Genomic DNA, 53,302 nt, shown 5'->3' with positions numbered 1-53,302 from the left:
GCCCAGCGCGACGAAAGCCTTGCTGCCGTCCTTGGTGATCCGGATGCCGACGGGCTGGATCGCCTCGTCGTTGACGCTGGGGATCTTGAAGGTGATCTTCTTGATCACCCGGCGCTGTGCCACGTCGATCACGCTCACCGTGCCGCCGACCTCCGCCGACACCCACAGGAACTTGCCGTCGGCGGTGAACTCGGCGAAGCGCGGCCGGGCATCGACCAGCACGTTGTCGATGACCTGGAAGGTCTTCGTGTCGATGAAGTGGGCCATGTTGGTGGTCTCGGAGGTGTTGACCAGGATCTTCCCGTCCGGCGACAGGCCCATCCCCTCCGGCTCGACGCCCACCGGAACCTCGGCGAGAACCTTGTTCTTCTCGATGTCGATGATCGTGACCTGACTGTCGTCCTCGTTGGCGACGTAGAGCGGGTTCCCGGAGGCATCGAGAATGAACTGCTCCGGATCAGGCCCGGAACGCAACGAGCGCACGACCTTGCCGGAACTCGTGTCGAGCACGTCGATCCGGTCGTCGTCGCTGGCGCAGACGAACAGCTCCTTGCCGTCCTTGGAGACGGTCACCCCGCGCGGGCGCCGTCCGACCTTCCAGGTCGCCGTCACCGCCATCGTGTTGGAGTCGATGACGCTGACCGAGTTGCCCTTCTCGTTCGAGACGTAGGCGGTGAAGGCCACAGCCGGCCCGGACAGGGCGAACCACGCACCGAAGGCGACCACACTCAGACATGCCTCGACGCGGCCGCTCATGCCAATTCCTTCCCTTGCGACGTTCCGGCGTCCTCGGCGGACGTTCTCGACGGACGTTTGTAGTGCGATTCCCGCGCGTTGCGAGGGCCTTGGCCGCTCACCATCGCCGCAGGCCGCGGGTTCACTTGAACTTGCAGGTTGTCTCCGGGAGGTCGATGCCCAGCGTGTCGAGGGGCGTGCGCTGGTGCAGGAATCCCTGCTCCGGCGCCACGGACACCATCGCCTTGGGCTGCACCACGATGATCGCCTGGCGGAGCTGGTGGTCCCAGGGCCGGAAGCTCAGAGGCACGCCCTTGTAGGCCGGCAGGGTGAAGGCGGGCTCGACGAGGTACGGGGCGATGACGGTCGGGTCGTTGGTCTTCTTGGCCGTCACGGCCTCGCCCACCGTCCGCACCGCGGCCCAGACCTGGTAGTCCAGCGGGCGCATCAGCCGCGACGCGAGTCGCCGGAAGCGATTCTGGGCCTGCGCGGCGCCCCAGGTCTCCAGCACGGGGGACCAGGTCGTGGGCGTCAGCGCCTGCGTGCCGCCGACGGGCCGCGGATCGACGGTGCGGTAGGGAACGTAGTCGCCCCAGTCGCCCTCTTCGTCCGCCACGATGGCCATGTCGTAGTCGAGACCCCGGGTGAAGACCATCGCCTCGGCGCGGGTCGGCGTGTCGCCGCGCGCCTTCGCGAGGGGGCCGAAGGTCCAGGGCTTCTCGGCGGTGATCTTCAGCGCGAATTTCCGCGCCGAGTTGCGCATCGCGTCGGCGTAGGCCTTGTCGGCGTCGGTCGGGCCAACGATCAGGAAGAGCTTCCGCCAGCGCATGACGGTCAGATACTGCGCCAGGGCGTCCGTCAGCATCGCCCGCGACGGCAGGATGTGGAACACGTTGGCGCGGCAATCGGCACCGCGCAGCCGGTCGTCCGGGGCCCCCGCGTTGAGGATCACCGCGCCCGTGTCCTTGACGGCGTCGGCCACCGCCAGAACGGCGTCGGCGGGGAGCGCCACGACGAGATAGCGGATGCCCTCGCCGATCAGCTCCTTGGCGGCCGCCACGGCGTCCGGCTTGTCGTCGGTCAGGGCGATCTCGTCGAGGACGTAGGTCTGCTTGGTGAAGCGCCCCGTGGTGTTGTTGTCGGCGATCCCCATCTTGGCGCCGGCCGAGCCCTCGTCCTCCGGCGCCGCCTCGGCATCGTACGAGGAAGGCGCGGGCTGCGGCTTGTAGATCAGGCCGATGCGGGTCTCGAGCGCCTGCGGGGCCGCCGGCTGCGCGGAGTCCGGGGACGCCTGCGGGGGCGCGGTCGGCGCCTTGTCCTCCGCCCGGGCCCCCGTCTGAGCGAGGGCCAGCGCGACGACGGCCGCGCACAGCCAGGACGGGCGCGTCTTATGCCGGTGGGCCGCGACGGGTGCAGGATGGTGCATGTGGGCGGCCTCTATCAGCTTCCGCTCAGGCCGCTCAACCGCGGCGTCTCGTCCCGACGTTCACGTTGCCGTCGTGGGATAGGTGGGCGCGGAAGTACATTGCCAAATTGTCCCTTCGCCCGACCTATGACGGGAATGAGGCCGCCGGAGTTGGCGGCCGAACGCCTCGAGAGGAAGCCCCCGCCGATGCGCCACACGTCTCTCCGCGCGGCCGTTGCGTGCAGTGTCGTGCTCCTGTGGGCCGACCTGCCCTGCGCCGCCCGGGCCGCCGAGAAGGCAGCGGTGTTTCCGGTCGAGCTGTTCGATCCCGGCGCCTCCTACGGATCCCGGGCGTGGCCGGTCGACACACGGAAGCTCGCGCTCGTCACCGACGAATTGCGCAATGCCCTGCACGACAAGGCCGGGCTGGAGATCGTCGACACCGCGCCCAAGGCCGATGTGGTCGCCAAGGAGGGCCCGCTCTACAAATGCAACGGCTGCGCGGCGGACATCGCCAAGAGCCTGGGTGCGGACCTCGTCGTGACCGGTTATGTGGAGAAGGGGTCCGGTCAGATCTTCAACCTGAGCGTCGCGATCGCCGAAGCCGATACCGGCAAGGTGGTGCGCGGTGGCCAGGTGACGATCCGGGCCGACACCGACGATACCTGGGCGCACGCGATGCGCTGGGTGGTGAAGAACCGCCTGCTCGCCGAGCCGCTGCCCGGGAAGTCCTGAGACGGTCCGTTCAAGTCCGAGTGTTTCGTGCCCGCGTCTTCCATCCAGCAAGACCCACTGCCCCGGCTCCTCGTCAGCGTGCGTGATCCGGCTGAGGCCGAGGCCGTCCGCCTCGCGGGCGCCGACCTGATCGACGCCAAGGATCCTGAGCGCGGGGCGCTCGGCGCCCTCGACGAAGCCCTCGTGCGGGAGATCGTGACCCGGGTGTCCGGCAATGCCGCGACGAGTGCGGTCGCCGATCCGACGGCCGACTCGGTCGCCGCGCTTTCGCGGACCGGCGTCGACTGGGTGAAGGTTGGCCTCGGCCCGGGCCTGCGTTGGGATGCGGCGGCCATGGCCGTTCTCGTCGCGGCCGCGCCGGGGCGGCTGATCGCCGTATTGTTCGCCGAGGATGGTCCGGCTGCCGCCCTCGTACCGCATCTGGCGGCTGCCGGATTCGCCGGTGCGATGATCGACACCGCCGGGAAGCTCGGCACCCGCCTGCCCGATCTTGCCGTCCCGGCGGACCTCTCGGCCTTCACCACCGCCTGCCGGGCGCACGGGCTGATGAGCGGTCTCGCCGGATCGCTCCGGGTCACCGACATCCCCGGCCTCGGCGCGCACCGACCGGATTATCTCGGCTTCCGGGGCGGGCTGTGCCGCGACTTCGACCGCCGCAACGGCATCGATCCCCTCCGGGTCGTCGAGGCGCTGCGCGTTCTGCGCCCGAGCCGGCAGGATGCGGCGTGACGCGTGTCATCAAGATCGGCGGCAGTCTGGAGGCGGACCCGCATCGCCGCCGGGCCTTGCTGGCAGCCATCGCCGACGGCGCCCACGGGCGCTGCATCGTGGTGCCGGGCGGCGGCGCCTTCGCGGATTCCGTCCGGACGGCGCAGGCGCAGGAGCGTTTCGGCGATGCCGAGGCCCATCGCCGGGCCCTTGATGCCATGAGCGAGGCGGCCGGGATCTTCCGTGGGATCGAGCCGAGGCTGGTGCAGAGCCTGGAGCCCTGGGCGGAGATCGCGTCCGCGCGGATCCTGATCTGGAACCCGCGCCGCCTGCGCGCCGGGCATCCGGATATCCCCGAGACCTGGGACGTTACCTCGGACAGCCTCGCCCTCTGGCTCGCGGCGCAAGTTCGGGCGGAGTGCTGCGTTCTGGTGAAATCCGTTGATGCGCCGCCGGGCCGAAGCGCCGCCGCGCTCGCCGAGGACGGGCTCGTGGACGCCGCCTTTCCGCGCTTCGCGGCTAGGTTCGGCGGTGTGATCGAGATTTGGGGACCGAACGGCCGCGTTGCGGTCGAGACAAGGGCCACCGCGTGAGCACCCCGGAGCACATCGTCTTCGTCACCGGACGTCTCGCTCGGGCGCGGCTGGAGAAGGTCGCGGCGGGCCTGCCGAACACATGGCACTGGAGCATCGCGGATGCCGGCGTGAAGGTCGCGGCGCTGATGACCGAGGAGATCATCCGCCGGCGGGTCGTCCTGCCCGAGGGTGCCACGCGGATCATCCTGCCGGGCCGGTGCCGGGCGAATCCCGAGCACCTCGCGGCGCATTTCGGCGTTCCGGTGGAGCGCGGACCCGACGAGGTGGTCGACCTGCCGGCCTGGCTCGGCCTGACCGCCCGCAAAGTCGACCTGTCCCGGCACGACCTCCGGATCTTCTCGGAGATCGTCGACGCGTCGAAGATGAGCGTCGATCAGATCCTCGCAAAGGGGCTCGATCTCGCCGGACGCGGCGCGGACGTCATCGATCTCGGCGGCCTGCCCGATACCCCCTTCCCGCATCTCGAAGATTCCGTGCTGGCGCTGAAGGGCGCCGGCCTGAAGGTCAGCGTCGATTCCTTCTCCCGCGAGGAACTCGTCCGGGGCGCCGCGGCCGGCGCCGACTTCCTGCTGAGCCTGAACGAGGAGACCCTCGACCTCGCCTTCGAGACCGGCGCGGTGCCGATCCTCGTGCCGATGCGGCCGGACGACCTGCCCTCCCTCGACCGGGCGATCGAGCGCATGCTCAAGGCGGGGCGGCCGTTCATGGCCGATCCGATCCTCGAGCCGATCCACCACGGCTTCGTCGACTCGATCGCGCGCTACCGTGACACCCGTGCCCGCTGGCCCGGGATCGACATGATGATGGGCACCGGCAATCTCACCGAGCTGACCGAGGCCGATTCGCTCGGTGTCACCGCGCTCCTCGTCGGCATGTGCTCGGAATTGTCGATCCGCAACGTGCTGATCGTGCAGGTTTCCAACCACACCCGCCGCACGGTCGAGGAGCACGATGCCGCCCGGCGGGTCATGTACGCGGCCAAGGCCGACTCGGCGCTTCCGAAGGGCTACGGCCGGGCGTTGCTTGCCCTTCACGACAAGCGCCCGTTCGTGCAGACCGCCGACGAGATCGCCCAGGCGGCCGCCGAGGTGCGCGACCCGAATTACCGGATCGTGATCGCCGAGGACGGCATCCACCTCTACAACCGCGACATCCACAGGGTCGGCACCGACGCGATGGCCTTCTTCCCCGAACTCGACGTGGCGAGCGACGGCGCCCACGCCTTCTACCTCGGCGCCGAGCTCGCCAAGGCCGAGACGGCGTGGCGGCTCGGCAAGCGCTACGTCCAGGATGAGGCGCTCGACTGGGGCTGCGCGGCCGACGCCGAAGTCGAGGATGCCACCGCGTTCAAGAAGGCGGGCCACACCCGCCATTCCGGACCCGATGCGCCGCCGCCCGGCACGCGCGACGCCCGCATCGTCGGGCCCGAGGCCGGCGCGACGTCTCCCGAGACGATCCCGGATGCGGAGGCGCGCGCCGCGGCCGTGCCCGAGCGCCCGCAGGACCGGCCGGCGAAGCTGGTCTGCGGGCGCCTCGTCCCCGCCGACAAGGCGTGAGGCCATGCCGCTGATCCTCGAGACCGTCGTCACGACCCTTTCCCCTGCGGGCGAACTGCACCTCGTTCCGTTCGGGCTGATCGGCGAGGAGGGCGGCTACGTCCTCGCGCCGTTCCGGCCGTCGCCGACCATTGCCAACCTGGAGGTGAATCCCTGCTTCGCGGCGTCGAGCCCGCGCGACATTCGGGTGATCGCTGGCGCGGTGACGGGCCGGCGCGACTGGCCGACGCTGCCGTGCGCGGCGATCGAGGGCCGCCGCCTCGCCGACAGTTTCGGCCACGCGGAGTTCGAGGTCGCCTCCGTCGAGGCGCACGAGACCCGGCCGCGCTTCCGCGGCCGGATGGTCCACAGCGCCGCGCACGAGCCGTTCATCGGCTACAACCGCGCGCAGGCGGCCGTCCTGGAGGCCGCAATTCTTTCGACCCGGCTCCACATGCTGGAGCCCGACAAGGTGTTGACGGAGATGGCCTACCTCGCCATCGCCATCGGCAAGACCGCGGGCCCGCGCGAGCGCGAGGCCTGGGGTTGGATCGAGGACAAGGTCGCGGCGGCGCTCGGCCCCGAGGCGCGCGTCCTCGATCGCGACGACCGCTGAGGGCGGGAGGAGAAGGACAAGATGAAGAAAATCACCCTGGCCCTGGCGGCCACGGCGGCCCTGGTGGCCGCGACCGCGCAGGCCCACGGCCCGACCCGGCGCAAGATCGCCGAATCGATCGAGATCAACGCCCCCGCCGACAAGGTCTGGGCCGTGATCGGCGACCTGAAGAATGCCGACTGGATGCAGAACGTGACAAAGACCGAGCTGACGGGCGATCCCGCCGGCAAGTTCAAGCGCGTGCTGACGCTCAAGAACGGCAATCAGATTTCTGAGACCAGCAACAAATATAAGCCTGACGACAAGCTGTTCTCCTATTACATCGACAAGGTCGACGTGAAGGATCTTCCGGCTAACGACTACTCGGCTGCGATCACGGTCGAGCCAGAGGGGAACGCCAAGTCGAAGGTCGAGTGGAAGGCGGCCTTCTATCGTGGCTACATGAACAACGATCCGCCGCCGGATCTCAACGACGAGGCCTCCGAGAAGGGCGTCGGCGACTGGATCAAGGCGAGCCTCGCCAACCTGAAGGCCAAGGTCGAGAAGGGCTCGTGAGCCTGGGTCGGGGCCGCGCGGCCCTCGCCGCCGGCCTCGTTCTGATCGCGACCGCCTCCCGCGCCGAACCGGCCCGGGAGGCCATCGTCACCGCGCAGCTCGATGGCGCAGTCGAGGTTGTCGATCTCGCCGCCGGAAAGGTGGTGCGCCGGATTCCCGTCGACGGAGCGCCCGCCGGAATCGCCCTGTCGCCCGATCGCAGACGCGCCTACGTCACGCGGCCGGAGGGGCACGGGCTCGCCCTCATCGACCTCGATGCCGGCCGCGTGGTCGCAGAGGTGCCGCTGCCCGGCGGCCCGCTCGGCATCGCGGCCGATCCGCGCGGCGGCACCGTCTACGTGGCCGACTGGTACGGACACCGCCTGTTCGTGCTGAAGGAGCGCGACGGCACCCTGGTCGCGGATGGCGAGATCACGGTCGGCGCGTCGCCCTCGGGGATCGCCGTCAGCCCGGACGGGGCAACGCTCTACGTGGCCAATCGGGAGGCCGATACGGTGTCTGTCGTGGACGCCGCGACGCGGCGGGAGACGAAGGTCATCCCGGTGGGCCAGCATCCGTTCGGCATCACCCTCGATGCCGCGTCGGGGCGCGTTTACACGGCCAACGTCACCGGTGACGACGTGTCGGTCCTGGACCTTGAGACCGGTCGCGAGATCGGCCGCGTTCCGACGGGGCGCCGGCCCTACGTGATCGCCCTCACGGGGGACCGGGGCTTCGTGACCGACCAATATGCCGGCAGCATCACCGCCTTCGATCTCGCCACGCTCAAGCCGATCGCCGATATCGATGTTGGAGACCACCCCGAAGGGATTGCCGCGGATTCGGACGGCCGCCTCTACGTGGCCAATTGGGGCGATAACACGCTGAGCGTCCTCGATTCCAGAACGCTCAAGGTGCTGGCGACCATTCCCACCGGCAACGGCCCGCGCTCGTTCGGCATCTTCCTGCGCTGAAATTCAGCTCGTGCGGCGGTGCGGGGCCCGGCGATAGGCCGCGCGCGCCATCAGGAGCGCGCCGCCAATCTGCAGGAAGCCGGACTCGCCCAGGTCGGACGGGGCGAAATGCGCCTGGATCAGCAGCCGTGTCAGCGCATTGAGCGCGAGCAGTGTCAGGCAGAAAGCTGCGGCGGCCAGCAGGCTCGCGACGAACTCGGGCATGATCTTTCCTCCCGTCTCGAACGGGAGGAGCTTAGCAAGCGCCGCGCCAGGGCCAAGCTGTCGCGGGGACCGTTGTCAGCGCTTGCGGCCCGCCGGTGCGGGCGCCGGCGTCCCCGCCTGCGCGGCCGGTGTGGGGCGGGGTGTCTCGACGGCGAGCCGCTTCACCGGCCAGCCGTCGCTCCACCGTTCCATGTCGGCGAGGCGCGGATTGTTCTTCAGCGCCGTCGCATCCGACCCGGCAAAGGCCGCGGCGGCGGCGAGGTCGAAGGTCTTCCAGAAACCGAGATAGTCCAGAGCATCGACCCGGGCGAGGTTGATCTGCGAGACCAACGTCTGCTGCTCGCCGGTCAACGCCATGTCGGCGGACCAGCGGAACGGCGGCGGCTTGGCCGCATCCTTGGCCGCATCCTTGGATTCCGGACCCGGCTTGATGGCGCCGCCGTCATAGGCGGAATCCACCCCCGCGGGGGCCGCCAGGGTCGCGGTCAGGGCCGGAAAGCCGTGGTCGTCCGAAAGCGCCCGCACGAACAGCTTGCGCTCGAGCGGCACGGCGCTCGCCTCGCGCAGGAGACGCTTGGCCGCGAGATCGGCGGCCCGGGTGTCCTTGTCGCCGACCATCGTGACGAGCATCGTGGCGGGATCCACCACCGAAAGGTCGGTGAGCGCGATGCCGCGGGATTTCGGCCCGCTGGCGATGCCGCCGGGCGCCACCGCGAAGATGAGCTTGGGCACCGGCAGACCCTGCGTCTTGGCAGCAGCCGCCAGATCCATGGCGAGCGGGGCGCCGGCCAGATGGCCAATGACCGCGACACGGCCGAGATCGGGCTTGCCCTCGCTATCCGTCGCGAGATCCGCGAGCGCCGCCTTGACCAGGGATTCAGCGATGGCGGGGGCGTCGGCCGGACGCGTCCGATTGACTTCCTGGAAGCGCGGGAAGACCACGAGCCAGCCCTGGCGGGCGAGATGATCGATCCAGCCGCCGTAGCTCTGCGGATTGACCACGCCCCAGCCGTGCAAGAAGATCGCGACCGGTCGCCCCGCTTCCGGGGCCGCGCCCGCGGCGTAGAACGCGTAGCTGGTGGCCGTGCCGCGGCCGAGCAGGCGCTTGGTCACCGTGGCCTTGCGGTCTCCGACGCCCCCCGCTCCGTCGGCGGGCTGGGCCGGGGGCGTCGCCGCCTGGACGGTCGAGAGGCCGGCCAGTGTGATGATCGCGGCGGCCGTCAGCGATCCGCGAAGAACTTTGAGACGCATCCAGGACTCGGCTGAGAGACGCACTGCGTCGGCAGGTCAGAATGCGCTGAATAGCAGATTCTCTCGTCTTGGCGACCCGCCGTCTCAGTCTCCTGCCTAGGTTCGGAGATCGAGCCTAAGCAAAGGTAGCCTGTCCGGTGTCCGGACGGTCGAGCCGCTGCGCCAGCGCCGCCAGTTCCACCGGCAGATCGTGATCCGGCGTGACGTAGACGCTGAGTAGGCCCTCGCGGACCGTATCGAGGATGGCCGACTCGGCCGTATCCCGCGTGCCGGGCCGGCGAAGGGAATCGGCGTGATTGGCTGCAACAATCTTCATGGCGTCGTCGATCAACTGTACTGCTCAGGTCCGGACGCGTCGCGCCTCGGAGTGGCGTACAACTGTGCGGTCGCCTCAGGTTTCCAGGCCGGACGGGATTATTTTGCCGCCGGGTCCGATAACCGATGGTCCCGAGCCGGACGACGGTCGTCCCGCGGCCTGCTCCACCCAAGCGAGGATGTCCTCGGCGCGCCAGGGCTTCGGGATGAAGGTCGCCGAGACGCGCAGGTCGCTCGGCTGGTCGCCGGCATCCCCCGACGTGAGGAGGACCCGCACGCGCGGCCATGTCACGCCGATGATCCGCGCGAGTTCGAAACCCCCGATCGGACCGGGGGTGCGGACATCCGAGAAGACCACACTGACTTCGTCCGCACGATCATTGAGGATCGCCAGGGCGCGATCGGCGGTCTCGGCCTCGATCACCGTGAAGCCGGTATCCTCCAGCAGCGTGGCCGCGAGGAAGCGCTCGTCGGGTTGATCTTCCACGACGAGGATCACGGGCTTCTGGCCAGGCTGTACCGATTCGCTCATGGGCCAGGACACTCTACAGGGGCTGAACGGCGGTCGCTTCGATCGGTTCAACGCCCGAACGGCGCAATGGGCTAGACCCGCGCAGGCACAGATCCTCCTTTGATCCTTGCACAAGCGAGAAGTTGTGGCCGTGTCTTGGGCAACACAGCCCACGCGGAACGTGTCCTATCGGACATCCACGGGCGTCTATTCAGCCGACGCCATGCGATTTCAGGAAGGCCAGCGCACGCTTCCAGCCATCCTCCGCGGCCTCCCGGCGATAACTCGGGCGGTAATCCGCGTGAAAGCCGTGCGTGGCGTCCGGGTAGATCACGAGTTCGACGCTTTTGCCTGCGGCCTTGGCGCGGTCACGCGCCTCCTCCACGGCCGCCACCGGGATACCCGTATCGGCTCCGCCATAGAGGCCGAGCAGCGGCGCATGGATCTCCGCGGCCACGTCTGCGGCGGTGCGCGGCTGGATGTCGGTACGCTCGCCACCGACTGGTCCGTACCAGGCGACTGCCGCCTTCAGGTCGCGACGATGCGCCGCGTAGAGCCACGCATCGCGCCCCCCACGGCACCAGCCCATGACCCCGAGCCGGTTCGGATCACCCTTCGCGGCTGAGGCCGCCCAGACCACCGTCGCGTCGAGATCGCCGATCCATTGCGCATCCGGCGTCTTCGCGATGACGTCGCGGATGATCTGCTTGGGATCGGTCATGGTCGAGAGATCGCCTTGACGGGCGTAGAGTTCGGGCGCCACGGCGCAGTAACCTGCCTTCGCGAGCCGGCGGCAGATGTCCTTGATGTATTCGTGAACGCCGAAGATCTCCTCGATCACGAGGATGATCGGGAAAGGACCGGCGCCCTCCGGAGCCGCGCGATAGCCCGGCATCGGACCGTCGGCGGCTGGGATCTTCACTTCGCCGGCCTCGATGCCGGTGGTGTCCGTGTGGATCACCTGGGCCTCGACGCGGGTGGTCGCGAGTGTCAGGCCGCTCATCAGGCTCGTCATCACGAAGCCGCGCCGCGACAGGGGCGGCGTGATCAGCCCGTCTAGTCCAGCCCGGTCGTGATCGGCCATGATGCTCTCTCCCTCGCTTCGAGGATGAGGGCTATCCGGGTGCGGCAGCCCGGGTCAAATCGCCATCGCGTCAGCGGTCGGTCACGCTCCGGCGGCTGCCAGGACCCGCGCAGGCCGCTGCGGCATCCGAGCGGGCTCGACCATCTCGCGCGGCCTCAGCATGTCGCCCAAGCTGACGAAGGTCTCAGCGGCCGGTGAGACGACGGCGCGGATGCCGTAGCCGAGCGCGAAGGACCGGATCAGCTCGGCGTCGCGCGGAATGCCGAAGCGGTCGAGCGCCGCGAGAAACGCCTCACGGAACAGGCTTGGCCGGCACCAGCGCTTCTCGGCCATCTGCAGCGGCCAGTCCCACAGACCCTCGGCCCGTCGCATCGCCAGCGCGCTGCGGGCGATGAAGTAGCCGGTTTCACGGTGCTCGATCCCCTCCGCCTGCACCGACCAATCGTCGTTGCCGAACAGTTCGACCTCAGCCGCGTTGCCCATCGGGTCCTCCGCCCTGAACCAGCCTTCCGGCGCACCGGAACATTGCCGGAACACTGGCGTGGAATGCGGCCTTGGTCAAGGCACTTGTTCCCGGTGCGTTCGCGTGTCGGAATGCGGCCCTCAGCGGGCCTTGAACATCGCGTGCTCGATCCGGTCGCCCGGTGCGATCCCGAGCTTCGCCGCGGTCCCGGCATTCAGTTCCAGGACCGCGAGAACCGGGCCGCCCGAAGGGATGATCGCGGTGGAGAGCGGCTCCGTATCGGCGGCGATCCGGGTGATCGTCCCGTCCGGGCGGATGAACAGCATGTCGAGCGGCAGATAGGTGTTCTTCATCCACATGGTGACGGGCTGATCCTGCTCGAAATCGAACAGCATGCCGTGATCGGCGGCCATGTGCCGTCGGAACATCAGTCCGCGGGCGCGGGCCGCGTCATCGCGCATCACTTCGACATCGAGGCGCTTCGGACCGGACTTGGTGACGATGGTCAGCGGCTCCGACTTGGCCGCGGCAGCGCGCGCCGCCGTCTGCGCGAGGACGGCCGGGGCCGGGCCGACCGCGACCAGCGCGAGACAGGCAATGGCGGCCGCGCGGGTGGCGTGGAAGAGGGATCTCACAGGCTCAGGCCTCTCGTGGGATGACGTGCGGGCCAGAGAGCCCGCGGACCGGTGATAGACCAGGATGCGCCAAAGGGGAATCCGACGCGGGATTTCCTCAGCCTCACCAAGGAGATAGAGCCAGCTGCGCGCGGCCTGAAGGCTGCGGCCTCAATGCGATGCGGGCACCGCCCCGTCGATCAGCCGGACCTCGGCCGCCATCACGCCCTTCGAGCCGTCGCCATAGCGCACGAGGACGGATTCGCCGGGCTTCAGCTCGGCGATCCCGTAGCGCCGCAACGTCTCCATATGCACGAAGATGTCGGGCGTTCCGTCGCCCCGGGTCAGGAAGCCGAACCCGCGCAGACGGTTGAACCACTTCACGACCGCCGTTTCCAGCCCGCTCGTCGGGGTCACGGTCACGTGCGTACGCGGCATCGGCATCTCGGACGGATGCAACGCGGTCGCCTGATCGAGGGAGAGCACCCGGAAGGCCTGCCAGCCGCGCGGTCGCTCCACGGCCTCCACGACGATGCGGGCGCCCTCGCTCGCAGCCTGATAGCCGTCGCGGCGGAGGCAGGTGACGTGCAGCAGGATATCGGGCGCGCCGTCATCGGGCACGATGAACCCGAAGCCCTTCGAGACATCGAACCACTTGATGCGGCCGGCCACCTCGACGAGGTCGAGAGCCTCATCTTCGTGCTGACTCAGTTCGCCGGCTCGAGCGACCGTCACCCGATCGGGGTCCTCCGGCCCGGATCCGCGTTCGTCAGACATGGCCGAGCAACCTACACCGAATCACGCCGCGCGCTCTCCCAGCAAGATTAACGAAGTCCTGATGTCCGGGAAGCCCATTTGGCCGGCGGAAGAGTCCCACCCAGTTGCAATCTTGGCCCAAGGAGGCGACGCCGCAACAGTCGATCGGTCGCAGGTTCCGGCGAAACAGGAGTTTAAGCGCCGGCCCAGCCGAGCGGTTTTCCCGGGCTGCCGGTTCCGCCGGCACCCTCGTGCTCGCGCGCCGGCGGCCTTCACGTTTCCGAGAGGCACCGTGCCCGCAGCCTGAAGGGCAGCGCGCCCGGTGCAGGTCACCATGGAAAGGGAGGCCCCGACATGGTTTGGGTGCACCATCATGTCCGTTGACGTCGCCCTCGACCGCCCCGTCGCCGCCCCCCTGGAACCGCAACGCCGCCTGCCGGTCATCGACGCGATCCGGGCAGCCGCCCTCGCCGCGATGGCGAGCTATCACACGCTCTGGGATCTCGGCCATCTGCGGCTGACCGCAGAGAATTACGCGCTGACGCCGGCCGGTCGACTTGCTGCCGAGATGATCGCCGGCAGCTTCCTGCTCCTCGTCGGCGTCGGCCTCGTGCTGATGAACGGCCGCGGTGTCCGGCTCCGGCCGACCCTGACGCGGTTCGCGCGGATCGGCGGGGCGGCGCTGCTCGTGACCCTCGGCACCTGGGCCATCTTCCCAGACGCCTTCGTCTTCTTCGGCGTGCTGCACTGCATCGCCGTCTCGAGCCTGCTCGGGCTGCCGTTCCTGTTCCTGCCGGTGCCCGTCACGGCGCTCGCGGCGGCAGCTTTCCTCATCGCGCCGCATGTCGTGCACGCGCCCATCCTCGATGCCCCAGCCCTGTCCTTTCTCGGCCTGGGCTCGGTCGTGCCGCGGACGAACGACTACGTGCCGCTCTTCCCCTGGTTCGGGCTGGTGCTGGTCGGGATCGTCCTGGGCCGGCTGGGGCTGCCGAAGCTTGCCCGTTCACGCCTCGGGGCCTGGGCTCCGCGTACGCGGCTGGGTCGCGCCGCGACCGTCGCGGGCCGGCACAGCCTCGCGATCTACCTCATCCACCAGCCCGTCCTGCTGGCGGTGCTGACCGGCCTGGTCACTGTGGTCGGCGCCAATCCGCGCGCCGGGCTGCGGGCGTTCCGCGCCGATTACGTCACCATCTGTGCGCGCACCGGCGGCGAGCCGCCGCTCTGCCGCATCGCCGCCCGCTGCACCTCCGAGGCGCTGCTCCGCGAGGATCTCTTCCGGGAGGATGGCCGCCCCTTTAGCGGGACCGAGCGCCTGCGCGCGCAGGCGATCTCACAGGGCTGCTACGCCACGCTGGAGGCCGCCGCGCGAACGGCGCGCTGATGCCGGCCCCGAGTCAACCGGGGCCGGCAGGTCCGGCTCAGTCCTTGGCGCGCTCAACGTACGACCCGTCGGCCGTCATTACGACGACGCGGGTGCCGGCGGCGATATGGGGCGGCACCGTGGTGCGCACGCCGTTCGACAGGGTCGCGGGCTTGTAGGACGACGAGGCCGTCTGGCCCTTCAGGACCGGCTCGGTCTCGGCGACCTCGAGGGTCACGCGCTGGGGCAGCTCGATGGTCAGGGGGACGCCGTTATGGACCGAGAGCATCACCGCCATGCCCTCCTGGAGATACGGCGCGGCGTCGCCGACCACGTCCTCCGGTACGGCGATCTGCTCGTAGTTCTCCGGGTTCATGAAGTGGAACCCCTCGCCGTCGCTGTAGAGGAAAGTGTGCTCGCGATCCTCCACGAAGGCGCGCTCGACCTGCTCGGTCGTCCGGTAGCGCTCGGACACCTTCACGCCGTCCGTGATCCGGCGCATGTCGAGCTGGGTCACCGGGGTGCCCTTGCCGGGATGGATGTTCTCGGCGAACAGGATCACATAGAGCTTGCCGTCCTTTTCGACGACGTTGCCCTTGCGGAGCGTTGAGGCGATCACCTTCACGGAATTGCGTCCTGCATTGACATGGGGGCCGGCACGCGCCAAGCGCGGGCGCTGCATCTCGGACCCCGCCACTATCGCATCTGCGCCCCGGTTGCCAGCGGGCGGGCGTGGACCGGCGACGGCGTGCATCCCCGGCCGCGTCGCCGCCGGGAGCCGGACAGGGTCGAGGATGACAATGCTCCAGAACGCGGCGCGGCGACGTCACCCGGGACAGGGCCGACGGAACACGCTTCGCGACGGAAGCGGGGGCCGGGCTTGACGGGGTCCGGTTCTCCCTGGTGGTCGCCGGATCGCCACGTCGATCGGCGCCCGGCTCTGCTTCTGCGCAACCGCATCCTGGCGGCGTTCCGCGCTTGGTTTGCCGAACGCGACTTCGTCGAGGTCGAGGCTGCCTGCCTGCAGGTCTCGCCGGGCAACGAGGCGCATCTCTCGGCCTTCGCCACCGAGGCGGTCGGCGCCAGCGGTGCGCGCACGCCGCTCTACCTGCACACCTCGCCGGAATTCGCCTGCAAGAAGCTTCTGGCCGCCGGGGAGCCGCGGCTGTTCAGCCTCGCCCGCGTGTTCCGCAATCGGGAGCGCGGACCGCTGCATCACCCCGAATTCACGATGCTCGAATGGTACCGGACAGGCGCGCCCTACACGGCGCTGATGGCGGATTGCGCCGCGCTTCTCGCGCGTGCGGCCGAGACAGCCGGTGTTCCCCGCCTCGTCTTCCGGAACCGGGAGACCGATCCCTTCGCCGAACCGGAGCGCCTGACCCTGGCCGAGGCCTTCGACCGCTACGCCGGAATCGATCTTCTGGCGAGCGTCTCGGCAGATGGCGAGACCGACCGGGACGACCTGGCCGACGCCGTCGCGGGGGCCGGCCTGCGGGTTGCACCGGACGATACCTGGGCCGACCTGTTCTCCCGCGTCCTCGTGGCGCGGATCGAGCCGCATCTCGGCCTCGGCCGCCCCACCATCCTGTGCGAGTACCCCGTCAGCGAGGCCGCCCTCGCCCGGCCGGCCCCGCACGATCCGCGCGTGGCCGAGCGCTTCGAGCTTTATGCCTGCGGCGTGGAACTCGCCAACGCCTTCGGTGAATTGACCGACCCGGACGAGCAGCGCCGACGCTTCGAGGCCGAGATGACGGAAAAACAGCGCATCTACGGCGAGCGCTACCCGATCGACGACGATTTCCTCGCGGCGCTGGCCGTCATGCCGGAGGCGTCCGGCATCGCCCTCGGCTTCGACCGTCTGGCGATGCTGGCCTGCGGGGCGTCCCGGATCGAGGATGTGATCTGGACGCCGGTGGCGGAGACGCGGCCATGAACCGGGTCCTGCGCAGTGCGGACGACCTTGTCTCTGCCGGTCTGGTTTCGGGGGAGGAGGCGGAAGTCCTCGGCGGCGTGCTCGCCCGCTACGCGGTCTCGGTGACGCCCGATATGGCCGAGCTGATCGACCCGGACGATCCCGACGACCCGATCGCCCGCCAGTTCGTCCCGTGCGCGGCTGAGGGCACGACGGTGCCGGAGGAGCGGGCCGACCCGATCGGCGACGGCGCCCACACCCCCGTGACCGGGATCGTCCATCGCTACCCTGATCGCGTGCTGCTGAAGCCGCTGCATGTCTGCCCGGTCTATTGCCGCTTCTGCTTCCGCCGCGAGATGGTCGGACCCGACGGACTCGGGTCGCTCACCGACGCAGAACTGGATTCCGCCCTCGCCTACATCGCGCAGGATCCGCGGATCTGGGAGGTGGTGCTCACCGGCGGCGACCCGTTCGCGCTCTCGCCCCGCCGTCTTGGCGCGATCGCCGGGCGGCTCGCCGCCATCGCGCATGTGCGGGTGATGCGGATCCACACCCGCGTGCCCGTGGTGAAGCCCGACCTCGTCTCCGACGCTCTCGTGCGGGCTCTGGGGCACTTCGGGCGTGCGGTGTTCGTCGCCCTCCATGCCAACCATCCACGGGAATTCACCCCGGCCGCCCGCGCCGCCTGCGCCCGGCTGGTCGAAGCCGGGATCCCCATGGTCAGCCAGTCGGTGCTTCTGCGCGGCGTCAACGACGATGCCGCGACGCTCGAGGCGCTGATGCGGACCCTCGTGGAGAACCGGATCAAGCCGTATTACCTGCACCACGGTGATCTGGCTCCCGGCACCGGGCACCTGCGCACGGGCCTGCGGGAGGGACAGAGCCTGATGCGCGACCTGCGCGGCCGCCTCTCCGGCCTCGCACAGCCGACCTTCGTGCTCGACATTCCCGGCGGGCACGGCAAGGTGCCGGTAGGGCCCGGCTACCTGCGTGACACTCCGGACGGGGTGCAGGTGACCGATCCGAACGGGCGGACCCATGCCTACCCGCCGAAGGCGTGACGGAGATCCTTTGACCATGCGCAGGCTTTGGGGCCGCCTCACCTCGGTGAACGTGCAGAAGGCGGTTTGGGCACTGGACGAGTCGGGCTTGCCCTATGAGCGGATCGAGGCCGGCGGAGCCCACGGGGTCGTCGACGATCCTGCCTACCGGGTGATGAACCCGAACGGGCTGGTCCCCACCCTGGAGGAGGATGGCTTCGCCCTCTGGGAGTCGAACGCGATCCTGCGCTACCTCGCGGCGACAGGCCCGGCGCTGGCGCTGCCCGCCGATCCGCGGACACGCGCCCATGTCGAGCAATGGGTGGATTGGCAGGCGACGAGCTTCACGCCCGCGATGCGCGACGCGTTCTGGCAGCTCTACCGGTCGGCAGATCCCGACCGTGCCCTGATCGCCGACTCCCTGACGAAGACCGAGGCCATGGCGGCGATCCTCGACCGCCACCTTGCGGACCGGGATTACGTGGTCGGCACCGGCTTCAGCATCGCCGACATTGCCCTGGGCTGCGCGGCGCATCGCTGGCTCAACCTGCCGGCGGAGCGGATCGAGCGCCCGGCGCTGCGGCGCTGGTACGAGCGCGTCGCTGCCCGACCCGGAGCTGCCCGCGCGCTCGGCGAGCCCATCGCCTGAAGGCCATCGCAGGCGCCCGCGCGCCCTCCAAGCCTTGCCGGCATGCCGGCGCGATCCACCTTCACGACCGCGCCGCCCGGACCGGGGCCGGCCTTTCACGGAGCCCCTGATGGCGATCGACCAGACCCTGCGCGACGCGCTCTCCGCCGTGAGCCCGGCGAGCCTCGCTCGCGCTCTGACGCGAGCCGGGGTGAAGGCCTTCAGCCCGCACGGCCTCTCGGCGTTGAGCAGCGAAACCGTGGTCGGACCCGCCTACACGATGCGGATGATCCCGGCCCGTGACGATGCCGCGGGTGACCTTGCCGCCGCCATCGACGCGGTCCCCGAGGGGGCGGTGGTGGTGATCGATGCCGCGGGATCCGCCCTCGCCCTGCCCTTCGGGGCGATCCTGGCGGCGCGCCTCGCCCAGCGCGGCGCCGTGGGTCTGATCACCGACGCCGCCCTGCCCGAGGAGATCGGCGTCGCCGCCTGGTGCCGGCCGGCCGCGGCCGCCGGTACCCTTGCCCTGGTCGGCACGCAGGAGCGCGTCGCCTGCGGCGGCGCCGCGATCCATCCCGGCGACATCGTGGTCGGGGATTCGACCGGCCTCGTCGCGGTGCCCGTTGCGCTTGCCGAGCGCGTCGCCCTGGAAGCCGTGGAGCAGCAGCGCCTCGATCTCTGGATTCAGCGCGAGGTCGAACGCGGCGCCAATCTCGCGAGCCTCCTTCCGCCGGATGCGGCGGCGCTCGCCCGGTTCGAGGCCGAGACGAAGCCGGCCTGAGAACCGTGTTCTTCCCCGTTTCGAAGGTGATCTTCTTCGTGATCACCCCGTCGAATTTCTGCATCTTCGCGATCCTGCTCGGCCTCGCAGTCGCGGCTCTGACACGGCGGCGGCGGACCGGTCTCGGTCTCGCGCTGCTGGGCACCCTCCTGCTCGCCGCGGCCGGGCTCTCGCCCCTTTCGGACGTGGCCCTGATCCCGCTCGAGCAGCGCTTTCCCGCCTTTCCGGACGACGGTCCGGCCCCGGCCGGGATCATCGTGCTGGGCGGCGGCATCGAGGCGGGCATCTCGGAGTCCCGGCGACAGATCGTCTTCAACGATGCCGGCGAGCGGCCGATCTATCTCGGCGACCTCGCCCGGCGATTTCCCACGGCGCGGCTCGTCTTCTCCGGCGGCAGCGGCTTCATCGCGGGCGGCATGGCCGAAGCCGACGTCGTGAGCCGGCAGGCGGACGTGATCGGCGTGCCGCGGACGCGCCTGATCTTGGAGAACCGCTCGCGCAATACGCGCGAGAACGCCGCCTTCTCGGCGGCGCTGGTGCAGCCGAAGTCTGGCGAGCGCTGGCTGCTCGTGACCTCAGCATGGCACATGCCAAGGGCGGTCGGTTGCTTCCGCCAAGCCGGCTTCACGGTGGACGCGTTCCCGGTCGATTACCGGACCCGTGGCTGGAGCGACGTCGCCCACGTCCATGGCTTCGCGTCGGACGGGCTGCTCCAGTTCGACCTGGCGGTGAAGGAGTGGATCGGCCTCATCGCCTACCGCCTGTCCGGCTACACGCCGGACTGGCTGCCGGGTCCTGACCCCAAGGGTGCCTACGAGGTCACGCCTGCGGCTGGCAGCGACAACCGATAGATGCCGCGGAAATCGTCCGGGTCGACTGGCTTACCCTTGCGAAGGATCGCGATCCGGCCCGCATGGGCGAGCCGCACGGCGGTCCGGCGTACCGGCTGCATCAGCGGCCCCCAGCCATCCGGGTGCGGGCCGCCGAGGGCGCGGGCCACTTCCGACGGGCAGACGGTCTTGTCGGCGCCCCGTTCGGCCACGAGGCGCAGCATCGTCGTCTCGATGGCGGCGTCGTCGAGTTTCGCGTCGGTCATGTGCGTGCCTCCTCGGCGGGCGACAGGAGCGGAGCCTCGAGCGGCCCCTCATGCGGGCCCTCCCCCGCGTCCAGGAGCGCCTTGCGGATCTCCGATGCAAATTGGCGGCGCCACATGATGATCACGACGGCGGTCGTCGAGACGAACAGCACGTAGGGGCTGATGAACCAGCCGAGATAGGCGAGCGCGAAGAAGAACGCCCGCTGACCGCGGGCGAAATGCCGCCCGGCGCTGACATTCATGGCGGCGAGCCGCCGCACCGCCCGCAACATCTCGGTCTCGCTCGTGCCGGATCCCTTATGCGGCACGGCGCCGAGCAGGATCGCCGTGTAGTTGAACAGCCTGTAGGCCCAGGCGAATTTGAAGAAGGCGTAGACGAAGATCAGCGCGAGACCGGCGACCTTCAACTCCCAGGTCAGGCGGTTGGCCACCGTCCCGAAGGGCAGCGTGGCGAACAGGTTCAGGACATCGTCCCCGGACCGCGACAGGGTGAGGACCGAGCCCAGGGCGATCAGCGAGGTCGAGGCGAAGAAGGCTGTGCCGTTCTGCAGCGAGGCGTTGATCTGCGTGTCGACCACCCGGTTGTCGCGGCCGATGACCTGACGCGCCCAGTTGGCCCGATGGCCGTTCATGATCTGGCTGAGGGAAACCATCCGTCCGCGCAGCTGGCCCACCGAGAGGCCGTAGGCGATCCAGGCGAGGATGAAGTAGAGCAGCGCTGCGAGATCGAGGTGCGAGAAGGCGGCGTTGCCGGCGGACAGGTCGGTCATGGTCTCCGGACGGCGGATTCGCGAGGGGGCTGTCCGGCATACCAGTCCGCGGGCGCGCACTGAACCGGCCTCCCCTGAGATCAGTCGCGCAGGATCCGGAATTCGCCGCCGGCCGGCACGTCACCGCTGGCATTCACGACGACGTCGGTCACGCGCGCGCCGGGCGGACCCGAGCGGCACAGGGCTTCCATCTCCGCCACGGCGTCCGGAGCGCCGCTGAAGACCGCTTCGACCGCGCCGTCGTCACGGTTGCGCACGGAGCCTGAGAGGTTCCGGGCGCGGGCTTCGGCCTGCGCCCATGCCCGGTAGGAGACGCCCTGGACGCGACCGGTGACGATGACGGATACCGTCCGGGTCTCGCTCATGGGGCGCAGTCTCGTCTGACAGGGCCCGCGCCGTGCGGCGCGGGCCGGAAGGCCTTACTCGGCCGCGATCGGGCGGCGGACGCCGGCTTCCATCGCCGAGGCCCGGCTGGCGCCGGTGCGGACATGGGTGGAGTAGAGCATCAGGCCCGTGAAGGCGATGCCGCCCACGATGTTCCCGATGAGGGTGGGGATCTCGTTCCAGAGCAGGTAGTCCATCACCGTGAGGTGGCCGCCCATGAGGATCGCGGACGGGAACAGGAACATGTTCACCACCGAGTGCTCGAAGGTCATGAAGAAGAACACCGTGATCGGCATCCACATGGCGATCACCTTACCGGGTACCGAGGTCGACAGCATGGCGCCGATGACGCCGGTCGAGACCATCCAGTTGCAGAGCATGGCGCGGACGAAGAGCGTCAGCATGCCCGACGCGCCGTACTTCTCGTAGCCCAGGGTGCGCGCCTCGCCGATGCCGGCGATGAGCTTGCCGACGGCGTTCGGCTCCGTGGCGAAGCCGAAGGTGAAGACGATCGACATCATGACCGCCGTGGTCAGCGCGCCCGCGAAGTTGCCGAAGAAGACCAGCACCCAGTTGCGGGCGATGCCCGCGACGGTGACGCCGGGCCGCTTGTCGATCAGAGCGAGGGGGGTGAGGACGCAGACGCCGGTGAACAGGTCGTAGCCGAGCAGGTACAGCATCGAGAAGCCGACCGGGAACAGCAGCGCCGCGACCAGCGGCTGACCGGTCGTCTGGTTGATCGTCACCGCGAAGGCGGCGGCGAGCGCCAGGATGGCGCCGGCCATGTAGGCCCGGATGAAGGTGTCCTTCGTCGCCATGAAGACCTTCGCCTCACCGGCATCGACGGCCTTCTTCACGAAATCGGCGGGCGCCAGATACGACATGCACAACTCTCCCTCGCAGGCGCACGCCGATCGTCGTTGACCGACGGGCGCGCTGCGCAATCACGGATGGCCGGCCGGGCGCGGTGCTGCCGTTCGCCCTCCAGCTCGATCGTGGGCAAGCATGTCGCGTACCAATTGCGCGGCGCTCAGGCTGGGAGGCCGCGTGCCCAGGTGCCGAGTTCCCGCAGATAGGCGGGCGGGAGCTGCGCCGCGCGCGCGGCCGCGACGACGGCTTCGAGGTATCCCGGCCGCGGGCGGCCGGGCGCTGTGGAACATCCGCGATAGATCAGGGCGCGCTTGACGCCCTTCCCCGTACGGACCGGCAGCGCCGCCTTGGTGTAGAGCCCTCCGGCGACCCCCTCGTAGCGGTCGAGCGCCGGGATGTCGTCGCGGGCCAGTTCCCACAGGACGCCCCAGACGGTGCGCCGGGGATCGCGCACCACGGACGCATAGCCCTCGCGCATGATGATGAAGCGGTGGCCCGGCAGATGCCCGCCGCCGATCAGCCTCGAAACCGGGCAGCGCAGCGCCATCGCGGCGGCATCCATGTTGGCGCCGTAGGCGAAATAGAGGGGCATGCGGCCGCGCCTCGTCGGCCGAGTGGCTGAATTACTGTCCCGCCTTGCGCTCGTCGCGCTGCACAGACCACTCTTTCGCGCGCATGGCCGCATAGGCGAGCGCCAGCGTGATGGCGGGGACCACGAATGTCACGAAGATCTCGCCCGAGCTCATGGTCTGATGCCCCGAAGCACACGCCTCCCGATCGAATGTAAGCCCGTCGCCGCGCAAAGCCAGATCGCCGCGAAGAAGGCGGTCGCCGGCCGCAGGACAGGAGCGTTGGCGATCCCGAAGCCCATGGCGGTGATCGGCGTGACGAAGCCGATCACCGCGAACGCGACGGCGATGTTGTTCAGCGCCGTCGCCAGCAGCGTGGTCTGCTTGTTGTGAACCGCGGTCACGACCGTGATCGCGACGCGCGCGTCGCGATCAGGCGAATTCCAGGATCACGGCGTCCACCGCCAAGCTGTCGCCCTCCTTGGCGTGGATCTTCCCCACCGTCGCGTCGCGCTCGGCGCGCAGCACGTTCTCCATCTTCATCGCCTCGACGACCGCGATCGGCTCGCCGTTCTTCACCTCCTGGCCCTCGGTGACGAGGATCTGCTTCACGAGACCGGGCATCGGGCAGAGCACCTGCTTGCCGGAGCCCGCCTGCTCCTTCACCGGCATCAGGGCGGCGAGTTCCGCCTCGCGGCGTGTGTAGACCCGGGCCTCGGCGGCCGCGCCGGCATGCTGCAGGAACACGCCGTTGAGCAGGCTGCGCACTTGGATCGCCACGCGTTCCGAGCCGATCGTGCCGATCCAGACCGGCTCGCCCGGCCGCCACGCGCTCGCCACCGTGAGCGCCGTGCCGTTCTCCTGAGTCACGAGGAGATCCTCGCCCTCGGGCTCGACGGTCACCCGATACGACTGGCCGGCCAGGATCACGACGCGCTCGCGCTCGAAGGTGAACAGGCCGGGCGCGCGCATCTGGCCCGAGATGCCGCGCTTGCGCTGGTTGAGCTTGTGGTCGATCGCCGCCGCCGCGGCCATCATGCGAATCGCGACCGGACCGGCCGGCTCGGGCGCCGTGAAGCCCTCCGGGAATTCCTCGGCGATGAAGCCTGTGGACAGGCGTCCCTCCTGCCAGCGCGGATGGGCCATCAGCGCCGAGAGGAACGGGATGTTGTGGCGGATGCCGTCGATGGCGAAGGCGTCGAGAGCCTCGGCCTGGGCGGCAATCGCCTCCGCGCGGCTGGGCGCCCAGGTGACCAGCTTGGCGATCATCGGATCGTAGTGGATGGCGATCTCGCCACCCTCCTCGACGCCGGTATCGTTGCGCACGATTGCGGTGCCCTGCCGGCCCTCCTCCGGCGGCCGGTAGGTGGTCAGCCGCCCGATCGAGGGGAGGAAGTTGCGGGTCGGATCCTCGGCGTAGACGCGGCTCTCGACCGCCCAGCCGTTGAGCTTCACGTCGTCCTGGGTGATCGGCAGCGTTTCGCCGGCCGCGACCCGGATCATCAGCTCGACGAGATCGAGCCCGGTGATCATCTCGGTCACCGGATGCTCGACCTGCAGCCGGGTGTTCATCTCGAGGAAGTAGAACGACTTGTCCTGGCCGGCCACGAACTCGACCGTCCCGGCCGAATCGTAATTCACCGCCTTCGCCAGGGCGACCGCCTGCTCGCCCATCTTGCGCCGGGTCTTCTTGTCGAGGAGTGGCGACGGCGCCTCCTCGATCACTTTCTGGTTCCGGCGCTGGATCGAGCACTCGCGCTCGCCGAGATAGACGACGTTGCCGTGCTTGTCGCCGATCAGCTGGATCTCGATATGGCGCGGATCGGTGATGAACTTCTCGATGAAGACCCGATCATCGCCGAACGAGGAGGCCGCCTCCGATTTGGCGCGGGCGAAGCCCTCCGCCACCTCCGCGCCCGAGTGGGCGATGCGCATGCCCTTGCCGCCGCCGCCCGCGGAGGCCTTGATCATTACCGGGTAGCCGATCTCGTCGGCGATCTTCCTGGCGTGCTCCGGCGATTCGATCACCCCGAGGAAGCCTGGAACGGTCGAGACCTCGGCCGCGGCCGCCGCCTTCTTGGACTCGATCTTGTCGCCCATGGCGGCGATGGCCCCCGGGTTGGGGCCGATGAACACGATGCCGGCGGCCTCGAGCGCCTTCGGGAAGGCCTCGCGCTCGGACAGGAAGCCGTAGCCGGGATGCACCGCCTGGGCGCCGGTCTTCTTGCAGGCCTCGACGATCTTCTCGATCACGAGATACGATTCGGACGCGGCAGCGGGGCCGATATGGACCGCCTCGTCCGCCATGGCGACGTGCACGGCGTCGCGATCGGCATCGGAGAAGACCGCTACGGTCCTGATGCCCATCCTCCTGGCGGTCTTGATGACCCGGCAGGCAATCTCGCCCCGGTTGGCAATCAGGATCTTGTCGAACATCGCTGGCGCACTGCTTTCGAGATCGCCGGATTGCGCACCGGCTTGACTGTCCCGATAAATCAGTTGCGCCGCGGACGGAAGCTACGCCTTGGTCTGAGGCTCAGGCAGCCAGGGCAAAGGTCATGCGCGGCGCCTGAACCGTGTCGCGGGCGCGTCGGTTCGCCTCCAGGGCGAAGGCGACCAGCGATTCGGCGCTGCTCTCGGCCTCGCGGACCACTTCCATGGCGATCCGGGCGCCCACCGCGCTCGGGCCCTCGCGGCCGCTGAGCGTGGCGGCGAGCCAAGTGGCGACGTCGCGGTCGATGTAGCCGGTCGGGCGCGTTCCCCACACGGCAAAGTCGACGACCGAGGCCACCAGGAAGTCGGCGAAGGCGTCGGAGCCGATCACCGCCCGCTCGAGGGCGATCAGCAGGTCGGCGTCCTCGCGGCTCATGAGGCCGTCCGGAAGAACCTCGCGCTTCAGGACCAGCAGGTCCTCGTCGCTGATCGTGCCGGCCGAAACCGCATGGTTGCAGAACTGTTGAACGGAGATGTTGGTCATGATCGCCTGCCTCCCCGACCTTTGCTGCGGTCGGCGCTAGTCCCTGTGTGTTTTCAACTTACGGGACCGCTTCCCTTCCAGAGGTTAATGGCAAGATCTGAACGGAAGTTCAGGTAAACACGTCCCGAGCAAGCAGGCTTATTGGGACGTTGACCGGTTGCGTTACCGGACGATGACCGTCGCTCCGACGGGGACCCGATTGTAGAGGTCGACCACGTCGATGTTGCGCATCCGGATGCACCCGGAGGAGACCGCTTGCCCGATCTTCTCGGGCTCGTTGGTGCCGTGGATCCGATAGAGCGTGTCCCGCCCCCGATCCGACAGGTAGAGGGCGCGGGCGCCCAGCGGATTCATCGGGCCGCCCTGCATGGCGTGGACGTGCGGCCAGCGCTTGATCATCTCGGCCGGCGGGTTCCAGGCCGGCCATTCCGCCTTGCGGTCGATCCGGGCGGTGCCGGTCCAGCCATAGGCCTCGTCGCCCACCGAGACGCCGTAGCGCATCGCCCGGCCGTTCGGCAGGACGAGGTAGAGCTGCCGCTCCTTCGTCTCGACCACGATCGTGCCGGGCAGCTCGCGGGTCGGATCGGCGATCTCGTACCGGGCGAAATGCGGGTCGAACTCGGCCTCCGGGACGAGCGCCATGAACGCGGCGTCGCGCGTCGAGAGGGCGGGGTCCGGCACGCCCTTGAAGGTACAGCCCGCCAGCAGCAGGGCGCAGCCGAAGACCGATATGATGCGCATGTTCCTGCCTCGACATTCTTCGCGGCCGGGGGGAGCGCCGAGGGATCGAAGATCCCGGTCCGTCCGGCGGAAGAATCGTGCAACCATAAAGGGGCTACGGCACGCCGCCGTAGTCCGCGCGTTGGGCCCATGGCACATTGCCGGCTCCTGTTGCAGGTGCGCGACAGGCGAGCATCCGGGAGCGACCCTCGTGACCACCCTGTACGTGAGCCATCCCGCCAGCTTCGATCACGAGGTCCCGGAGGGGCATCCGGAACGGCCGGCCCGGATGCGCGCGGTGGAGCGCGCGCTGGAGGATGAGCGTTTCGCGGGCCTGGTGCGGGCCTCGGCGCCCAGGGCCGAGATCGAGGCGGTGACCCTCGCGCATCCGCGCGCATACGTCGACGCTCTGGTGGCGGCGGTGCCCGAGCACGGAATGGTCGGTATCGATTCGGACACGATCCTGTCGGTCGGGAGCCTGGAGGCGACGCTGCGGGCCGTGGGCGGCGGGATGCACGCCGTCGATGCCGTCGTCGGGGGAGATTGCCGCAATGCTTTCGTGGCCATGCGCCCGCCGGGGCACCATGCCGAGCGGACCCGCGCGATGGGTTTCTGCCTGTTCAACCACGCTGCCATCGCGGCCCGTCACGCCCAGCAGAAGCACGGCGCCGAGCGGGTGGCCCTTGTGGATTGGGACGTCCATCACGGCAACGGCAGTCAGGACATCTTCTGGGACGATGCGTCGGTGCTCTATTGCTCGACGCACCAGATGCCGCTGTATCCGGGGACCGGATCGCCGTCCGAGCGGGGCGAGAAGGACACGATCGTCAATGTGCCGCTGCAGCCCAACGACGACGGCGCGGTGTTCCGCGAGGCGTTCGAGACCGGCATCCTGTCGCGCCTGGAAGCCTTCCGGCCCGACGTGATCGTGATCTCTGCGGGCTTCGACGCGCACCGGCTTGATCCCTTGGCCAATCTTCGCCTGGAGGCGGAGGATTTCGGCTGGGCAACACGCCGGCTCATGGATCTGGCGGAACGCTGTGCAAACGGCCGGATCGTCTCGATCCTGGAGGGCGGCTACAGTCTCGAAGGACTCGGGAAGTCGGTGGCCGCGCATGTCGACGCCTTGATGGGGCGCTGACGGCCGTACCGTTGCGGCCGCCTGCCGGAAGGCCATAATCGGCGGCCGGGGAGATCGCCGCCATGCCACCACCGAGTCGGCCGAGGCCACCTGCACGACGGCAGCGTCGAGCCCGCCGTAAGGGCGCCCGCCGATGACGCGCGCCGGATTAGTGACTTACGCGCTGGCCCTGGGTGTCGCGGCCGCGATCCCCGGGCCCGGCGTTGTCGCCCTGGTCGCCCGGGCCCTCGGCTCGGGTTTCGGCGCCGCGATGGCCTTCTTGGTCGGCCTGATCCTGGGCGACCTGACCTATCTGGCCGCCGCGATCTTCGGCCTGTCGCTGATCGCTGAGGCGTTCGGCACGGCCTTCGTCGTCGTGCGCTACGGCGCGGCGCTCTACCTTGCTTATCTCGCGTTCCGGCTCTGGCGCGCGGCCGGATCGGCGGGCCGGTTCGAGAGCGAGGCCCGCGACCGGCCGCTGACCAGCTTCGTCGCCGGGCTGACCATCACCTTGGGCAATCCGAAGACGATCGTCTTCTACCTCGCGATCCTGCCGACGCTCGTCGACCTGCGCGGCGTGACGGCGGCGGATTTCGTGACCCTCGTCATCGTCACGGCCGCGATCCTCCTGGCCGTGATGACGCCCTACGCCGCGCTGGCGGCACGGGCACGCGAGTCGCTGCGCCGCCCGGCCTTCCGCGCTCGGCTGAACCGCGGTGCCGCCGCCATCATGGCCGGCGCGGCGGCCTGGACCGTCCTGCGCCGCGCCTGACCGACGGCTTCAGCCCTCCAGAGGTTCGTCGCCCAAAAGCTCGATGCCGAAGCCCGAGAGACCAACGTAGGAGCGGGACGAAGTCGCGAGGTTGCGGATCGAGACGACGCCGAGGTCGCGCAGGATCTGGGCACCGAGCCCGACCTCGCGCCATTGCCGCGCCCGCTGGGCTTCCGTGCCCTCCTCGATGACGCTCTTCACCGGCACGCCAGCCGTCCCGTCCCGAAGATAGACCAGCACACCGCGTCCGGCCGCCGCGAAGCGCTTCAGCACGGCATCGATCTGCGTGCCGCCACCGATCACGTCGGCGGCGACGTTGGAGCGGTGCAGGCGCACCAGCACGTCCCGGCCGTCGCCGATCTCGCCCATGACGAAGGCGAATTGCTGGATCGACTCGAAGGGCGTCGAGAAGACGTAGGCGTTCAGGTCGCCGTGATTTGACCGCACCGGAAAGTGCCCGATCCGCTCGACCAGCCGGTCCCGGGCCTGGCGATAGGCGATGAGGTCGGCCACCGAGACCTGCTTGAGACCATGCTTCTCGGCGAAAGCCTCGATCTGCGGCCCCTTCATCACGGTGCCGTCGTCGTTGGCGAGTTCGCAGATCACGCCCACGGGCGGCAGCTCGGCCAGGCGGCACAGGTCGACCGCAGCCTCGGTGTGACCCGAGCGCATGAGCACGCCGCCGTCGCGGGCGATCAGCGGGAAGACGTGGCCGGGCCGAACGAAATCGCCCGCGCCCATATTGCCGTTGGCGAGTGCCCGCACCGTGTTGCAGCGCTGCTCCGCCGAGATGCCGGTCGTCAGGCCGTGCTTCACGTCCACCGTGACCGTGAAGGCCGTGCCCAGGGGGGCGTCGTTCGACGCCACCATCGGGGCGAGGTGCAGGCGCCGCGCCTCGCTCTGCGTGATCGGCGCGCAGACGATGCCGCAGGTGTTGCGGATGATGAACGCCATTTTCTCCGGCGTGCAGAGCGAGGCGGCGACGACGAGGTCACCCTCGTTCTCGCGGTCGTCGTCGTCGGTGACGACCACGATCTCGCCGCGGGCGAAGGCCGCGATGGCCTCGGTGACGGTGCAGTGGGGCACGGGCATTCTCGGGTCGTTGAGGCGAGGACCAGGATCAGGGCTGCTGCCCAACCTGTCCTCGATGGCGCAGATAGTGATCGGCCAGCACGCAGGCCATCATGGCCTCCGCCACCGGCACGGCGCGGATGCCGACGCAGGGGTCGTGGCGGCCCTTGGTGACGAGGTCCACCTCGCTGCCGTCGCGGGTGACCGAGCGGCGTGGCGTCAGGATCGAGGAGGTCGGCTTCACGGCGAAGCGCACCACCACGGGCTCGCCGCTGGAGATGCCGCCGAGGATCCCGCCTGCATGGTTGGCGAGAAAGCGCGGCCGCTCGCCGTTGCCGGCGCGCATCTCGTCGGCATTGTCCTCGCCGCGCAGGGCGGCAGCCGCGAAACCGTCTCCGATTTCGACGCCCTTCACGGCATTGATCGACATCATCGCGGCGGCGAGGTCGGCATCGAGCTTGCCGTAGATCGGCGCGCCGAGGCCGGGCGGCACCCCCTCGGCCACGACCTCGATGACGGCGCCGACCGAGGATCCGTCCTTCCGGATCGCGTCGAGATAGGTCTCGTAGAAGGTCGCCGCCTCGGCATCGGGGCAGAAGAACGGGTTGTTGCCGACTTCCGCCCAGTCCCAGCGCGACCGGTCGATGGCGTGCGGTCCCATCTGCACCAGGGCGGCCCGGATGGTCATGCCCGGGATGACCTTGCGCGCCACCGCGCCGGCCGCGACCCGCGCGGCGGTCTCGCGCGCCGAGGAGCGTCCGCCGCCGCGATAGTCCCGGATGCCGTATTTGGCATCGTAGGTGTAGTCGGCGTGGCCGGGCCGGTAGCTGTCGCGGATCTCGGAATAGTCCTTCGAGCGCTGATCGGTGTTCTCGATCGTCAGCGCGATCGGCGTGCCGGTGGTGAGCTGGCGGCCGCCGGTGCGGTCGTCGGCGAACACGCCCGACAGGATCTTCACCTGATCGGGCTCGCGGCGCTGCGTCGTGAAGCGTGACTGGCCGGGCTTCCGGCGATCGAGTTCGGCCTGGATCTCCTCGGCCTCCAGGGCAAGTCCGGGTGGGCAGCCGTCGACGACGCAGCCGAGTGCGACCCCGTGACTCTCGCCGAAGGTCGTGACGCGGAACAGGTGGCCGAAGGTGTTGTGCGACATGGCGCGGCTGCCTTAGCGCGGGAGCGCCCGAGGCACAAACGTGGTCCGTGCAGAGGCGCTCGCAAGGACGGGTCGGGGCAACCCGCGGTCTCATGCGCCCTCGGCCGAACCGGGCAGGTCGAGCCCGCCCCGCACCTTGAGCGCCCGATACGCCGCGATTGCCGTGGCGAGGTCCTGGCGAAGCCGGGTCTCGTCGCCGAGAGCGGCGAGGTCGTAGGTGAGGCCGCGGATATGGGCGGCCTCGTAGCCCTCCGGCAATGCGCCGGCGCTGCCGAGGGCGATCGCCGCGGTCGGCAGCGCGTCGGTGAAGTCGACCAACCGTGCCCGAAGCGCGTCGCCGCTGGCGCGCAGATGGGCCCCGGCTGCCGCGCCGTGAGCCCGGATCGCCGCCACGGTTCCCTGCGCCAGCGACAGGTGGACCGCCTCGCGATGCGCCGGAAACAGATAGACGAGGTAGTAGCCACGCGTCGCGCTGGTGGTGATCCCGGGATCGAACACCGCGATCCACGGCACGGCGGCCCATTTGCGGCCACGGCCGGGGCTGCCCTTCACGAGAAAAGGCCCATCGATCGGCGCCAGGGCCGCGCGCAGCTCGTCCGGCGCGCCCTTGCGGATGACCGTGGCCAGCGGATGGCCGGCCGGCGGATCGAGGCGGGCGAGCGGATAGTCCTCGACGATCTTCCGGAGCGCGTAGCCGAGACTCACGGGCGCGCCAGCACTCCGCCGGTCATGTCCTCACGCACCCCGGTTGTCGACGGGAAGGTGATCGGCAGGCCCTTGAGCGAGCGCACCGCGAGATACGCGAAGGCCTGCGCCTCCAGGTAGGCGGAGGACCAGCCGATCGCGTCCGCGGTCGTGATCTCGGCGCGCAGATGGTAGTTCAGCAGCCGCACCAGCTCGCCGTTGCGGGCGCCGCCGCCGGCGACGATCCAGCGGCTCGGGATCTCGGGGGCGTGGTCGAGGGCGCGGGCCACCGCGCGCGCCGTGAAGGCCGTGAGCGTCGCGGCGCCATCCTCGGTGGAGAGCTGGCCGGCGAGCTTGTGGGAGAACCAGTTCCGGTCCAGCGACTTCGGCGGCCGGCGGAAGAAGAATGGATGCGTCAGCAGCCAGGCCAGCAGCTGCTCGTCGGGCCGGCCGCGGGCCGCGGTCCGGCCGCCATCGTCGAGGTTCTTGCCCTCGCGCTCCTGCATCCACTCGTCGATCAGGGCGTTGCCGGGGCCGGTGTCGAAGGCAATGACGCCGCCCTTGGAGTCGATCAGCGTCGCGTTGGCGACGCCGCCGATGTTGAGGATGCCGAACGGCCCGTCGAAGCCCGACGCCTCGGCGAGCGCCTTGTGGAAGACCGGCACCAGCGGTGCCCCCTGCCCGCCCGCCTCGATATCGGCCCGGCGCAGGTCCGAGACCACCGGGATGCCGAGCCGGGTCGCCAGCGCCTGCCCGTCGCCGATCTGGATCGAGATGCGCTGGTCCGGCCGGTGGATCACCGTCTGCCCGTGGAAGCCGATCACGTCGATCTCACAGGCGGTCAGGCCGTGCTCCGCCAGGAAGCGCTCCACGGCCTCGGCGTGGGCGAGGGTGACGAAGGCCTCCGCCTCCGGCAGCCGCCCGGGCCGGTCGCCGGGATGGAGGACGGATTCGGCATCCTTGGTCGCCGCGCGCAGCAGCGCCTTCTCGTCGTCGGCGTAGCCGCGATAGCCGGTGGGACCCAGCGGCTCGAGGAAGTTGTTGTGGCCCTTGACGACGTGGACCCGCTCGCCGTCGGTCTCGATCAGCGCGATGTCGACGCCGTCCAGCGACGTGCCGCTCATCAGTCCGATCGCGCGCATCATCGCCATGCCGTCCTGCCCCGTGCCTTTCGGCGAACGCCCTGCTAAGAGCGCGCCGTATCCTGAACCCAGCGCGAGCTAGCATGCGGGGCCTCGGCCTGTCGCGCCAGCGCGCGACCCGAGATGGCATCCATGACCGCCGAGAGCTTCGCGCCGAAATCCGACTTCCTGCGGATCCTGACCGAGCGCGGCTATATCCACCAGACCTCGGACCTCGCCGGCATCGACGCGGCGGCGCTGGAAGGCCGGCTGACCACCTATGTCGGCTACGATTGCACGGCGCCGTCGCTCCATGTCGGGCACCTCCTGTCGATCATGATGCTGCACTGGCTGCAGGCCACTGGGGGCAAGCCGATCGCCCTGATGGGCGGCGGCACGACCCGGGTCGGCGACCCGTCCGGCCGCGACGAGACCCGCAAGATCCTCACCGTCGAGCAGATCGACGCCAACAAGGCCGAGATCCGCAAGACCTTCGACCGGTTCCTCCGCTTCGGCGAGGGGGCGAACGACGCCGTGATGGTCGACAACGCGGAGTGGCTGACCAAGCTCAACTACATCGAGATGCTTCGCGATGTGGGCCGCCATTTCTCGGTGAACCGCATGCTGTCGATGGACAGCGTGCGCCTGCGCCTGGAGCGCGACCAGGAACTGTCGTTCCTCGAATTCAACTACATGATCCTCCAATCCTACGACTTCGTGGAGCTGAACCGCCGCTACGGCTGCGTCATGCAGATGGGCGGATCGGATCAGTGGGGCAACATCGTCAACGGCATCGATCTCGGCCGCCGCATGGGCACGCCGCAGCTCTACGCCCTGACCTGCCCGCTGCTGACCACGTCGTCGGGCGCCAAGATGGGCAAGACCGCGGCCGGCGCGGTCTGGCTCAACCCGGAGATGCTGAAGCCCTACGATTACTGGCAGTTCTGGCGGAACACCGAGGACGCGGACGTCGCCCGCTTCCTCAAGCTCTTCACCCTGCTGCCCATGGAGGAGATCGCGCGCCTCGCCGCGCTGGCCGGCTCCGAGATCAACGCGGCCAAGACGGTGCTGGCCACCGAGGCCACCGCGCTGATGCATGGCCGCGAGGCCGCCGAGGCCGCCGCCGAGACCGCCCGGAAGACCTTCGTCGAGGGCACGCTCGCCGCCGACCTGCCGAGCGTGACCGTCCCGTCCGCCACCCTCGAGGCCGGCCTCGGCGTGCTCACCGCCTTCGGGCCGGAGGTCGCCAAGCTCGTGCCCTCCACCAGCGAGGCGCGCCGCCAGATCAAGGGCGGCGGCCTGCGGGTCAACGACGTGCCGGTCACGGACGAGAAGGCGGTCCTCGGCCGCGGTGACCTGACCGCGGACGGCGTGATCAAGCTGTCCTTCGGCAAAAAGCGGCACGTGCTGCTCCGGCCGGAATGAGCCGCCCGGCGGACTGGATCGGCGATCGGGAGCGGCCCGCGTGAGCACCGCCCGCATCCTTGTGATCGATGACGAGCCGCCGATCCGTCGGCTGCTCAAAACCGGCCTCGGGACGCAGGATTACGCCGTCGTCGAGGCCGCCGACGGGGCCGCGGCACTCGCCGCCCTGCAAGACGGCGGCGTGGACCTCGCGATCCTCGACCTTGGCCTCCCGGACATGCCCGGCCACGCCCTACTGGCGGCGATCCGCGAGCGCTGGCCGGACCTTCCGGTGCTGATCCTGTCGAGTCGCGAGGACGAGCGCGGCAAAGTCGAGGCGCTCGATCTCGGCGCCGACGATTACGTCACCAAACCCTTCGGTATGAACGAATTGCTGGCGCGCATCCGCACGGCCCTGCGCCATCGGCTCGCCATGCAGGGGGAGCGGCCGGTATTCCGGGTCGACGACCTTTCGGTCGACCTGATCCGCCGCATCGTGCGGGTCGGCGACCGTGAGGTGAAGTTGTCGCCGCGGGAATACGAGTTCCTGCGCGCTCTGGTGCAGCACGCCGGCAAGGTGCTGACGCATGCCCAGCTCATGCGGCACGCGCCGTCAACCTCCGATCCGCAATATCTGCGCGTCTACATCCGGCAGCTGCGCCAGAAGCTCGAGCCGGACCCGGAGCGGCCGCACTACCTCCTCACCGAGACCGGTGTGGGCTACCGCCTGCGCGCGCCGGACTGAGCCCGGCGCGCCGCCTCAGGGCTCGAGCCCCTCCGCGGCCCGCCGCGCGGCCCGCAGCTTCTCGACCCGCGCCACCGAGAAGACCGAGGCCTCGTAGAGGAGCAGCATCGGGATCGCCAGGGAGAGCTGCGAGATCACGTCCGGCGGCGTCAGGATGGCGGCGGCGACGAAGACCAAGACGATCGCGTAACGCCGCTTCTCCCGCAGGAAGGCCGCGTCGATGATCCCGATCTGACCGAGCAGCGTCAGGATCACCGGCAGCTGGAAGGCGATCCCGAACGCGAAGATCAGCGTCATGATCAGCGACAGGTACTCGTCGACCTTCGGGAGCAGCTTGATCGTCGGCTCTCCGGCTACGCCCACCTGCTGGAGCGACACCGAGAACTTGATCAGCAGCGGCATCGCCAGGAAGAACACCACCAGCGCGCCGAGCAGGAAGAAGATCGGCGTCGCCACGAGGTAGGGCAGGAAGGCCTTCCGCTCGTTGCGATAGAGCCCCGGCGCCACGAAGGCGTAGATCTGAGTCGCGATCACCGGGAAGGCCAGGAAGGCCGCGCCGAAGACGCTCAGCTTGATGTTGGTGAAGACCTGCTCGAGGAAGTGCGTGGCGATCAGCTCGGCGTTCTGCGCACCCACGATCGAGACGTAGGGGTAGACCAGCACGTTGTAGATATCGCGCGAGAAGAAGAAGCAGGCGAAGAACATCAGCACGAAGGCGATCAGCGACTTGATCAGCCGTGCGCGTAATTCGATCAGATGCTCGAGCAGGGGCGCCCGCGACGCCTCGATCTCGGCCTCATCCGCCTCGCTGATCATCGGGCAGCCGTGCCGTTCTTGGAATCGTCGGTGGCGGGGTGTGGGGCGGGCGGTTCGGACGGAGTCCCGAACGGATCGTCCACCGACCCGGGCACGGGCAGGAGCGCCTCCGCCTCCAGAGGCGCCGGATGCTGGGACGTCTCGACGGGCAGCGTCTCGGCGACAGGTGCGGGCGCTGCGGCTTCCTGCTCGGCCTTAAGCTGCGCCGTAGCGTCGGCGAGGGACCGGGTCTCGGCCGGCGGAAGCTCCGGGCCGAGCTTCTCCGGCCCCATCTTGGCACGCCCCTCGACGGCGCCCTTCAGCTCGTCGCGGATCGTCTGCACGGGGTTGAAGGTCGAGCCCGCCGAGCGGACGGTGTTGCGGATCCCGTCGACCTCGCGTCGGACGTCGTCGAGTTCGGCCTCGCGGATCGCTTCGTTGAACTGCATCTGAAACTCGCCGGCCATGCGGCGCAGCTTCGACGTGACCTGCCCGACGGTGCGCAGCGCCTTCGGCAGATCCTTCGGCCCGATGACGATGAGGGCGACGCCGCCGATCAGCATCACCTCGCCCCAGCTCATGTCCAGCATGTCGTCGACGGTCCTGCTGCCCCGAGATCCGGCTTGGCGGCCGGACCCCGTCAGGCTCTACACGAGCGCGCGCGCTCTGACAGTCCTACAGTCGGGCTCGCCGTCAGACCGGCTTGCGCTCGCCGCCGGGGAGATGGCTTGCCGGGATGGCCGTGCCGGGGCTCGTCTCGGTCGCGTGCGGGATGGTGCGGACCGGCTCGGCCGGCGGCGCCGCATTCTGGCTGACCGGCGGGGTCTCGTCCTCGGCCATGCCCTTCTTGAAGGCTTTGATGCCCTTTGCGACGTCGCCCATCAGGTCGGACACCTTGCCGCGTCCGAAGAGCAGCATCACGATGACCGCGACGATGACCCAGTGCCAGATACTCATGCTGCCCATGGCAACCTCCTGCGGGCGCCCCGAAGAAGCGGGAGCGTGACGCCACGTCCGGTTGAGGATTTCGGGGCGAACCTAGGGATCGCGCCGCCCGAACACAAGCAGAGGCGATGCCACGGGCGGTGGAAGGCCGCGGTGGAAGGCCGCAAGATGTTTGCAGGTCAGGCGGCGGCGAGGGCCGCGGCGAAGCGTTCCCGGGCTTCCGGCACGTCGAGGCCGTCGCCGGTGGGGTCGAGGCGCGCCAGCGCGGCCGCCGCGCGCCGCGCAGCCTCGCCGGTAAGGTCGGGCGCCGCCTCAGCGACGGCGCGCATCTCGTCCATCGCGCCGTTGCAGTGGAGGCCGATATCGATCCCCGCCGCGAAGGCGCGCTCCGTCCGGTCGCGGAACGTGCCGGTCAGCGCGTGCATGGACAGGTCGTCGGTCATCAGCAGACCGTCGAACCCGATGGTGCCGCGGATGATGTCGCGGATGACGGCGGCCGACTGCGTGGCCGGCCGGTCGGGGTCGATGGCGGTGAAGACGACGTGCGCGCTCATGGCCATCGGCAGGTCGGCGAGCGCCCGGAAGGTCCGGAAATCCTGCCCTGCGAGATCCGCGCGGGTCGCGTCGACCACCGGGAGGCCGTGGTGGCTGTCGCAGGTGGCGCGCCCGTGCCCGGGAATGTGCTTCATGACCGGCAGGACGCCGCCCGCCATCAGGCCCTCGGCCACCGCGCGGCCGATCTCGGCGACCCGCTCTGGGCTGGTCCCGTAGGCCCGATCGCCGATGATGTCGTGCGAGCCCGGCGCCGGCACGTCGAGAACGGGGGCGCAGTCGACGTTGATGCCGACCTCCGCGAGGTCGTGCGCCATCAGGCGCGCGCCGAGGCGGGCGACCGTCGCGGCGCTGCCGTTCAGGCGGCCGTAGCGGCCGCCCGCCGGGTAGGCCGGCCAATGGGGCGGGCCCATGCGCTGGACCCGGCCGCCCTCCTGGTCGATCAGGATCGGCGCCCGATCGGACCCGACGCAGTCCCGGAGCGCGCCGGTGAGCGCGCGGACCTCGTCGGGGGTCCCGATGTTGCGCTTGAACAGGATGAAGCCCCAGGGCTTCACGTCACGGAAGAAGGCGCTCTCCTCCGCCGAGAGCGACGGGCCGGTGCAGCCGAGGATCAGGGCGCGGGAGGTCATCAGGAACGGCTCGGATACTGCTCGGTGGCGGCGCGAAGACGGCGGCAAGACCGCCGGGCGGCTCGAATCGATGGCGAGAGAGTCGGGCGGGAACGGGGAGCCGGCAAGACCAAACCGCGGCTCCCGGCGGATGCCGGGACGATGGCGCCGCGCGTGTTGCCGCCGAGACCCGGTCGGGACGGCGGCGACGAGGCAGGCCGCGGACCGGAGCGTGGTCCCGTGCGCGGCCTCCCGTCAGCGCCTCAGTTCTTGGCCACGAAGCACTGGCCGCCCTCGCCCTGCAGGGCGCTGCACAGGCTCGCGGCCTGGGCCTTCTCCAGGGGTCCGACGCGGACGCGGTAGATCGTCTTGCCGTTGACCTCGGCCTGCCGGATCAGCTCGGGCTTGCCGGCGAGCTGCGAATACTTGGCCTGCATCTGCCGGAACGCGGCTTTCGCCTCGGCGGCGGAGCTGCGCACGCCGAGCTGCACCGAGAAGCCGCTCACTGGGCCGGACTTCACGGCGTCGTCGTCGGTCGTGGTGCTGGCGGTGGTGTCGGGCGCGGCCGCGCCGGCCGGGGCCACGGCGGCGATCCGCTGGGCGGCCTTCGGCGGCGGCTTCACGGCCACCGGCTTGGGGGCCGGCGGCTCGACGGGGGCTTCCGGCTGCGCGTCGACGGGTGTGGCCGTGGTCATCGGCATGGACGCGGCGGCCTGGCGGACGGGCTTGGACTTCGCGGGCGGCGGCGCCGGCGGCTCGTCGCTGGGCAGAACCATGGTGGGGATCGGGGCCGGCCCGGCATCGGCGGCCTGCTGCTCCCGCGGCGGCGGCGCGGGCGGCGCCTCCGGCTTGACCGCGACGGTGCGGACCCGGCGGGGTTCCCCGAACGCCTCGAACGGGCTGTTGCCCGGCGTCGTGCCGCCCTGGGCGCTGCTCGGCTGCGACGGACCCTGGGCCGCCCGCGCGGCCTCGGCCACGTCGAGGGGCTGCTCCTCGCGGTTCACGATCTTGATCTGGCCGTCCTTCTTGCCCTTCGGGTCGTAGATCTGCCGATTCTGATCCGGGATCTCGACGCCGTCGGCCACTTTCGGGGCGACCTTCAGCGGCGTCGAGTCGGCCTGCACGACCGGCACGCCGCCATGGCCCGAATTGCTCAGGCCCTTGTAGGTGAGCGCACCCGTGACGGCGAGCGCGACCACGGCGACGCCGGCGCCGACCGAGACCAGCCGCCGACGCGGATTCGCGCGGCGCAGGGCATGGGTGTCCGCATAGACCTCATCGTCGCCCGTCGACGCAGCCCCGCTCTCCTGGGCATAGGTGCCGCCATCGCGATGCGTGTCCTGTTCGACGGAGGCGAGGTACTGGTCGAACGCGTCGGCCGGCGTGGGCTTGGCCGCCTCCGCCGCGAAGCTCGGCTCGACCCGGCCGTTCCAGCCGGCTTGCGTCTGGGCGGCAGGTGCGGCGCGGATCTCATCGCGCGCGGCGAGCAGGGCACGGAACGGATCGTCCTGTCCGACGATCCGGGCCAGTTCCGCCAATGGATCGGCCTTGCCGGACGCCTGCGATGCGTGGCTGCTCTCCTGACGCAGATCGCGCGCGAAGGCGTCCAGATCGACCTGAGCGCGCGAAGCGTTCGTCATGGCAGCATCCTCACATCAACGCCGGCGACCGGCCCGATGCAGCCGGGCCTATCGCATCTCGTCCGGCGCGGTCACACCGAGAATCGCAAGGCCGGCTGCGAGCGTGCTCCGAAGAGCTTCGACGAGCGCCAGCCGGGCCCACGTCGACTTTCGGTCGGTTGCATTAACAAACCGTAATTGCGGCAAGTCTTTGCCCTTGTTCCAGAAACTATGCAGCGACGAGGCCAGTTCATAGAGGTGGAACGCGATTCTGTGCGGCTCATGGGCCAGCGCGGCGGATTCGAGGACCCGCGGGTACTGGGCGATCAGGCGCATCATCTCGATCTCGCCCGGATCGCTCAGCACGGCGAGGTCGGCCTCGCGCGCCAGCGTGGCTGCCGAGAGGTCGGCGTCCGGAAAGGCCTCGCGCGCCTGCCGCTGTACCGAGCGGACGCGGGCATGCGCGTACTGGACGTAGAAGACCGGGTTGTCCTTCGACTGCTCCACCACCTTGGCGAGGTCGAAATCCAGGGTCGCGTCGTTCTTCCGGTAGAGCATCATGAACCGGATCGCGTCGCGGCCGACCTCGTCGATCACGTCGCGCAGAGTGACGAACTCGCCGGCCCGCTTCGACATCTTGACGGGCTCGCCTGCGCGCAACAGCCGCACGAGCTGGCAGAGCTTGACGTCGAGCGTGGCCTTCCCGTCGCTGACCGCCTTCACGGCGGCCTGCATGCGCTTCACGTAGCCGCCGTGATCGGCGCCGAGGACGTCGATCAGCTCGGTCGCGCCCGCGAGGTACTTCGCCCGGTGATAGGCGATGTCGGAGGCGAAATAGGTGTACGAGCCGTCCGACTTGAGCAACGGCCGGTCGCTGTCGTCGCCGAATTCCCGGGTGCGGAACAGCGTCTGCTCGCGGTCCTCCCAATCCTCCGGCAGCTGGCCCTTGGGCGGCGGCAGGCGGCCCTCGTAGACGAGGCCCTTGGCCCGCAGCTCCGCCAGCAGGGATTTGACGGCCCCACTCTGCTGCAGCGTGCGCTCGGAGAAGAACACGTCGTGGCGGATGCCGATCGCCGCCAGGTCGGCGCGGATCATGTCCATCATCATGCCGAGCGCGGTCTCGCGCACCGTCGGCAGCCACTCCGCCTCGGGCTTGTCGAGGAGCGCGCGGCCATGAGTCTCGGCCAGCTTGGCGCCCACGGGCTTCAGGTAGTCGCCCGGATACAGGCCCTCCGCGATGGCGAAGGGCTCGCCCAGAGCCTCGCGGTAGCGCTGGAAGGCGGAGCGGGCCAGAACGTCGACCTGAACGCCGGCATCGTTGATGTAGTATTCCCGCGTCACCTGCCGACCGGCCGCGACGAGCAGGTTGCACAGGGCGTCGCCGAACACCGCGCCGCGGCCGTGGCCGACATGCATCGGCCCCGTCGGGTTCGCCGACACGTACTCCACGTTGATCGGCCCGCCGGGCAGCTGCGCGCGGCCGAACGCCTCCGGCGCGGCCAACGCGTCGCGCACCACCGCGTGGAAGATCGCGGGGTCGAGCCGCAGGTTGATGAAGCCCGGCCCGGCGACGCTCGCCTCGACGATCCGCGGATCCGTGCGGAGCTCCGCCGCCAGGGCCTCGCCCAGCGCCTTCGGGTTGGCCCGCGCCTCCTTGGCCAGAACCAGCGCGGCGTTCGTGGCGAGGTCGCCGTGCGACGCGTCGCGGGGCGGCTCGACCACCACGCGGCCCAGGTCGAGGCCCTCGGGCAGGTGGCCGGCGCGAGTCAGCGCCTCCACGGCCTCGCGCACGCGCGCCTCGAACAGGGCGAAGATGTTCATGAGTCTCGATCTCGCTCGCGCGGGGGTCTCGTCGCCCGGCCCGTCCGGCCTGCGCCCGCCCCGGCGGTCTAGCAAGGGGGCGGGAGGGTGTCACGGCGCCGGGCCGCGTGCCCGCCCGGCGGAGTTCGCATTCGCGGCGCCGGTCCGATAACCAAGTTCGGGCTGCGGCCGCGTTATCCCGTGCGACGAATACGGATCACCCAGTGTCCGTCTTGTCTCGCACGGGGCGAAACGGTGTCATCGCCTCCGATCGAGAGTGTGCCGATCGCGGAGTTGCTAATGAAGACCTTGACGATTGCGGGTACGGCGCTCTGCGCCCTCATCCTGGCCGCGCCGAGTGCCGAGGCGGGCGGCTTCCGCGGCGGCGGATTCCATGGCGGCGGCTTCCACGGCGGCGGCTTCCACGGCGGTTTCCGGGGTGGCTACGGCTACCGCGGCGGCTTCGCGGGCCGCGGCTTCTACGGCCGCGGCTACGGTTACGGCTACCGTCGCGGCTACGGTCGCGCCCTCGGCTACGGGCTGGCCGGCGCGGGGATCGGCCTCGGGCTCGGGCTCGCCGCCGGGACCGTCTACGGCGGTTACGGCTACGGTGGCTACGGCTACCCGGCCGGCTATGGCGGGTACGGCTACGGCTATCCGGCCGCCTACGGTGGCTACGGCTACGGCGGGTGCTACGGCAGCTTCGCCTGCGGTTGCGGCTGCTGATCCGATCCCGCCCCGCGCCGGGCCCTCAGGGCTCGGCGAGGGGCAGGCCCCGGCTGGGCAGCTCCCAGTGCAGGTCCGGCGTCGTCGCATAGAGCTTGCGGTGCGCCAGGACCGCGTAGGTGTCGGTCATGCCGGCGATGTAGTCGGCGACCCGGCGGGCAACCCGGGCCTCGGTGGCTCCTTCGAGTCCCGCGCTCCACTCCTCCGGCATCCGGGACGGCGCCGCGGTGAACGCGGCGAACAGGTCGTTGACGATGGCATCGGCCTTCTTTCGCACCGCCACCACGCCGGGATGCCGGTACATCCGCTCCCACAGGAAGCGCATGATGTCGGCATCGGCCGCCGCGATCTCCGGCGAGAAGACGATGACCGGCTGATCCGCATTCCGGATGTCCTCGACCCGGCGCGGATCCAGGGCGGCGATGCGGCGGCCGCCCTCGCGGATGACGTCCTCGACGAAGCGGGTGATCACCCGCCGGGCGAGCTCGTGGATCATCCGCGACGGCTCCAGGCCGGGATGCAGCCGGTCGATCTCGTCGAGCAGCCCGGCCAGGAACGGGACCGCCCGCAACTCCGGGATCTCGAACAGCCCGGCGCGCAGCCCGTCGTCGAGGTCGTGGGCGGCGTAGGCGATATCGTCGGCGAGGGAGGCCGCCTGGGCTTCGGGGCCCGCTTGGCTCCACAAGTCGAGGGGGTTCAGCGCATCGTATTCCAGGATCGCCGCCGGGATGCCGTGGGCGGCGTAGCGGGGTGTCGGCCGCCCGTCCGCGGTCAGAAGCGGACCGTTGTGCTTGACGAGGCCCTCCAGCGTCTCCCAGGCGAGGTTCAGCCCGTCGAAGCCGGCGTAGCGCCGCTCCAGCCGGGTGACGATCCGCAGCGCCTGGGCATTGTGGTCGAAGCCCCCGTAGCGCACCATGCAGGCGTCGAGGGCGTCCTCGCCGGTATGGCCGAAGCAGGTGTGGCCGAGGTCGTGGCTGAGAGCCAGCGCCTCCGCGAGATCCTCGTCGAGCCCGAGGGCGCGGGCGAGCGCCCGGCCGATCTGGCTCACCTCCAAGGTGTGGGTCAGGCGGGTGCGGTAATGATCGCCCTCGTGATGCACGAAGACCTGCGTCTTGTGCTTCAGCCGCCGGAACGCCGTCGAGTGGATGATCCGGTCCCGGTCGCGCTGGAAGTCGCTGCGGGTCGGCGAGCCGGCCTCCGGGATGAGGCGTCCCCGGGTGCGGGCCGGGTCCGTGGCGTAGGGCGCACGCCAGCGCTCACCGTTCGGTCGCACGGCATCCGCTCGCAAACTCACGCACCCTGCTCATGACGGCTCCCCGCCCGGCGCGTTGCGGCGCGGGCTTGCGCCTCATATCTTGTGGGCCAGGGCGCACTCGGCAACGGGCCGGGCGCGCCGTCCACTGAACGAATGCGTGGCCAGAGACCGATGGCTGAGATCACCCTGACCGCCCGCGCGGCCAAGCGCATCAACGAGATCATGGTGGCGGAGCCGGCCGGCTCGTCCCTGCGGATCAGCGTCAACGGGGGCGGCTGCTCGGGCTTCTCCTACGCCTTCGACATCACCCGCGCCCGGGAGGCACAGGACGTCGCGATCGAGCGCGACGGTGCCACCGTGATCGTCGATCCGGTCTCGCTGGAATACATGAGCGGCTCGACCATCGATTTCGTGAACGACCTGATCGGCCAATCCTTCAAGATCGAGAATCCGCTCGCCACCGCTTCCTGCGGCTGCGGCACCTCCTTCTCGTTGTAAGGGCTGGCTCGGCGCACCTGCGCCGTTGCGTCCGTACGACACCGGTCCCGGCTCGGTCGCCCGGACCGGCGTGCGCGATTGCCTCGCTCGGCAAAACGCGGCACGGCTAGGGTATTCCCGTGAGAGCCCTGGTCCGGACGCAGCCATGAACCATCCGAAGGCCCGCATCCGCCTCCGGTCGGCCTGGGCGACGACCGGCATGCTGGTCCTCCTGGGCCTCGGGTCCGTTCCCGCGCCGCTCGCCGCGCAGGAGGCGGCCGCTGCCGTCCAGGACGTGACGGTCACCGATGTGATGCTTCCGCTCGGCGGCACGCTGCTGAAGGCCCCGAAGCTGACGGCGAGCGGCACGCGCCTCTCGAAGGAGGATCTCGCGGCGATCCTGCGGCCCGATTCCGCCGTCCCCTGGGAACAGCGGCTGGCCAAGCTCGATGCCGGCAGCCTGACGATCCCGGTTCTCACCTCTGAGAATGCCGGGCCCGGCGACAACCGGCAGACTGTGACCTACCGCGACGTCGTCGCCCGCGACATCCGCGCCGGCCGTGTCGGCGAGTTGTCGGCGGCGGGCGCCACGGTCAGCGCGATCGCCGGGCCGAACCGCAGCTCCGGAACCTACGGACAGGTGCGGGCCACGGACCTGGATCTCGCGGCGCTCAGCCGTCTCTACACGGTTCCCGGCGACGGCAAGGGACCCGTCCAGCGCGTCTACGGAACCATCCAGGTTTCGGACGTGACCTATTCCGACGCGCGCGGGACTACCGTGAAGATCGCGCGCCTCGATGGGCGCGACCTCGGTGGCCGTCAGGTGCCGGACGGCTGGAGCGGTGCCTTCGCGATCGTGGCCGGCGGCTTCGACGAATCCAGCGACCGGCGCCCCCTGGCGGGCGCGGCCGCCGACCTCATCGCGGCGACTTCCGTCGGCAGCCTGGAGATGCAGGGCCTGAGCGTGAGCGATACCGATCCGAAGGGGCCGGTTCTGTTCGAGATCGGCCGCGCCGCCTACTCATCCTCCGGTGCTGAGGGTGGTACCACGCTGAACAACCTGTCGCTGTCACGCGGGCCTCTGCGCATCCATGTCGGCCGCGTCGCCGCGCTGGGGACCTCCCTGGCGCCGACCGTCGCGACCCTTCAGGGTATCGCCGCCGAGCCGACGGGCGGGCCAGGCTTCTCCGACGTCGAGATGCGCCGCCTGACCCCGACGCTCGGCAATCTGACCCTCAGCGACCTGTCGATTGAACTCCCGTCCGAGGTCGAGGCGGACCGGGCAACGCCGCGCGATCTGCGGCCGTCGGCCCGCGGGGTCCTCCCCGACCCGAGCCGGCCGGGGGCCGGCAAGGCGTTCGAACCCCGGGCGGTCGAACCCCGGGCGGTCGAGCCCCGGGCGGCCGACATCGTCGCCGATCCCCTCGCCGTCACGGTGTCGCCGCGGCCGGCCCGCCGCATCGCGCTGCGCGAAGCCAACCTGGCATTCGGGCCGCCGACCGAGGGCGTGCCAAGCGCGACCCGCGTCACCCTCTCCGGTCTGACCCTGCCCGCCGATCTCCTCGCCGGCGCGCCGATCTTCGGCATGCTGCCGGTCTACGGCTACCGGGATCTCGACCTCGATCTCGTGGCCGATGCGACGCTGGACGAGAAGGCCCGCGACCTCGCCCTGCGCGAGGTCACGATATCGGGGCGCGACATCGGCACCGTCCGTCTTTCCGGCCTGCTGGGGGGCATCGGACCCGAGCTGTTCTCCGGCACCCTTCCGGCGGCCACCATGCTGATGTTCTCGGGCAGCGCCAAGACCCTCGACCTGACGGTGGAGAATGCCGGCCTTTTCGAGCGCTTCCTGGCCGCGCAATCGAAGGATCTCAGCCTCAAGCCGGACGAGCTGCGCAAGGAATACGTCACCGCGAGCCTGCTCGGCGTTCCGATCATCCTCGGCAACAGCGCGGCCGCCAAGGGCATCGGGGCCGCCATGGGCCAGTTCGTCATGAAGCCCGGCAAGCTCGCGGTGCACGCGAAGTCCAAGGAGCCCGCGGGCATCGGGTTCATCGATCTCGGCGCGGCGCGCTCGCCGGCGGCCGTGCTCGACCGGCTCGATGTCGAGGCGAAGGCGAACTGAGCCGGCCGAGACCGGGCTGAGACCTGTCTCGGACCCGCCGCAGCGCGGCGGGCCGTGTGCCGGGAGGGACCATCCATGCTCGTCGTCCGTCTCTCGAAGGCCGCCTTGGTTGCCGCCCTGGCGCTGACCTGCACGCTGGTGGTGTTCGGCAACATCGTCGATCCGGCGGTGAACCTCGCCTTCGTGCAGCATGTGCTGGCGATGGACACCATCCTGCCCGGATCGGGAATCGCCGACCGTTCGATCACGGATCCGGGGCTTCAGCGCGCGGCCTTCGCCCTGATCGTCGCCGGAGAGGCTCTGACCACCCTCCTGCTCTGGAGCGGCGTGCTTCTGATGCTCGTGCGGTTGCGGGCCTCACCCGCCCGTTTCGTCCCGGCGAAGGCCTGGGCGATTGCCGGCCTGAGCGTCGGCTTCCTGATCTGGCAGGCGGGCTTCCTGGGCATCGGCGGCGAGTGGTTCGGCATGTGGATGTCGCCGACCTGGAACGGCCAGCAATCGGCCTTCCGCTTCGCCATGACGATGCTCGGCGTGCTGATCTACGTAGCCCTGCCCGAGGCCGAGCATCCGGCCAGCACCCGCGAGGGCTGAAGTCGGCGGGTCGATCTGAACATCAGGTCTCGTGGCTCCCGATCGTCCGTGATCGAGGGGTGAAGCTCGAACCGGCTTCGCAGTCATCGCCGCTGACGCCATGGCCGTTCACGCTGCCATGGGACCGACAGACGCTCTTGCGCCGAATGGTCATCCGCTCCCCGCGGAAGGAACGTGAAGCCTTCTGTTTCTGACGCGCTCTGCCGTTGACCGCCAGGCATCGAGCGACCTATCACATATAGCATTAGCTATAATGATGGGTCATGGCTATGCAACACGCCTGCGTTCCGTGCCGCCTTGCGCTCAGGGGCATCGTCCTGTGCTGGCTGGCGCTGACGCTCGGCATGGCCGGGGCGCCTGCTTCGGCGCAGACGCTCCCGACTGCCGCCGAGACCCTGACGCCGGGCGATCTCGACAGCGAGCATCTGTTCGGCTTCACGGAAGGCAGTGACCTGGGTGTGCCCGGGGAAGCGGAGTTGGAATGGGAGACGAGCGGGCGCCTCGGGCGCCGCCTCGGCCGCTTCCTGACGGTGGACAGCGGCTTGGCCCTGAAGATGCCACTCACCAACGCGTTCCGCTTGGCACCGGGTGTCACCTTCAACGCTTCCGATATCGGCACGCCCGGCGAGCTGACCCGGACCACCGGCGGCTTCAACGGCGGCTTCCTCGAAACCCGATTGCGCCTGCTGGATCGACGCGCTGCGCCCTTCGGGCTGACGCTGAACCTCGTGCCGGGTTACGGCACCGTGGACGGCGGATCGGGCGCGCCGGCCCGCAGCTTCGGCACGGAGGTCGGGCTGTTGGCCGACCGGGAGGTGATCCCCGACACGCTGGTCGCCGCTCTCAACGCGAGCTTCGCATTCTCATCGACGCGCATGAACGTGACGAACGCGCACCTGCTTGGATCGGGGATCGAGGTGTCGGCTGCGTTAGCCTATCGCGTTCAACCCGGCGTCTTCCTCGGCGGTGAGGTCCGCTACGCCCGGACATACGAGGGCCTGACGCTCGACCGGTTCGCAGGCGATGCCGTGTATATCGGCCCCACGGCCTACACGAATCTGTCCCCGCATGCCTGGGCCTCGTTCACCTGGAGCTTCCAGGTTGCCGGGCAGGCTCTGGGAGAGCCCGGGCCCCTCGACCTCTCGAACTTCGACCGGCATCAGATGCGGCTGCGCGTCGGGTACAATTTCTGATCCCGGTCGGAGCAGACCTCGGGCATCTTCGCGCTCAGCGTGGGCAATACGGCTCGGCGCCGGCGCAGGGCGGCCCCACGCCCCGCACCCGCGCCGCTTCCGGTCGATTCTCGCTGCCGCACGCGAGGACGGGTCGGCCGCCGTCTCGAAACGCCGCGCCCGCGGAACTCAGACGTCAGAGCGCGATGATGTCCGGATGCCGCGCGGCCAGCGTCGCCCGGGTGGTCTCGGCCCAGGCGCGGTCGCGCTCCCGGCGGGGGCGATCAAGGGGCACGTCGGCGACCAGGGTCGCAGGGCGCCTCGAGACCAGCAGCAGCCGGTCGGCGATCCCGATCGCCTCCGCGACGTTGTGCGTGACCATCAGGACGCTCATGCCGGCCTGATCCACCGTATCCACCACCAGGCCGCGCAGCTCGGCCGCCGCAGCATCGTCGAGGGAGACGAACGGCTCGTCGAGCACCAGCACGCGCGGACCGTCGGCCAGCGCGCGCGCGAGCGCCACCCGCCGTTGCATCCCCAGCGACAAGGCCTTCGGATAGCTGTTCCGCCACGCCGTGAGCCCGAGCCGCGCGAACAAGCCGTCGAGGTCGCGTCCGCGCCGCTCCCGGGGGAGCCCGAGGCGGACATTGTGCTCGACGCTGCGCCACGGCAGCAGCCGCGGCTCCTGGAACACCATGCCGGCCTTTTCCGCGCCCGAGACGCGGCCCTCGAAGGCCGGATCGAGCCCCAGCAGGATCCGCAGCGTCGTGGTCTTTCCCGCGCCCGAAGGCCCGATCAGGCAGACGATCTCCCCGGCGGCGACGGCGAATGCGAGGTCGCGGACGGCCTCGACCGGCTCGGCGCCGCGGGGCCGATACCATTTCGACGCGATCGCGACCTGGAGGACGGGCTCAGCGCCAGCGACGGACATAGGCTTCGAGCCGCTGCAGCAGGAGGACGTCGATGCCGATCATCACGGCCATGAAGACGAGGCTGTAGCCGATGATGGCCGCCACGTCGGTGCTCTGGACGAAGTAGTAGTTGATCGCAAAGCCGACCCCGTCCGGTCGCCCGAGCAGCTCCACCACCAGCACGATCTTCCAGGCGAGCGACAGACCCGACCGCGCCGCCGTCACCATGTAGGGCTGGAGCTGCGGGATCAGGATGTCGCGGGCCCAGCTGCGCCGGTCGAGCCGATAGGCGCGGGCCATCTCGTCGAGGCCGGGATCGAGATTGCGGGCGCCTTCCCGCACGATCACCGCGACGTTCGGCAGCTTGTTGAGCACCACCGCCAGGATCGCGGCGGTTTCGGTGAGCCCGACCCAGACATAGGCCAGGACCGTGATCACCAGGGCCGGCGTGTTGAGGAGGACGAGGAGCGGCGTGTCGAGGCTGAGGTCGGCGGCCTTCGAGCGTCCGAGCGCGACGCCGAGGACGACGCCGAGGGACATGGCCACCGTGAAGGAGATCGCCACACGCAGCAGCGTCATCCCGACATTGTGTCCGAGGTCGCCGCGCTCGGCCTCCTGTACGATGAAGCGCAGCACCGCCATCGGCGCCGGCAACAGGCGTGAACCCGCCTCGAGGGCGGCCAGTTGCCAGGCACCGATGAGCACGGCCAGGGACGCGAGGCGGGTCAGCGCGCCCATACCGTCCCGACACGCACGATCGCCGCCACGGATGCCCGCCGCACGGGCGCCTCAACCATTGCGGCCGGTATAGTAGAGGTCGGGCGGGAGCGCGTCGCCCTTGCCGACGAGGCGCGCTCCGCCGAGCCGCGCCATCACGGCGTAGAGCTTCTCCGCATCGGCGCGCTCCTGCGCGATCGAACGGCGCGGGATGCCGGCCAGGAAATCGTGCTTCAAGGCTTCGAAGGTCGCGTCGTCCTCGGCCGCCATCAGCGGGCGCACGATCTGCCACGTGCTCGGATCGGCGGCCAGCATGTCCTTGGCGGCCCGAGACGCCCGGGCGAAGGCCGCCACGGCGGCGGGCTTCTCCTTCACCGTGGCGTCCTGGAACAGGTAGCCGATCAGCGCCACGTCGCCGGGGACGCCGAGGGCATGCATGATGTCTTCGGCGCCGACCAGCTGCCGGTAGCCCTTGGCCGTCAGGCGGGCACAGTAGGTCCAGTAGGTCAGCGCCGCATCGAGGGCGCCCTGCTCCAGCTTCAGGGTGATCAGCGGCGGCGCGCCGTAGGCGATCTCGGCGTCGCGCTCGAGGTCGATCCCGGCAGCGTCCTTCGCCTGCGCCCGGAGGAGCAGCCAATTCTTGTCCAGCGGGCCGCCGGCCACGCCGAGGCGCTTGCCCGCGAGATCCTTGAGGCTCTTCACCGCACTCCCGGGCGGCACCATGACGCCGCCCTCGGAGGTGGAATACGGGATGAAGCGCACCGCCTGCCCGTCATTGCCGAGGCGAGCGGCCCAGAGCAGGTCGCCGATGATCGTGTCGACCTGCCCGCCGATGAAGCCGATCCGGGCCGCGTCATTGCCGGCGAGCTTCACCGCGTCGAGTTCGAACCCGTTGGCCGTGTCGAGGCCACGCGCCTTGATCACCGCCGCTTCCCAGGTGGACGTGCCGAAGGGCAGGCTTCCGAGGCGGATCGTCGGCGCATCCGCGCGCGCCGCGCGCAGGCCGAGGCCGCCGAGCAGGCCCCCGGCGAGCATCGCGCGCCGTGACAGCATCACGCCTTCTCCCATCGTATTGCGCAGTCTTCAGCGGCGGCAGAGTGGAGTGCGGACCGAGCCGGACGCCATCGGCAAAAGGTCATAGGGCCCGCACCGGTTTCCGTCCACCGTGGCAAACACGCTTGCGCGCAACCGGCCACAGCGGCACCTTCCGGCGCGACGGCATCAACGGAGACGCAGATCATGAGCGAGCGACGCGAAGGCGCACTGGACGCGGCGACCGTGGAGGCGCGGCTGAAGGCGGAGCTGCCCGCATGGCGCCTGGAGGACGGGTGGATCCGCCGCACCTACAAGACGTCCGGCTGGAAGAGCACCCTGATGGTGATCAACACGGTCGGGCACCTCGCCGAGGCGGCCTGGCACCATCCGGACATCACGGCCTCCTATGCCTGGGTCGAGGTCCGGCTGATGAACCACGCGGCCAAGGGCATCACCGACAAGGACTTCGCCCTCGCCCGGAAGATCGAGGAGGTCGTGTCCTGGCAGCCGGCCCTGGAGGGACAGGGGCTCGAAGGCACGCCGACCGATCCGCGCTTCGCCTACATCAAGTACGAGAAATAGCAGCCCGGCACGGCCGTCACTGCGGCTCCTTCGACCGGCGGCACGCGGTCTTGAGATAGGCGGTCTTGCCGATCTCCTCGCGCAGCTCTGTGCGGGCGATGATCTCCTGCCAGCCGGTGGCGCAGCCGAGTTCGTTGGCGACCCGGACCTTGCGCACCTCGAGCGCCTGGGCGTCCGTGCAGGCGTCCTGGGCGATCCCGTTGGCGCAGACCAGGACGACGGCGATGAAGGCGTTCATGGGCGGGACGATCCTCGTTTCCGTCGCACCCTACGCGCCAGAACGCCGCCGGGTTGCCGGCGACGCGACTCCACCTGCGCGAAAGATCGTCACGGTCGGCCCGCCCTGAGGGGGCGGAGGGGCGGGCCGACCGTTTCTCGCAGCGCCCGTGAGCGCTGCGATCGCGTGAACCAGCCGATCAGCCGGTGTGAGCCGCCGGCCTTCCGCTCGCATCCGGGCGGATGCGGTAGCAGCCGATGTAGAGGGCCGGCAGAAACAGGAGCGTGAGGAAGGTCGCGGCCAGGATGCCGCCGATCATCGCGAAGGCCATCGGGCCCCAGAACACCTCGCGGGCAATCGGGATCAGGCCCAGGCTTGCCGCTGCGGCGGTCAGGAGGATCGGCCGCATGCGGTGGTGCGTCGCCTCGAACACCGCCTCCCACGGCGCCATCCCCTCATCCCGGAACTCCTCGATCTGGCTCACCAGAATCACCGCGTTGCGGATGATGATGCCGATGAGCGCCAGGATGCCCAGGATGGCGACGAAGCCCATGGGCTTGTCGAACAGGAGCAGCGCCGGCACGACGCCGATCAGGCCGAGCGGCGCGACGGTGAAGACAAGCAGCATCCGCCCGAAGCTCTGAAGCTGCATCATCAGCAGGAACGCCATGGCGAGCAGCATGACCGGGACCACCGCCGCGATCGGGCCCTGGCCCTTGGCCGATTCCTCGACGGCACCGCCGGTCTGGACGGTGTAGCCCTCGGGAAGCGCCTTGATGAAGGCATCCAGGCCGGGCTGCAGGGCGGCCACGATGGTGGCGGGCTGGGTCGCGTCGTGGATCGTGGCGCGCACCGTCACGGTCGGGAGACGGTCGCGGCGCCAGACGATCGGCTGCTCCAGATCGTAGCCGATCCGCGCGAAGGCGAGCACCGGGACCACGGTGCCGTTCGCGAGGCCGACCTGCAGGGATTGCAGCGTGTCCAGCGAAGACCGCTCGGCTGCCCGGGCACGGCCGACGACGTTGACCAGATAGATCGAGTCCCGGACCTGCGTGATCGCCTGCCCACCCTCGATTCCGTTCAGGATTCCGGCGACGTCCTGGCTGGTGACGCCGAGCTGGCGCGCCTTGTCCTGAAGGATCTCGACCCGCAGGACCTTGCCGGGCTCGTTCCAGTCGAAGGTTGGCACGTCGAGGCGCTTGTCGGCCGCGACCACGTTGGCGAGATCGAGGGAGAGGCGGCGTACCGTCTCCATCTTCGGCCCGCTGAGGCGGTACTGAACAGGTCGGCCCACGGGCGGGCCGAGGCTCAGGGGCTGCACCAGCACGTCAGTGCCGACGAAATCGCGCAGGGCGATGGTCTGGAGGCGCGCCATCACGCGGTCGCGCACCTCGAGCGACTTCGTGACGATGACGATCTGGCCGAAGAACGCATTGGCGAGCTGCTGATCGAGCGGGAGGTAGAAGCGCACCGCGCCCTCGCCGACATAGGACGACCAGCTCGTCACGTCCGGATCACCCTTCAGGTTCGCCTCGAACCGGTCCATCTGCGCCCGCGTCTCGGCGATGGTGGCGTTCTGCGGGAGGGTGAGGTCGACCAGCACCTCGGACCGGTCCGAGGACGGGAAGAACTGCTGCTGCACATGGCCCATCCCGACGATGGCCGCGGCCATCAGACCGAGGCAGACGATGACCGTCGTCCAGTGCCAGCGCATGGCGATACGCAACGCCCCGACGAACAGGCGGGTGAAGATCCCCTGCTTCTCCGAGTGATGCCTCATGGTCTTCGGCAGGAGCGTGACGCCGACGAGCGGGGCGAACAGGACCGCCACGACCCAGGAGACCAGCAGCGCGGCCGCGATCACCACGAAGAGCGAGTAGGTGTACTCGCCGGCGCCGGAGCCGTTGAAGCCGATCGGCAGGAAGCCTGCCACGGTGACGAGCGTCCCCGTCAGCATGGGGAACGCCGTCGACGTGTAGGCGAAGGTGGCAGCCTTCCGGAGGGTGTCGCCCCGTTCCAGGCGGGCCACCATCATCTCGACGGTGATCATGGCATCGTCGACCAGCAGGCCGAGCGCGATGATCAGCGCGCCGAGGGAGATGCGCTGCAAGGTGACGTCCATGATCTGCATGACCACGAACACGATCGCCAGCACGAGCGGGATCGACACCGAGACGACGAGGCCGGCCCGCACGCCGAGGCTCACGAAGCTCACTGCCAGCACGATGATGACGGCCTCGACCAATGCCTCGGTGAAGCCGCCGACGGCGTGCTCGACCTGCTTGGGCTGATCCGACACGAGGTGGACGCCGACGCCTACCGGAAGGGTGGCCTCGATCCGCCCCATGCGCTCCTTCAGCGCGTCGCCGAAATGCAGCAGGTTGGCGCCCGGCCGCATGGCGATGGCGAGACCGATCGCGGGTTTGCCGTCCACGCGGAACAGCGGTGCCGGCGGATCCTCGTAGCCCCGGCTGATTTCGGCGATGTCGGCGAGCCGGAAGAAGCGGTCGTTCACCCGCAGGTTGAAGTCCTGAAGCGACGCCTCGGAGGCGAAGGAGCCGCTGACCCGTAGCGAGATGCGCTCCGGGCCGGCCTGGACGACGCCGGAGGCCGAGACCGCGTTCTGCGCTTGCAGCGCCTTGATCAGGGCCTGGAAATCGATGCCGTACCCGGCGAGCTTCCGGGTGGAGAAGTCGAGATAGATCGTCTCGTCCTGCGTGCCGATCAGCTGCGTCTTGCCGATATTGGGCACCCGCAGGACCTCGGTGCGGATGCTCTCGACGTAGTCGCGCAATTGCCGGTGCGTCAGGCCGTCGGCGGTGAACGCGTAGATGTTGCCGTAGACGTCGCCGAACTCGTCGTTGAAGAACGGACCCTGCACGCCCTCCGGGAACTGGCCCTTGATATCGCCGAGCCGCTTGCGAACCTGGTAGAAGGCGGGCTGGATCTCGTTCTTCTT

60 protein-coding genes (2 of these 60 cut by a window edge) are annotated in these 53,302 nt (G+C 69.7%); 23 read left to right on the top strand and 37 right to left on the bottom strand.

Going from position 1 to position 53,302, the window contains the following annotated elements:
* A protein-coding gene (locus tag CIW48_RS01315) for a YVTN family beta-propeller repeat protein (protein ID WP_149308350.1) crosses the window boundary here: on the bottom strand, positions 1–756 show its 5' portion. 228 nt of this gene lie to the left of the window's left edge; the window shows 756 of its 984 coding nt (coding positions 1–756); its start codon is at positions 754–756; the stop codon falls past the left edge of the window.
* A gap of 121 nt (positions 757–877) precedes the next feature.
* Positions 878–2,161 (bottom strand): ABC transporter substrate-binding protein, encoded by a 1,284-nt coding sequence (locus CIW48_RS01310; protein WP_149308348.1) that lies wholly within the window; start codon positions 2,159–2,161, stop codon positions 878–880.
* 186 nt (positions 2,162–2,347) lie between these two features.
* Here CIW48_RS01310 and CIW48_RS01305 point away from each other — a divergent pair, with 186 nt between their 5' ends.
* From CIW48_RS01305 to CIW48_RS01275, 7 genes are read left to right on the top strand one after another with little or no spacing between them, the layout of a single operon-like run.
* Positions 2,348–2,875: a DUF3280 domain-containing protein gene (locus CIW48_RS01305; protein ID WP_149308346.1), complete on the top strand. Its 528-nt coding sequence runs from the start codon at positions 2,348–2,350 to the stop codon at positions 2,873–2,875.
* Positions 2,876–2,902: 27 nt separating this feature from the next.
* Positions 2,903–3,604 carry a (5-formylfuran-3-yl)methyl phosphate synthase gene (locus CIW48_RS01300; RefSeq protein WP_149308344.1) on the top strand — a complete coding sequence of 234 codons (702 nt, stop codon included), beginning with the start codon at positions 2,903–2,905 and terminating at the stop codon, positions 3,602–3,604.
* Positions 3,601–4,176 (top strand): uridylate kinase, encoded by a 576-nt coding sequence (locus CIW48_RS01295; protein ID WP_149308342.1) that lies wholly within the window; start codon positions 3,601–3,603, stop codon positions 4,174–4,176. Before CIW48_RS01300 ends, CIW48_RS01295 begins: the two co-directional genes overlap by 4 nt.
* Positions 4,173–5,735 (top strand): DUF6513 domain-containing protein, encoded by a 1,563-nt coding sequence (locus tag CIW48_RS01290; RefSeq protein WP_149308340.1) that lies wholly within the window; start codon positions 4,173–4,175, stop codon positions 5,733–5,735. The genes CIW48_RS01295 and CIW48_RS01290 overlap by 4 nt, the downstream gene beginning before the upstream one ends.
* A 4-nt stretch (positions 5,736–5,739) precedes the next feature.
* Entirely contained in the window at positions 5,740–6,330 is a 591-nt protein-coding gene (locus tag CIW48_RS01285; protein WP_149308338.1) for a DUF447 domain-containing protein, read from the top strand.
* 21 nt (positions 6,331–6,351) lie between these two features.
* Positions 6,352–6,885 (top strand): SRPBCC family protein, encoded by a 534-nt coding sequence (locus CIW48_RS01280; RefSeq protein ID WP_149308336.1) that lies wholly within the window; start codon positions 6,352–6,354, stop codon positions 6,883–6,885.
* Positions 6,882–7,838 (top strand): YncE family protein, encoded by a 957-nt coding sequence (locus tag CIW48_RS01275; RefSeq protein WP_149308334.1) that lies wholly within the window; start codon positions 6,882–6,884, stop codon positions 7,836–7,838. Before CIW48_RS01280 ends, CIW48_RS01275 begins: the two co-directional genes overlap by 4 nt.
* Before the next feature lie 3 nt (positions 7,839–7,841).
* Here CIW48_RS01275 and CIW48_RS01270 read toward each other — a convergent pair whose 3' ends face one another.
* The 8 genes from CIW48_RS01270 to CIW48_RS01235 all read right to left on the bottom strand — a co-directional run bounded on the left by CIW48_RS01270 (position 7,842) and on the right by CIW48_RS01235 (position 13,057).
* The gene (locus CIW48_RS01270) at positions 7,842–8,042 is read right to left on the bottom strand and encodes a hypothetical protein (protein ID WP_091779121.1); all 201 of its coding nucleotides are present in this window, start codon (positions 8,040–8,042) and stop codon (positions 7,842–7,844) included.
* A gap of 75 nt (positions 8,043–8,117) precedes the next feature.
* Positions 8,118–9,293 carry an alpha/beta hydrolase gene (locus tag CIW48_RS01265; protein WP_149308332.1) on the bottom strand — a complete coding sequence of 392 codons (1,176 nt, stop codon included), beginning with the start codon at positions 9,291–9,293 and terminating at the stop codon, positions 8,118–8,120.
* 115 nt (positions 9,294–9,408) lie between these two features.
* Complete coding sequence (locus CIW48_RS01260) at positions 9,409–9,624, bottom strand: hypothetical protein (protein WP_246695081.1); 216 nt, start codon at positions 9,622–9,624, stop codon at positions 9,409–9,411.
* Positions 9,625–9,684: 60 nt separating this feature from the next.
* Positions 9,685–10,140, bottom strand: coding sequence for a response regulator (locus CIW48_RS01255; RefSeq protein WP_091779125.1), 456 nt, complete (start codon positions 10,138–10,140; stop codon positions 9,685–9,687).
* A 190-nt stretch (positions 10,141–10,330) separates the two neighbouring features.
* Positions 10,331–11,203, bottom strand: a complete 873-nt coding sequence (locus CIW48_RS01250) for a dienelactone hydrolase family protein (protein WP_149308329.1) — start codon at positions 11,201–11,203, stop codon at positions 10,331–10,333.
* An 81-nt stretch (positions 11,204–11,284) separates the two neighbouring features.
* Complete coding sequence (locus CIW48_RS01245) at positions 11,285–11,686, bottom strand: hypothetical protein (RefSeq protein WP_149308327.1); 402 nt, start codon at positions 11,684–11,686, stop codon at positions 11,285–11,287.
* 120 nt (positions 11,687–11,806) lie between these two features.
* A complete protein-coding gene (locus CIW48_RS01240) occupies positions 11,807–12,265 on the bottom strand; it encodes a DUF192 domain-containing protein (protein WP_246695095.1) in 459 nt (152 codons plus the stop codon).
* A 186-nt stretch (positions 12,266–12,451) separates the two neighbouring features.
* Positions 12,452–13,057 carry a cold-shock protein gene (locus tag CIW48_RS01235; protein ID WP_246695080.1) on the bottom strand — a complete coding sequence of 202 codons (606 nt, stop codon included), beginning with the start codon at positions 13,055–13,057 and terminating at the stop codon, positions 12,452–12,454.
* A 352-nt stretch (positions 13,058–13,409) separates the two neighbouring features.
* Between CIW48_RS01235 and CIW48_RS01230 the strand changes: the two genes are divergently transcribed.
* The gene (locus tag CIW48_RS01230) at positions 13,410–14,417 is read left to right on the top strand and encodes a heparan-alpha-glucosaminide N-acetyltransferase (RefSeq protein WP_149308323.1); all 1,008 of its coding nucleotides are present in this window, start codon (positions 13,410–13,412) and stop codon (positions 14,415–14,417) included.
* 37 nt (positions 14,418–14,454) lie between these two features.
* Here the strand turns inward: CIW48_RS01230 and efp are convergent, their stop codons facing one another.
* On the bottom strand, positions 14,455–15,078 hold the full coding sequence (efp, locus tag CIW48_RS01225; RefSeq protein ID WP_197739341.1) for an elongation factor P: 624 nt from the start codon (positions 15,076–15,078) through the stop codon (positions 14,455–14,457).
* A gap of 198 nt (positions 15,079–15,276) precedes the next feature.
* On the opposite strand from efp, the gene epmA reads away from it, so the two are divergent.
* The 5 genes from epmA to CIW48_RS01200 all read left to right on the top strand — a co-directional run bounded on the left by epmA (position 15,277) and on the right by CIW48_RS01200 (position 19,611).
* Positions 15,277–16,332 (top strand): EF-P lysine aminoacylase EpmA, encoded by a 1,056-nt coding sequence (epmA, locus tag CIW48_RS01220; protein WP_149308321.1) that lies wholly within the window; start codon positions 15,277–15,279, stop codon positions 16,330–16,332.
* Entirely contained in the window at positions 16,329–17,372 is a 1,044-nt protein-coding gene (locus CIW48_RS01215) for a lysine-2,3-aminomutase-like protein (RefSeq protein WP_149308319.1), read from the top strand. Before epmA ends, CIW48_RS01215 begins: the two co-directional genes overlap by 4 nt.
* 16 nt (positions 17,373–17,388) lie before the next feature.
* The gene (locus CIW48_RS01210; RefSeq protein WP_149308317.1) at positions 17,389–18,000 is read left to right on the top strand and encodes a glutathione S-transferase family protein; all 612 of its coding nucleotides are present in this window, start codon (positions 17,389–17,391) and stop codon (positions 17,998–18,000) included.
* 109 nt (positions 18,001–18,109) lie between these two features.
* A complete protein-coding gene (locus tag CIW48_RS01205) occupies positions 18,110–18,760 on the top strand; it encodes a dimethylmenaquinone methyltransferase (protein ID WP_149308315.1) in 651 nt (216 codons plus the stop codon).
* Positions 18,761–18,765: 5 nt separating this feature from the next.
* The gene (locus CIW48_RS01200) at positions 18,766–19,611 is read left to right on the top strand and encodes a YdcF family protein (protein ID WP_149308313.1); all 846 of its coding nucleotides are present in this window, start codon (positions 18,766–18,768) and stop codon (positions 19,609–19,611) included.
* Here CIW48_RS01200 and CIW48_RS01195 read toward each other — a convergent pair.
* The 10 genes from CIW48_RS01195 to CIW48_RS01155 form a co-directional block, all read right to left on the bottom strand.
* Entirely contained in the window at positions 19,572–19,856 is a 285-nt protein-coding gene (locus CIW48_RS01195) for a DUF3253 domain-containing protein (RefSeq protein WP_149308311.1), read from the bottom strand. The genes CIW48_RS01200 and CIW48_RS01195 overlap by 40 nt on opposite strands.
* A complete protein-coding gene (locus tag CIW48_RS01190) occupies positions 19,853–20,626 on the bottom strand; it encodes a DUF599 domain-containing protein (protein ID WP_091779147.1) in 774 nt (257 codons plus the stop codon). The genes CIW48_RS01195 and CIW48_RS01190 overlap by 4 nt, the downstream gene beginning before the upstream one ends.
* A gap of 80 nt (positions 20,627–20,706) precedes the next feature.
* Positions 20,707–20,991, bottom strand: a complete 285-nt coding sequence (locus CIW48_RS01185; RefSeq protein ID WP_149308309.1) for an acylphosphatase — start codon at positions 20,989–20,991, stop codon at positions 20,707–20,709.
* Between the two features lie 54 nt (positions 20,992–21,045).
* Complete coding sequence (locus CIW48_RS01180) at positions 21,046–21,894, bottom strand: formate/nitrite transporter family protein (protein ID WP_091779151.1); 849 nt, start codon at positions 21,892–21,894, stop codon at positions 21,046–21,048.
* A 146-nt stretch (positions 21,895–22,040) separates the two neighbouring features.
* On the bottom strand, positions 22,041–22,472 hold the full coding sequence (locus CIW48_RS01175) for a gamma-glutamylcyclotransferase family protein (protein WP_149308307.1): 432 nt from the start codon (positions 22,470–22,472) through the stop codon (positions 22,041–22,043).
* A 31-nt stretch (positions 22,473–22,503) separates the two neighbouring features.
* Positions 22,504–22,626, bottom strand: coding sequence for a hypothetical protein (locus CIW48_RS34440; RefSeq protein WP_281407325.1), 123 nt, complete (start codon positions 22,624–22,626; stop codon positions 22,504–22,506).
* Complete coding sequence (locus CIW48_RS01170) at positions 22,623–22,853, bottom strand: hypothetical protein (protein WP_149308305.1); 231 nt, start codon at positions 22,851–22,853, stop codon at positions 22,623–22,625. Before CIW48_RS01170 ends, CIW48_RS34440 begins: the two co-directional genes overlap by 4 nt.
* A 28-nt stretch (positions 22,854–22,881) precedes the next feature.
* Positions 22,882–24,885: an acetyl/propionyl/methylcrotonyl-CoA carboxylase subunit alpha gene (locus tag CIW48_RS01165; protein ID WP_149308303.1), complete on the bottom strand. Its 2,004-nt coding sequence runs from the start codon at positions 24,883–24,885 to the stop codon at positions 22,882–22,884.
* Between the two features lie 100 nt (positions 24,886–24,985).
* Positions 24,986–25,426, bottom strand: coding sequence for a hypothetical protein (locus tag CIW48_RS01160; RefSeq protein ID WP_149308300.1), 441 nt, complete (start codon positions 25,424–25,426; stop codon positions 24,986–24,988).
* A 162-nt stretch (positions 25,427–25,588) separates the two neighbouring features.
* Positions 25,589–26,167: a L,D-transpeptidase gene (locus CIW48_RS01155; protein ID WP_149308298.1), complete on the bottom strand. Its 579-nt coding sequence runs from the start codon at positions 26,165–26,167 to the stop codon at positions 25,589–25,591.
* Between the two features lie 190 nt (positions 26,168–26,357).
* On the opposite strand from CIW48_RS01155, the gene CIW48_RS01150 reads away from it, so the two are divergent.
* Together CIW48_RS01150 and CIW48_RS01145 are read left to right on the top strand one after the other, a co-directional pair.
* A complete protein-coding gene (locus CIW48_RS01150; protein ID WP_149308296.1) occupies positions 26,358–27,287 on the top strand; it encodes a histone deacetylase family protein in 930 nt (309 codons plus the stop codon).
* A gap of 133 nt (positions 27,288–27,420) precedes the next feature.
* Positions 27,421–28,038, top strand: a complete 618-nt coding sequence (locus tag CIW48_RS01145) for a LysE family translocator (RefSeq protein WP_149308294.1) — start codon at positions 27,421–27,423, stop codon at positions 28,036–28,038.
* A 9-nt stretch (positions 28,039–28,047) separates the two neighbouring features.
* Here the strand turns inward: CIW48_RS01145 and ribB are convergent, their stop codons facing one another.
* From ribB to CIW48_RS01125, 4 genes are all read right to left on the bottom strand, one after another.
* On the bottom strand, positions 28,048–29,124 hold the full coding sequence (gene ribB, locus CIW48_RS01140) for a 3,4-dihydroxy-2-butanone-4-phosphate synthase (protein WP_149308292.1): 1,077 nt from the start codon (positions 29,122–29,124) through the stop codon (positions 28,048–28,050).
* A 34-nt stretch (positions 29,125–29,158) separates the two neighbouring features.
* Entirely contained in the window at positions 29,159–30,259 is a 1,101-nt protein-coding gene (gene aroC / locus CIW48_RS01135; protein ID WP_149308290.1) for a chorismate synthase, read from the bottom strand.
* A gap of 90 nt (positions 30,260–30,349) precedes the next feature.
* Positions 30,350–30,964 carry a DUF3578 domain-containing protein gene (locus CIW48_RS01130; RefSeq protein ID WP_149308288.1) on the bottom strand — a complete coding sequence of 205 codons (615 nt, stop codon included), beginning with the start codon at positions 30,962–30,964 and terminating at the stop codon, positions 30,350–30,352.
* Complete coding sequence (locus CIW48_RS01125; RefSeq protein WP_149308286.1) at positions 30,961–32,094, bottom strand: anhydro-N-acetylmuramic acid kinase; 1,134 nt, start codon at positions 32,092–32,094, stop codon at positions 30,961–30,963. The genes CIW48_RS01130 and CIW48_RS01125 overlap by 4 nt, the downstream gene beginning before the upstream one ends.
* Positions 32,095–32,217: 123 nt before the next feature.
* Here CIW48_RS01125 and tyrS point away from each other — a divergent pair, with 123 nt between their 5' ends.
* Positions 32,218–33,489 carry a tyrosine--tRNA ligase gene (gene tyrS / locus CIW48_RS01120; protein ID WP_149308284.1) on the top strand — a complete coding sequence of 424 codons (1,272 nt, stop codon included), beginning with the start codon at positions 32,218–32,220 and terminating at the stop codon, positions 33,487–33,489.
* 40 nt (positions 33,490–33,529) lie between these two features.
* Positions 33,530–34,213: a response regulator transcription factor gene (locus CIW48_RS01115; RefSeq protein WP_149308282.1), complete on the top strand. Its 684-nt coding sequence runs from the start codon at positions 33,530–33,532 to the stop codon at positions 34,211–34,213.
* A gap of 15 nt (positions 34,214–34,228) precedes the next feature.
* Here CIW48_RS01115 and tatC read toward each other — a convergent pair whose 3' ends face one another.
* The 6 genes from tatC to argS all read right to left on the bottom strand — a co-directional run bounded on the left by tatC (position 34,229) and on the right by argS (position 40,556).
* Positions 34,229–35,029, bottom strand: coding sequence for a twin-arginine translocase subunit TatC (gene tatC, locus CIW48_RS01110; RefSeq protein ID WP_091779175.1), 801 nt, complete (start codon positions 35,027–35,029; stop codon positions 34,229–34,231).
* A complete protein-coding gene (gene tatB / locus CIW48_RS01105; protein ID WP_149308280.1) occupies positions 35,026–35,598 on the bottom strand; it encodes a Sec-independent protein translocase protein TatB in 573 nt (190 codons plus the stop codon). The genes tatC and tatB overlap by 4 nt, the downstream gene beginning before the upstream one ends.
* A 103-nt stretch (positions 35,599–35,701) precedes the next feature.
* Positions 35,702–35,974 carry a twin-arginine translocase TatA/TatE family subunit gene (locus tag CIW48_RS01100; protein ID WP_149308277.1) on the bottom strand — a complete coding sequence of 91 codons (273 nt, stop codon included), beginning with the start codon at positions 35,972–35,974 and terminating at the stop codon, positions 35,702–35,704.
* Between the two features lie 158 nt (positions 35,975–36,132).
* Entirely contained in the window at positions 36,133–37,137 is a 1,005-nt protein-coding gene (gene nagZ / locus CIW48_RS01095; RefSeq protein ID WP_149308276.1) for a beta-N-acetylhexosaminidase, read from the bottom strand.
* 242 nt (positions 37,138–37,379) lie between these two features.
* Positions 37,380–38,756, bottom strand: a complete 1,377-nt coding sequence (locus tag CIW48_RS01090; RefSeq protein ID WP_149308274.1) for an SPOR domain-containing protein — start codon at positions 38,754–38,756, stop codon at positions 37,380–37,382.
* A 48-nt stretch (positions 38,757–38,804) separates the two neighbouring features.
* Positions 38,805–40,556, bottom strand: coding sequence for an arginine--tRNA ligase (gene argS, locus CIW48_RS01085; protein ID WP_149308272.1), 1,752 nt, complete (start codon positions 40,554–40,556; stop codon positions 38,805–38,807).
* Between the two features lie 279 nt (positions 40,557–40,835).
* On the opposite strand from argS, the gene CIW48_RS01080 reads away from it, so the two are divergent.
* The gene (locus CIW48_RS01080; protein ID WP_149308270.1) at positions 40,836–41,261 is read left to right on the top strand and encodes a hypothetical protein; all 426 of its coding nucleotides are present in this window, start codon (positions 40,836–40,838) and stop codon (positions 41,259–41,261) included.
* Positions 41,262–41,286: 25 nt separating this feature from the next.
* On the opposite strand, the gene CIW48_RS01075 is transcribed toward CIW48_RS01080, so the two are convergent.
* Positions 41,287–42,534, bottom strand: a complete 1,248-nt coding sequence (locus CIW48_RS01075) for a deoxyguanosinetriphosphate triphosphohydrolase (protein WP_149308267.1) — start codon at positions 42,532–42,534, stop codon at positions 41,287–41,289.
* Between the two features lie 153 nt (positions 42,535–42,687).
* Here CIW48_RS01075 and CIW48_RS01070 point away from each other — a divergent pair, with 153 nt between their 5' ends.
* The 4 genes from CIW48_RS01070 (at position 42,688) to CIW48_RS01055 (ending at position 46,902) form a co-directional block, all read left to right on the top strand.
* Complete coding sequence (locus CIW48_RS01070; RefSeq protein WP_020092036.1) at positions 42,688–43,014, top strand: iron-sulfur cluster assembly accessory protein; 327 nt, start codon at positions 42,688–42,690, stop codon at positions 43,012–43,014.
* Between the two features lie 145 nt (positions 43,015–43,159).
* Positions 43,160–45,118 (top strand): hypothetical protein, encoded by a 1,959-nt coding sequence (locus CIW48_RS01065; protein WP_149308265.1) that lies wholly within the window; start codon positions 43,160–43,162, stop codon positions 45,116–45,118.
* A gap of 75 nt (positions 45,119–45,193) precedes the next feature.
* A complete protein-coding gene (locus CIW48_RS01060; protein WP_149308263.1) occupies positions 45,194–45,709 on the top strand; it encodes a DUF2165 domain-containing protein in 516 nt (171 codons plus the stop codon).
* Between the two features lie 263 nt (positions 45,710–45,972).
* Positions 45,973–46,902, top strand: a complete 930-nt coding sequence (locus CIW48_RS01055) for a hypothetical protein (RefSeq protein WP_246695079.1) — start codon at positions 45,973–45,975, stop codon at positions 46,900–46,902.
* A gap of 175 nt (positions 46,903–47,077) precedes the next feature.
* On the opposite strand, the gene CIW48_RS01050 is transcribed toward CIW48_RS01055, so the two are convergent.
* From CIW48_RS01050 to CIW48_RS01040, 3 genes are read right to left on the bottom strand one after another with little or no spacing between them, the layout of a single operon-like run.
* Positions 47,078–47,812 (bottom strand): ATP-binding cassette domain-containing protein, encoded by a 735-nt coding sequence (locus CIW48_RS01050; RefSeq protein WP_149308261.1) that lies wholly within the window; start codon positions 47,810–47,812, stop codon positions 47,078–47,080.
* Positions 47,793–48,530 (bottom strand): ABC transporter permease subunit, encoded by a 738-nt coding sequence (locus tag CIW48_RS01045; protein ID WP_091779196.1) that lies wholly within the window; start codon positions 48,528–48,530, stop codon positions 47,793–47,795. The genes CIW48_RS01050 and CIW48_RS01045 overlap by 20 nt, the downstream gene beginning before the upstream one ends.
* 51 nt (positions 48,531–48,581) lie before the next feature.
* The gene (locus tag CIW48_RS01040) at positions 48,582–49,562 is read right to left on the bottom strand and encodes an ABC transporter substrate-binding protein (RefSeq protein WP_149308259.1); all 981 of its coding nucleotides are present in this window, start codon (positions 49,560–49,562) and stop codon (positions 48,582–48,584) included.
* Positions 49,563–49,748: 186 nt separating this feature from the next.
* Between CIW48_RS01040 and CIW48_RS01035 the strand changes: the two genes are divergently transcribed.
* Positions 49,749–50,126: a 4a-hydroxytetrahydrobiopterin dehydratase gene (locus CIW48_RS01035; protein ID WP_149308257.1), complete on the top strand. Its 378-nt coding sequence runs from the start codon at positions 49,749–49,751 to the stop codon at positions 50,124–50,126.
* A gap of 16 nt (positions 50,127–50,142) precedes the next feature.
* Here CIW48_RS01035 and CIW48_RS01030 read toward each other — a convergent pair whose 3' ends face one another.
* Positions 50,143–50,364, bottom strand: a complete 222-nt coding sequence (locus tag CIW48_RS01030; RefSeq protein WP_149308255.1) for a hypothetical protein — start codon at positions 50,362–50,364, stop codon at positions 50,143–50,145.
* Between the two features lie 178 nt (positions 50,365–50,542).
* Positions 50,543–53,302, bottom strand: partial view of an efflux RND transporter permease subunit gene (locus CIW48_RS01025; RefSeq protein WP_149308253.1) — the 3' portion only. The gene runs 306 nt beyond the window's last position; only the last 2,760 of its 3,066 coding nucleotides appear in the window; its start codon lies off the right edge, out of view; the stop codon is at positions 50,543–50,545.

The sequence above is a fragment of the Methylobacterium sp. P1-11 genome (assembly GCF_008329595.1).
Lineage (GTDB): Bacteria > Pseudomonadota > Alphaproteobacteria > Rhizobiales > Beijerinckiaceae > Methylobacterium.
This window is presented reverse-complemented; position numbering and strand designations above follow the sequence as displayed.

What these genes read in the sequence shown, in the direction of transcription:
- CIW48_RS01310 (WP_149308348.1), bottom strand. Translation starts at nt 2,161, where the DNA reads ATGCACCATCCTGCACCCGTCGCGGCCCACCGGCATAAGACGCGCCCG.
- CIW48_RS01305 (WP_149308346.1), top strand. Translation starts at nt 2,348, where the DNA reads ATGCGCCACACGTCTCTCCGCGCGGCCGTTGCGTGCAGTGTCGTGCTC.
- CIW48_RS01285 (WP_149308338.1), top strand. Translation starts at nt 5,740, where the DNA reads ATGCCGCTGATCCTCGAGACCGTCGTCACGACCCTTTCCCCTGCGGGC.
- CIW48_RS01280 (WP_149308336.1), top strand. Translation starts at nt 6,352, where the DNA reads ATGAAGAAAATCACCCTGGCCCTGGCGGCCACGGCGGCCCTGGTGGCC.
- CIW48_RS01270 (WP_091779121.1), bottom strand. Translation starts at nt 8,042, where the DNA reads ATGCCCGAGTTCGTCGCGAGCCTGCTGGCCGCCGCAGCTTTCTGCCTG.
- CIW48_RS01265 (WP_149308332.1), bottom strand. Translation starts at nt 9,293, where the DNA reads ATGCGTCTCAAAGTTCTTCGCGGATCGCTGACGGCCGCCGCGATCATC.
- CIW48_RS01255 (WP_091779125.1), bottom strand. Translation starts at nt 10,140, where the DNA reads ATGAGCGAATCGGTACAGCCTGGCCAGAAGCCCGTGATCCTCGTCGTG.
- CIW48_RS01250 (WP_149308329.1), bottom strand. Translation starts at nt 11,203, where the DNA reads ATGGCCGATCACGACCGGGCTGGACTAGACGGGCTGATCACGCCGCCC.
- CIW48_RS01245 (WP_149308327.1), bottom strand. Translation starts at nt 11,686, where the DNA reads ATGGGCAACGCGGCTGAGGTCGAACTGTTCGGCAACGACGATTGGTCG.
- CIW48_RS01235 (WP_246695080.1), bottom strand. Translation starts at nt 13,057, where the DNA reads ATGTCTGACGAACGCGGATCCGGGCCGGAGGACCCCGATCGGGTGACG.
- CIW48_RS01230 (WP_149308323.1), top strand. Translation starts at nt 13,410, where the DNA reads ATGTCCGTTGACGTCGCCCTCGACCGCCCCGTCGCCGCCCCCCTGGAA.
- efp (WP_197739341.1), bottom strand. Translation starts at nt 15,078, where the DNA reads ATGCAGCGCCCGCGCTTGGCGCGTGCCGGCCCCCATGTCAATGCAGGA.
- CIW48_RS01215 (WP_149308319.1), top strand. Translation starts at nt 16,329, where the DNA reads ATGAACCGGGTCCTGCGCAGTGCGGACGACCTTGTCTCTGCCGGTCTG.
- CIW48_RS01210 (WP_149308317.1), top strand. Translation starts at nt 17,389, where the DNA reads ATGCGCAGGCTTTGGGGCCGCCTCACCTCGGTGAACGTGCAGAAGGCG.
- CIW48_RS01205 (WP_149308315.1), top strand. Translation starts at nt 18,110, where the DNA reads ATGGCGATCGACCAGACCCTGCGCGACGCGCTCTCCGCCGTGAGCCCG.
- CIW48_RS01195 (WP_149308311.1), bottom strand. Translation starts at nt 19,856, where the DNA reads ATGACCGACGCGAAACTCGACGACGCCGCCATCGAGACGACGATGCTG.
- CIW48_RS01190 (WP_091779147.1), bottom strand. Translation starts at nt 20,626, where the DNA reads ATGACCGACCTGTCCGCCGGCAACGCCGCCTTCTCGCACCTCGATCTC.
- CIW48_RS01185 (WP_149308309.1), bottom strand. Translation starts at nt 20,991, where the DNA reads ATGAGCGAGACCCGGACGGTATCCGTCATCGTCACCGGTCGCGTCCAG.
- CIW48_RS01180 (WP_091779151.1), bottom strand. Translation starts at nt 21,894, where the DNA reads ATGTCGTATCTGGCGCCCGCCGATTTCGTGAAGAAGGCCGTCGATGCC.
- CIW48_RS01175 (WP_149308307.1), bottom strand. Translation starts at nt 22,472, where the DNA reads ATGCCCCTCTATTTCGCCTACGGCGCCAACATGGATGCCGCCGCGATG.
- CIW48_RS34440 (WP_281407325.1), bottom strand. Translation starts at nt 22,626, where the DNA reads ATGAGCTCGGGCGAGATCTTCGTGACATTCGTGGTCCCCGCCATCACG.
- CIW48_RS01165 (WP_149308303.1), bottom strand. Translation starts at nt 24,885, where the DNA reads ATGTTCGACAAGATCCTGATTGCCAACCGGGGCGAGATTGCCTGCCGG.
- CIW48_RS01160 (WP_149308300.1), bottom strand. Translation starts at nt 25,426, where the DNA reads ATGACCAACATCTCCGTTCAACAGTTCTGCAACCATGCGGTTTCGGCC.
- CIW48_RS01155 (WP_149308298.1), bottom strand. Translation starts at nt 26,167, where the DNA reads ATGCGCATCATATCGGTCTTCGGCTGCGCCCTGCTGCTGGCGGGCTGT.
- CIW48_RS01145 (WP_149308294.1), top strand. Translation starts at nt 27,421, where the DNA reads ATGACGCGCGCCGGATTAGTGACTTACGCGCTGGCCCTGGGTGTCGCG.
- aroC (WP_149308290.1), bottom strand. Translation starts at nt 30,259, where the DNA reads ATGTCGCACAACACCTTCGGCCACCTGTTCCGCGTCACGACCTTCGGC.
- CIW48_RS01125 (WP_149308286.1), bottom strand. Translation starts at nt 32,094, where the DNA reads ATGGCGATGATGCGCGCGATCGGACTGATGAGCGGCACGTCGCTGGAC.
- tyrS (WP_149308284.1), top strand. Translation starts at nt 32,218, where the DNA reads ATGACCGCCGAGAGCTTCGCGCCGAAATCCGACTTCCTGCGGATCCTG.
- tatC (WP_091779175.1), bottom strand. Translation starts at nt 35,029, where the DNA reads ATGATCAGCGAGGCGGATGAGGCCGAGATCGAGGCGTCGCGGGCGCCC.
- tatB (WP_149308280.1), bottom strand. Translation starts at nt 35,598, where the DNA reads ATGCTGGACATGAGCTGGGGCGAGGTGATGCTGATCGGCGGCGTCGCC.
- CIW48_RS01100 (WP_149308277.1), bottom strand. Translation starts at nt 35,974, where the DNA reads ATGGGCAGCATGAGTATCTGGCACTGGGTCATCGTCGCGGTCATCGTG.
- nagZ (WP_149308276.1), bottom strand. Translation starts at nt 37,137, where the DNA reads ATGACCTCCCGCGCCCTGATCCTCGGCTGCACCGGCCCGTCGCTCTCG.
- CIW48_RS01090 (WP_149308274.1), bottom strand. Translation starts at nt 38,756, where the DNA reads ATGACGAACGCTTCGCGCGCTCAGGTCGATCTGGACGCCTTCGCGCGC.
- argS (WP_149308272.1), bottom strand. Translation starts at nt 40,556, where the DNA reads ATGAACATCTTCGCCCTGTTCGAGGCGCGCGTGCGCGAGGCCGTGGAG.
- CIW48_RS01080 (WP_149308270.1), top strand. Translation starts at nt 40,836, where the DNA reads ATGAAGACCTTGACGATTGCGGGTACGGCGCTCTGCGCCCTCATCCTG.
- CIW48_RS01070 (WP_020092036.1), top strand. Translation starts at nt 42,688, where the DNA reads ATGGCTGAGATCACCCTGACCGCCCGCGCGGCCAAGCGCATCAACGAG.
- CIW48_RS01065 (WP_149308265.1), top strand. Translation starts at nt 43,160, where the DNA reads ATGAACCATCCGAAGGCCCGCATCCGCCTCCGGTCGGCCTGGGCGACG.
- CIW48_RS01060 (WP_149308263.1), top strand. Translation starts at nt 45,194, where the DNA reads ATGCTCGTCGTCCGTCTCTCGAAGGCCGCCTTGGTTGCCGCCCTGGCG.
- CIW48_RS01055 (WP_246695079.1), top strand. Translation starts at nt 45,973, where the DNA reads ATGGCTATGCAACACGCCTGCGTTCCGTGCCGCCTTGCGCTCAGGGGC.
- CIW48_RS01050 (WP_149308261.1), bottom strand. Translation starts at nt 47,812, where the DNA reads ATGTCCGTCGCTGGCGCTGAGCCCGTCCTCCAGGTCGCGATCGCGTCG.
- CIW48_RS01045 (WP_091779196.1), bottom strand. Translation starts at nt 48,530, where the DNA reads ATGGGCGCGCTGACCCGCCTCGCGTCCCTGGCCGTGCTCATCGGTGCC.
- CIW48_RS01040 (WP_149308259.1), bottom strand. Translation starts at nt 49,562, where the DNA reads ATGCTGTCACGGCGCGCGATGCTCGCCGGGGGCCTGCTCGGCGGCCTC.
- CIW48_RS01035 (WP_149308257.1), top strand. Translation starts at nt 49,749, where the DNA reads ATGAGCGAGCGACGCGAAGGCGCACTGGACGCGGCGACCGTGGAGGCG.
- CIW48_RS01030 (WP_149308255.1), bottom strand. Translation starts at nt 50,364, where the DNA reads ATGAACGCCTTCATCGCCGTCGTCCTGGTCTGCGCCAACGGGATCGCC.